This is a genomic window from Streptomyces sp. NRRL S-920, assembly GCF_000717945.1.
In the GTDB taxonomy this organism is placed as follows: Bacteria; Actinomycetota; Actinomycetes; order Streptomycetales; family Streptomycetaceae; genus Streptomyces; species Streptomyces alboniger.
In genome coordinates this window covers 1-55074 of sequence record NZ_JODF01000022.1, presented here as the reverse complement: position 1 = coordinate 55074, position 55074 = coordinate 1, and the positions used below count along the sequence as shown (strand labels likewise).

Genomic DNA, 55074 nt, shown 5'->3' with positions numbered 1-55074 from the left:
CCGAGAACCAGGTACACCGGCCCAACCGGTGGCGCTTCGAAAGCCTCTTCGACGCCGTGGGCGTCCACCCCGACGTCATGACCGCCTTCCGCGCCGACCCGGCCCACCGGCGCCTGACGCCCCGCCCCTTCGGTCTCCTCCACACCGACGTCCACCGCGGCAACATCGTCGTCGACCGCCGTCACATGGCGGTCATCGACTGGGAGCTGGCCATGTACGGCGACCCGCTGCACGACCTCGCCACTCATCTCGTACGCATGGAGTACGAGAAGGACGAGCAGAGCCGGATGCAGGAGCTGTGGGCCGAGGCGATGGACCGGGCGGGCCACCGGGACATGACCGAGGGCATGGCCGCCGATCTGCCGGTCTATCTGGACTTCGAGTACGCCCAGTCCGTGTTCCCCGACATCATGCGGGCCGCGCTCGACCTGACCGCGTCGGCCGGTGGCCCGGACGACGCGGACTACGCGCTCGCCTCCGCGCGGGTCTGCCGGGCCCTGCGGCGCGCCGCCGAACCGCTGAAGCTGGCCGAGGTGCCGGACGCGCGGCTGGCGGAGCGGGCCCTGCGGGACTGGTACGCGGGTCCGTTCGGCGCCTAGCGGGTGCGCTTCCCGAACAGGAACGCCGACAGGGCCACCGCGAGGATGAGGATGCCCCCGCACCAGGCCAGGGCCAGCCAGGGGGTGTTGCCCACCGGCTGGTCGAGGAGGAGGCCGCGGAGGGATTCGATGACCGGGGTGACCGGTTGGTGGTCGGCGAAGGCGCGGAGCCAGGAGGGCATCGTGTCCGTGGGGACGAAGGCGCTGCTGGGGTAGGGCAGGAAGCTCACGAAGAAGGTGAAGCCGCCCGCCGCCTCGGCGGACCCGGCCAGCATGCCCACCGCCGCCGAGAGCCAGGACAGGGCCACGATGAAGGCGATCAGCACGGCGAGCGCGGCCAGCCAGCCCGCCGGGGTCGCCGACGGGCGGAAACCGATGGCGAAGGCCAGGGCGAGGACGAGCGTCGTCGCGACGAGGTTGCGGACCGTGGAGGCGAGGACGTGGCCCGCCAGGATGGGCGTGCCGCCGATGTCCATCGAGCGGAACCGGTCGATGATGCCGCCCTTGAGGTCCTCCGTCACGGCGACGGCCGTGTTCCAGGAGCCGAAGCCGGCGCAGAGGAGCAGCACGCCGGGGACGACGTACGTCACGTACCGCGTGCCGGTGTCGATCGCGCCGCCGAAGAAGTACACGAAGATCAGGAGCAGCATCACCGGCATGGCGAGGGCCGTGATCAGCGCGTCCGTGGTGCGGCGGCTCAGACGCAGGCAGCGGCCGGACATGATGAGGGCGTCAGACGTGGGCATGGGCGGGGTCCTGGTTCTGGGTGCGGTCCTGGTGGGTGGCGGGCGCGTTCTTCGGCCGGGTCAGGGTCAGGAAGACGTCGTCCAGCGTGGCGCCGCGAAGGACGAAGTTCCCGATCTCGGTGTGGTGGGGGTCAAGTTCGTCGAGGAGGGCGCGTACGTGGTGGGCGGAGCCGTCCGTGGGGAAGCCGAGGGTGAGGGTCTAGGGGGAGTGGTGTGTCGCCGCCGGTGCCGCCGTGGTCTTCGCGCTCGTGGGGGCGGGGGCCTGGGCCGTCAGGCGTAGGTAGGCCTCCCGGGAAGTGAGGGTGAGGTCCAGGCGGTGGCCCGCCACGCGGGACTTGAGCGCGGCCGCCGTGCCCTCCGCCACCACCTGGCCCTCGTGCAGGACCGCGATGCGGTCGGCGAGCTGGTCGGCCTCCTCCAGGTACTGCGTGGTGAGGAAGACCGTCGTGCCCCGGTCCGTCAGTTCGCGGACCACGTCCCACATCTCCTTGCGGCTGCGCGGGTCGAGGCCCGTCGTCGGCTCGTCCAGGAAGATCACCTCGGGGTCGCCGACGAGGCCCGCCGCCAGGTCCACGCGGCGGCGCATGCCTCCGGAGTACGTGGCGACGAGGCGGTCGGCGGCGTCCGTGAGGTGGAAGCGGGCGAGCAGCGCGGTGGCGCGGGCGCGGGCCGCGGGGCGGGAGAGCCCGGCGAGCCGCGCCATCATGCGGAGGTTCTCCGCGCCGGTCTGCTTCTCGTCCACCGCCGCGAACTGGCCGGTCAGGCTGAGGGCACGGCGCACCTCGCGGCGGTGCGTGCGGATGTCGTGGCCCGCGATCCGCGCGGTCCCCGCGTCGGGCTCGGTGAGCGTGGCGAGGATGCGGACGGCCGTCGTCTTGCCCGCGCCGTTCGGGCCGAGCAGCGCGAAGACCGTGCCCGGCGGGACGTGCAGGTCGAGTCCGCGCAGGACGTGGACGGGCCCGTAGGACTTGTGCAGGCCGGTGGCCTCGATGGCGGGCATGAGGGCATCTCCTCTGGTTACTGCGTAAGGCATACGCATTACTGCTTAAGGGTTACGCAGAACTACGATGTGCGTCAAGAGCGGGTGAGATGTGCGTCAAGCGCGCCTGAGGTGTGCGTTCAGGAGCGGGTGAGCGGAGAGGGGTGGCGCGTGACGGCCGGCAGGAGCGAGGGGACGGGGCTGTCCGTCGGGCTCGAAACGGCCTGGGGGCTGCGGGAGCGGCCCTCCAAGGGGCCGAGGCCCGGCCTCAGCCTGGAGCGCATCGTCGAGACGGGCATCCGGGTCGCGGCCGCCGAGGGGCTCGACGCGGTCTCCATGGGGCGCCTCGCCAAGGAACTCGGCGTCTCGACCATGTCCCTCTACCGGTACGTCTCCGCCAAGGACGATCTGTACGTCCTGATGCAGGACACGGCGATGGGCGCCCCTCCGCGGCGGCCGGCCACCGCGGGCGGCTGGCGGGCCGGTCTCGAATGGTGGGCGCGTGAGCAGCGTGCCGTCTTCCGGCGGAACCTGTGGCTGCTGCGCATCCCCATCTCCTCGCCGCCCGCCTCGCCGCACGGCCTCGACTGGATGGAGCGGGGCCTTGAGGTCCTCGACGGCAGCGGCCTCGACGACGGCCGGAAGATCTCCGTGATGCTGCTGGTCGGCGGCTACGTCCGCAACGAGGTCTCCCTCATGGCCGACCTGGAGGCGGCGATGCGGGCGCGGGGGGCCGCGCCGGACGAGGTCATGCGGCGGTACGCCCGCACGGTGGACGCGCTCACCGCGGCGGATCCCGGGCGGTTTCCCGGGGTGCGACGGCTGTTGGGGGCGGGGGTGCTGGAGGTGGCGGACGAGGACGACACGGAGTTCGAGTTCGGGCTCGGCCGGGTGTTGGACGGGGTGGCGGTGTTGGTGGAGGGGTCGGGCTAAAGGGGGCGGGGCGGCCTGGGGTGGGCTCGGGGTGGAGGCCTGAGCCGGGCTCGGCGTGGAGGCTACGCGTAGCGCGTGAGGCCTGAGCGGAGTTGGGAGAACGCCCTGTTGGCCGAAGTGACCGCGTCGGGCCAGGCCTCGTCCGCGGTCTCGCCCGAGGTGACCCGGCGCCAGTTCTCCTCCGCGAGGATCCGCTGCACGGCCACGATCTGTCCTGCGGCGAGCCGCGCCTCCAGGCGGTCGCCGCCGTGCGCGGCGGTCAGCGCCTCGGCCAACGCCTGTTCGGAGCGGCTCTGATAACCGTGCAGGCGGGCCACCAACGACGGCGTTTCGTAGAGGAGTTGGTGGAAGGCGAGGACCGCGGGGGCGTCGCAGAGGCCGGTCACGGGGTCGCGGCGTTCGAGGCCGTCCAGGAAGTGCCGTTGCAGCGCGTCCAGCGCGGCCCGCCTGGCCGGGCGGCCGGCGACCACGCGGGCCGCCTCGTCCTCGTGGTCGGCGAACCGGTGCAGGACCAGGTCCTCCTTGGTCGAGAAGTACCGGAAGAGCGTCGGCTTGGAGATCTCCGCCGCGGCGGCCACCTCCGCGACCGACACCTTCTCGAAGCCCCGCTCCAGGAAGAGCGCGATCGCCGCCTCGGAGATCGTGGTGTACCGCTGCTGCTTCTTGCGGGTCCGCAGGCCTGGTTCGGGGGGTGGGGCGGGGGATGCGGCGGGGGGCTTCGCTTCGGTCATGGAGGGAGTCTATGAGGTTGCTTACTCGGTTACGAATGTAACTCGGTATCGAATTTAACTCGGTTACATTAATGTGGGCGTATGCAAGCGCCAGACCCCTCGCCCCTCGCCCTCGAACGCAGCTATCACGACGCCTGCCGCGCCGCCCTGACCGGCATGGTCGAAGGCGCCCAGGAACAAGTGGCCGGAGGGGCGGACGTGTCCGCGTCCGGTGCGGACGCGGAAGTGCTCGGCTACCAGTTCCGCAGCCACGCCAAGGCCCTCCGCGAGCTGCCCGATGCGCCCCTCTTCTTCGGCCGCCTCGACTTCGCCGCCGACGGGCCCCACGCCGTGGAAGCCGGTGACCATCGCGGCCAGCGCTACTACATCGGGCGGCTGCGCGTCACCGAACATCCCTCCGCGCCGCCCCTGGTCGTCGACTGGCGCGCGCCCGTCTCCCGCGCCTTCTACCAGGCCGGCGCCCGTGACCCGCGGGGCGTCGCCGTCCGTCGCCGGTTCGGCTGGGCGCCCGGCAGCAAGGGCGACTCCGCCGACCTCACCGGCATGGAGGACGAACACCTGGCCGACGCCGACGCCGACGCCGATGCCGCCGGAAGCGAGTCCCCCCAGGGACAGGAAGGCAGCCGCATCGTCGCCGGGGAGATCGAGCGGCCCCGCGTCGGCCCCATGCGGGACATCGCCGCCACCATCCAGCCGGAACAGGACGACCTCGTACGCGGTGAACTCACCGCCTCCATCTGTGTGCAGGGCGCGCCCGGCACCGGCAAGACGGCCGTCGGGCTGCACCGCGCCGCGTATCTCCTCTACACCCACCCCCAGCGCGTACAGCGTTCCGGGCTGCTGATCCTCGGGCCCAACCGCACCTTCCTGCGCTATATCGCCGAGGTGCTGCCCTCCCTCGGCGAGACGGGCGTACGGCAGTCCACCGTGCTGGACGAGGTGGGGCGGCATCCGGTGCGCGCCGAGGATGACGAGGCGGCCGCGCTGGTCAAGCACGACGCCCGGATGGCCGAGGTCCTGCGCCGCGCGCTCTACTCCCGCGTCCGGGCACCCGCCGGGCCCCTCGCGGTACCGGACGGGTCGTACCGCTGGCGGGTGCCGCGCGAGGAGCTGGAGCGGATCGTCGAGAGCGTGCGGGGCGAGGAGCCGCCGTACGCCGTGGGGCGCGAGCGGGTGCGGAGCCGGGTCGTGCGGGCCGTCCAGGAGCAGGCCGAGCGGCGGTCCGGGCCGCGTAGTAACACCTGGGTGCAGAAGACCGGCCGGTCCCGTCCGGTGAGTGCCCTCGTCGAGCAGGTCTGGCCCAGGGTCAGGGCCGATGAGGTGCTCGCGGAGGTGCTCGGTGATCGGGGTGTGCTCGCCGCCGCCGCCGAGGGGGTCCTCGGGGCCGAGGAGCAGCGGGCGATCGTGTGGGACAGGGCTCCGCACTCGTACAAGTCCGCCCGGTGGAGCCCCGCCGATCTGGTGCTGATGGACGAGGTGGAGGGGATGCTGGAGCGGCCCGAGGGGTATGGGCACATCGTCGTCGACGAGGCTCAGGACCTGTCGCCGATGGAGTGCCGGGCCATCGCGCGCCGCGCCGGCTTCGGTTCGCTGACCGTTCTCGGCGATCTCGCGCAGGCCACCACGCCCTGGGCGGCCCGCAGTTGGCGCGACCTGCTCGGTCACCTCGGCAGGCCGGACGCCACGGTGACCCCGCTGACCACGGGGTTCCGTGTGCCGAAGGCCATCGTCGGGCTCGCCAACCAACTCCTCGCGCACCTCGACGTGGACGTGCCGCCCGCCCGGTCGATGCGGGCGGACGGCGAGTTGCGGGTGCGGGAGACCCGCGATGTGGCGGCCGCCGTCGTCGAGACCGTGCGGGGCGCCCTCGGGCGGGAGGGCTCGGTCGGCGTCATCGCCGCCGACGCGCAGACCGGGTCGCTGCGCGCCGCCCTGGACGCGGCCGGTATCGCGAGCGCGGGCCCCGACGAGCTGGGCGCGCGCGTGACCGTGCTGCCCGCCTCGCACGCCAAGGGCCTGGAGTACGACCATGTCGTCGCCGTCGAACCGGCCGCGATCGCGGCGGCCGAGCGGCGCGGCCCGCACCGGCTGTACGTCGTGCTGACCCGGGCCGTCTCGCGGCTCGACGTGGTGCACAGCCTGCCGCTGCCGTGGGCGTCCTGGACGGAGAACGGCCTGGTCAGCGCTCCAGGACCGACTCCATGACGGCCTTGGCGATCGGCGCGCCCAGCTTGCCGCCCGCGATCTCCGAGCGGGGGATGTTCATATTCGACGGGTCGACGAAGACCGCCACCGCGACCGGTGACTCGCCGTCGCTGTTCTTGGCGTAGGAGACGAACCAGGCGTACGGGCGCTCGTCGTTGACGTCCGCGCCGTGCTGGGCCGTGCCGGTCTTGCCGCCGACCGTGACGCCGTCGATCCGCGCCTTGTTGGCGGTGCCCTTCTCGACGGTGTTCTCCATCATCTCCTGCACCTTCTTCGCGGTGTCCTCGGAGACGGCCTGGTTCAGCTCGTGCGGCTCGGCCTTCTCGATCGTGGTCAGGTCGGGGCCGCGCAGCTCCTCGACGAGGTACGGCTTCATGACCTTGCCGTTGTTGGCGAGGCCCGCCGTGACCATCGCCATCTGGAGCGGGGTGCTGGTCAGGCTGCCCTGGCCCATGCCGGTCAGGGCGGTCTGCGGCTTGTCCAGCTGCTCCGGATAGCTGCTGGCGACCGCGCGTACGGGGATGAACTGCTGTTCGTTGAAGCCGAACTGCTCGGCCGTCTCGCGCATCTTGTCCTTGCCGACCTTGAGCGCGATGTCGAGGAAGACGTTGTTGCAGGACCACTGCATGCCGGTCTTCATCGAGACGTCGTCGCAGTTGGCGTCGGGCACGTCGTTGCCGATGCGGGTGGAGCTGAGGGGGAGTTTGTACGGGGTTTTCGCGCCGGTCGGCTCGTCGATGTCCGTCACCACGCCGTGCTCCAGGGCGGCGGCCGCCGTGAGGATCTTGAAGGTGGATCCCGGCGGGTAGATCTCGCGCAGGGCGCGGTTGCTGAGCGGCTTGTCCGCGCGCTCGGACAGGCGCGTGAAGGTGCGCCCCTCCTCCTGCGAGATGCCCGCGAAGACCGAGGGGTCGTACGACGGGGTGCTGGCCAGGGCGAGCACCTTGCCGGTGCGCGGGTCGAGCGCGACCACCGCCCCCTTGGCGTCGAGCTGCACCAGGCCTTCGTAGGCGGCCTTCTGCGCCTTGGGGTCGATGGTGGTGATGACGTCGCCGCCCTGCTGCTTCTTGCCGGTCAGCATGTCCAGGGTGCGCTTGATGAAGAGGCGGTCGTCGTTGCCGCTGAGGATGCCGTTGTGGACGCCCTCCAGGAAGGTGCTGCCCTGGGCCTGCGAGAAGTAGCCCGTCACCGGCGCGTACATCGGACCCTCCTTGAAGGTCCGCTTGTACGCGAAGTCGGTGCCCGATGTCTTCTTCGAACCGGTGATGGACTTGCCGCCGACGATGATGTCGCCGCGGGGGTGGGAGAAGGCCTCGATCTGCACGCGGCGGTTCTTCTCGTGGTTGGACAGCTTGTCGTTCTGCGCGAACTGCACCCAGTTCGCCCGCAGCAGCAGGGCGAGCGTGAGGAGTCCGCAGAAGAGGGCGATGTGCCGCAGCGGACGGTTCATGGTGGTGGCTCCCCCCGGCGCCGATGGATGAACGTGTCCGGCCCATCCTGTCCGCTCGCGCCTCGCGGCGCGAGGGGAACCGGGAGTTTACCGGCGTTTCGGGGCGCGCAGGGCCTCGATCACGCTCGCGTAGCTGTCGGAGCCGTGGCCCGCGGCGGCGGTGCGCTCCATCGTCGACTTGAGCAGGTGGGGCAGGGAGTTGTCGATGCCGCGCGCGTGCGCGGCGTGGATGAGGTGGTCGATCGCGGCGATCTGTACGTCGACGGTGGCGTCGTCCCCCGGATACCACCCGGCGTCCACCTGGGGCGCGTACGTCGTCACGAATCCGGAGACGGCGCCGGCGAGCCAGCGCAGGGCGATCCGCGTGAAGTCCGTGGCCGTCGTCCCCTCGGAGGTCACCAGCGCGGTGCCGTGCAGCCAGCCCGTGAACGTCGCCCACATCAGGCCGAGCAGGGCCGAGTCGTACAGCGAGGCCATGCCCGGTTCGGCACCGAGGTAGAGCGGGTCGCCCAGCGTTTCGAGGGTGGGGCGGTGTGCCTCGAACACGGCCTCCGAGCCGCTGTAGAGGAACATCATCTCGGGGTTCCCGACGCCCGGCGGGGTCGTCATGATGCCGCCGTCGAGGTAGCCCGCGCCGTGCCGGTCGGCCCACGCCGCCATCTCCACGGCCTGCTCAGGAGCGCCGGACGTGAGGTTGACCAGGGACTTCCCGGCGAGGCCGCCCGCCTCGGCCAGCGGGTCGAGGACGGCGTGCAGCGCGTCGTAGTCCAGTACGCAGACCAGGACGAGGCCGCTCGCGGCGACGGCGTCCTCCGGGGTCGCCGCCACGTGCGCGCCGACGTCGGCGAGAGGCTTGGCCTTCTGCGGGGAGCGGTTCCAGACGGTGGTGGGGTGGCCCCGGTCCAGGAGGGTGGCGGCGAGGGCGGAGCCCATGAGGCCGAGGCCGATGACGGTGACGGGAGGGGAGGCGGGGAGGGAAGCGGGGAGGGGAGCGGTGGTGGCGGCGGGGCTGGGTGCGGGGTGCGGGTGCTGTGCGTTCATGGGGATCACGCTCGCAGGGGCGGCGGACGCGAAACAGTGACAGTGGTGACGGCGCCCACCAAATTCCTGCCAGTGCGCGCCGGGAGGCCCCGCCCTCGTACGCTCACGGCATGAGCGCTGGTTCCGTCGCGGTGGTCGTGGCCGAGGAGATAGGCATCCCGTCCTGGGATCTGTACGAACTGAGCATCCCCTTCACAGTGTTCGGCAAGCCGCAGCCCGACCTCTCCGACCACTGGTACGACCTGCGCTTGTGCGCGTCGGGCGAACAGGCCGTGGGCGACGGCGATTTCGGGCTGGCGCTGCGCACCCCCTACGGGCTCGAAGGCCTCGCCGGGGCGGACACCGTCATCGTGACCTCCGTACCGGACGCGTGCGTCGAGGAAGGCGAGCCGCTGCCGCAGGGCCTCACCGACGCCCTGAGCGCGGCGCACGCGGGCGGCGCCCGGATGGTGTCGCTGTGCACCGGAGCCTTCGCGCTCGCCGAGGCGGGCCTCCTGGACGGCCGCAGAGCCACCGCGCACTGGATGCACACCGCCCAACTGGCCGCCCGCTACCCGAAGGTGACGGTCGACGACTCCGTCCTCTACGTGGACGAAGGCGACGTCCTGACCAGCGCGGGCCTGACCGCCGGCATCGACCTCTGCCTGCATCTGGTCCGCCGCGACCTGGGCGCCCACGTCGCCAACCAACTGGCGCGGCGGATGGTGGTGCCCGCCCACCGGCCCGGCGGGCAGGCCCAGTTCATCGACCTGTCCGTACCCGAGACGGACGACGCGGGCCTCGGCCCGGTACTGGAATGGGCCCGCGCGCACCTGGACCGGCCGCTGACCGTCGACGACCTGGCACGCCGGGCCGCGATGAGCCCCCGCACCTTCTACCGCCGCCTCCACGCGGTTACCGGCACGACCCCGCTCCAGTGGCTGCTCAACCAGCGCCTGGCGCGGGCCCAGGGCCTCCTGGAGTCCACGGACCTGCCGGTGGAGAAGGTGGGCGAGCTGAGCGGCCTCGGCACGGCCAACAACCTCCGCCACCACTTCCTCAAGCAGGTCGGGGTGTCACCGGGGGACTACCGGCGGTCCTTCTTCAGCCGCCGGCCCGGCCCCGCGCTCAGCGGCGGGGCTACTTCTTCCGCGGCTGGTTGAAGCGGATCATGTTGCCCGCGGGATCGCGGAAGGCGCAGTCGCGTACGCCGTACGGCTGGTCCATCGGCTCCTGGAGGACCTCGCCGCCCGCGGCGCGGATCCGCTCGAACGCGGCGTCGACGTCGTCGGTCCGGAAGATGACCCCGCGCAGATGGCCCTTGGCCATCAGCTCGGCCATCGCCTGCCGGTCGGACTCGGTGGCGTTCGGGTCGGCGAGCGGCGGTTCGAGGACGATCTCCACGCCCGCTTGCGTGGGCGAGCCGACGGTCACCCAGCGCATGCCCTCGAACCCGACGTCGTTGCGCACCTCCAGGCCGAGTGCGTCGCGGTAGAAAGCGAGCGCCTTGTCGTGGTCGTCGACGGCGATGAAGCACTGTGCGAGATTGATTTCCATGCCCACCACGCTAGGCAGCGCCGGGAGGTTTCGCTTCTCCGTTCCTGACCGGTCGGGTGTAGATCTTGGCGAGGCAGGCCGGGACGTCGGCGCCCGAGCCGTGATCCCGGGCCCGGTACGCGCTCGGGCTCTCCCCGACCACCTCGGTGAACCGCGAGCTGAACGACCCCAGTGACGTACACCCCACCGCCATGCACACCTCGGTCACGCTCAGGTCGCCCCGCCGCAGCAGCGCCTTGGCGCGCTCGATGCGGCGGGTCATGAGATAGCTGTACGGCGTCTCGCCGTAGGCCGCGCGGAAGCTGCGCGAGAAGTGCCCCGCGGACATCAGGGCGTCCCGCGCGAGGGCGGGGACGTCCAGCGGTTGCGCGTAGTCACGGTCCATGCGGTCGCGGGCCCGGCGCAGCCGGACGAGGTCGGGAAGGGACACCACACGGAAAACGCTACACACATGGCTGCACGCATGCCTGCCCACACGGCTGCACACATAACGAAGGCAAGGAGGTTCTCTGCTCCTTGCCACTCTCAACTTATAGCGCACTGGGGGGCTTGCGGCAAGGCCCCGGCCGTGCCGCAGAATGACCGGCCAAGGCCAGGACCTGCATAAATGGCGAACTCGTTGAATGGGCGTAGTGATGATTGACGTAATCGTGGTCGGCGGCGGACCGACCGGCTTGATGCTCGCGGGCGAGTTGCGGCTGCACGGCGTGCGGGTGGTCGTGCTGGAGAAGCTGACCGAGCAGACCGGTCAGTCCCGCGGGCAGGGCCTGCACGTGCGCAGCGTCGAGGTGATGGACCAGCGCGGGCTGCTGGACCAATTCCTCGCCACCAGTGAGAAGTTCCAGGTCGGCGGCCTCTTCGGCGGTGTGGCCAAGCCGTGGCCGGAACGGCTGGACAGCGCACACCCGTACGGCGTCGCCGCCCCGCAGCCGGTCACCGAGCGGCTGCTCGACGAGCACGCCGTCGCGGTCGGAACCGAGATCCGCCGCGGCGTCGAAGTGGTGGGGCTGAGCCAGGACGAAGACGGGGTGAGCGTCGAGCTGGCGGACGGCACCCAGCTGCGCTCGCGCTACCTCGTAGGGTGTGACGGCGGCCGCAGCGTGGTCCGCAAGCAGCTCGGCGTCGACTTCCCCGGCGAGCCCGCCAAGGTCGAGACGATGCTGGGCGAGCTGGAGCTGACCGAGGACCCGGAGGCGATCGCCGCCGCTGTCGCGGAGGTCAACAAGACCCAACTGCGCTTCGGCGCCCAGCCTCTTGGGGAGGGCTGGTACCGCGTCGTCGTGCCCGCGGACGGCGTGTCCGAGGACCGCGCCGCGCCGACCCTCGACGAGTTCAAGGAGCAGCTGCGGGCCTGGGCGGGCACGGACTTCGGCGCGCGCTCGCCGCGCTGGCTGTCCCGGTTCGGGGATGCCACGCGGCAGGCCGAGCGCTATCGCGTGGGCCGGGTGATGCTGGCCGGCGACGCGGCGCACATCCACCCGCCGACCGGTGGACAGGGCCTCAACCTCGGTGTGCAGGACGCGTTCAACCTCGGCTGGAAGCTGGCCGCCGCGGTCAACGGCTGGGCGCCGGAAGGGCTCCTCGACACCTACCACGTCGAACGGCACCCGGTGGGGGCCGCCGTGCTCGCCAACACCCGCGCGCAGATCACCCTCCTCGGGACCGACCCGGGCGCGACCGCGCTGCGTGAGCTGTTCTCGAAGCTGATGGACTTCGAGGAGGTGAACCGGTACGTGACCGGCATCATCACCGCGGTCGACATCCGCTACGACTTCGGCGACGGACACGAGCTGCTCGGCCGCCGGATGCGGGACCTCAAGCTGGAGCGGGGCCGCCTCTACGAGCTGATGCGCACCGGCCGCGGCCTGCTGCTCGACCGCACCGGCGACCTCTCGGTCGCGGGCTGGGAGGACCGGATCGACCATGTGGTCGACGGCGGTGAGGAGTTGGCGGCGCTGGACGTCCCCGCGGTGCTGCTGCGGCCGGACGGCCATGTGGCGTGGGTCGGCAAGGACCAGGGGGACCTGGTCGACCATCTGCCGACGTGGTTCGGTACAGCCACGGCGGGCTGAGCCGTCCGGCCGCGGGGGTTCAGCTCTTGACGGCCTCCGCGATCCGCGAGGCGGCCTGGGCGGGCGTGAGATGCGTGGTGTCGACGACTTCGGCCTCGGCGTGCAGCCACGTCCGGGCCGCCTCGGCGTACGGCTCCAGGTACTTCAGACGGAACGCGGAGGGGCCGAGGACCGTATCCCCCTCGATCCGCGCGCGAAGCGTGTCCTGGTCGGCGTGGAGTACGAAGTGGCGTACGGGGATGCCGTGTTGGGCGAGGCCCGAGCTGATCTCACGCCAGTACGCCTCGACCAGGACGGTCATGGGCATCACCAGGGTGCCGCCCGTGTAGTCGAGGACGCGCCGGGCGGTCTCGACGACGAGCGGCCGCCACGGCGGCCAGTGCTGGAAGTTGTCCGTCCCGGGCAGCCCCGGGGTGATGTCCATGAGCGTCTCGCCGACCTTCTCGGCATCGAACACCCGTGAATCCGGAAGGAGTTGCTGCACGAGCGCGCTGGTCGTCGTCTTGCCGGCGCCGTGGGTGCCGTTGAGCCATACGATCATGAGCCTGACGTTAGCGCCTGCTCCGGCTCCACGATGTCGGCGACCACGCAGCTGACGTTGTCGGGGCCGCCGGAGCCGTTGGCGAGGGCGATGAGTTCACGGACGGCCCGCTCGGGGTCCCCGACCTCGGAGAGCACCCGCTGGATCTCCTCGATCCGCGCGACGGCGGACAGGCCGTCGGAGCAGAGCAGGTACCGGTCTTTGGGCCGGGCGTCGTGAAGGCGCATGTCGTGGGTGGCGTCGGCTCCTTGGCCGAGACCTCGTACGAGCAGCGCACGCTGGGGGTGCGAGGCGGCCTCCTCCGCGGTGAGCCGTCCTTCGTCGACCATCGTCTGCACCATCGTGTGATCGTGGGTGATCTGGAACAGCTCTCCGTCACGGAGGAGGTAGACGCGCGAGTCGCCGATGTGGACGAGGGCCAGCTGCGAGCCGGTCCAGAGCATCGCGGTGAGGGTGGTGCCGGCGCCCTCGTGCGCCGTACCGGGCCCGGCGACGCCGTCGACGGCCTGTTTGGCCTGCTCGACGGCGTCCTCCAGGACGTCGAGGAGACCGCCCGCCGGGAGGTCTCCGGTGTCGAGCCGCTTCAGCGCGTCGACGGCGGCGGCGCTGGCCGGGGCCCCCGCGCTGCCGTAGCCGTCGGCGACGGCGAGCAGGCGGGATCCGGCGTAGGCGGTGTCCTGGTTGTTCTCACGGACAAGGCCCTTGTCGGAGAGGGCGGCGTAACGGATGCCCAGCGGTTCGGTGGCCACAGACATGGCGGGGTCCTTTCGCGACAGATGGTCGATGAGGAGGGAGGCGAGGTCCCGCCGCGCGGCGGTGTCCGCCTCGACCTGGGCCCAGAACGCGCGGATCTCCCGCGCCGCCTCGCCCGGCTCCAGCGCGCAGACTCGCTGGATGCGGTTCAGCGGCATCCCCAGGCGCCGGAGCCAGGCGACCAGGCGGGCCTGTTCCAGCTGCGCGGGCGCGTAGAGGCGGTAGCCGCTCACCGGGTCGACGCGAGCGGGCGTCACCAGCCCCAACTCGTCATAGAGCCGCAACGCCTTGGGCGACAGCCGGGCCGCCCTCGCGAACGCCCCGATGGTCAGCAACCCCATCCCCACCTCCTCCTCCTACCGGGCACACCGCCCGGCTCCACCGATGCTGGGGGCTCACCCGAGGTGAAGGTCAACCATGCTCATCGCTGCGGCGGCGGGCACAGATGTCTGAGGGCTTCGAGTTCGGTCCGGGGGAAGGGCTCGCCCCACTTGCCTCGATAGCCTCTCGCCATAGGTCTGCGCGACCTCGTCAAGCAGCGGATCACCGTGCGGGCGAGCTGGTCGACGCCGAGCCGACTGGACCAGATCTCGGTACCGCGAAGGCGAGGACAGCTGGATCCGCGTGCTGGAACTGCGTCACGGAGCGATCACGACGACAGGAGGATCCGCAAGGGTGCAGTCGGCCCAGCCGTGTGCCCCCAGGGGCCAGGAGATGCGCAGGCGGGATGTCACTGCGCGGACAGACAGATGGTCGATGCTGGTGTCCGCGGCGAACGCCTTGACCGCCGGAAGATAGCCCGCCTCGATCTCGCCGTGATCGCTGATGGTGTCCTCGGTGCCGGTGCCGGTGCCGGTGTAGCGCCCGTGATCGTCACGGTCGGCCAAGTGCGAGATCAGGCCGAGGCTTCGGGGTTGCCGACAGACAGGCGATGCCACGCGTGGCCGCAACCGTCGGAGCAGAAGCGCTCTCGTCGGCGTTCGTCGGCGACGGCCAGTACCGCGATCAGTAGCCGGAATGACTTGAGGCGCTCATGGTGCGGGGTGAGGTTGGCGATCTTCCCGAGTTGCTGGTCGATCGGCCCTCGTGTGATCAGAACTGCCGGTGTATGCGTGGCGCGAAGTCCGGCGCGTCGGATACTTTCCGGGCCGTCCTCGGCGGTGGCGCGGGCCTGAGTGCAGAAATTGGACAAGAGGCGCAGGGTGTTGGTCTGCTCTTCAGCGGAGAGGCTCTCGAACCACTCGATTCCCTGTGTCATCGGCCGAAGCTCTTGGGCGAGTTCGTTGAGAATGATGTACGGATCAGCCATCCTCACGCCCCCGTCGCGCTCGATTCACAGTGTTTACCGTCACAGTGTTTACCGGTCATCCAAACAGACCCTCGGCAGCCTAGAAAGGCAGTTCGTCGGCTTCCAACGGCTCTGAGTACCCACGTACCCAGTGGCCGGGGAGGGCGGCGCAGAGCGACTCCAGGTCGGCGAACGTCCTTCCCCGAACGTGCAGCCAGCTGTGGTCACTCCGTCCGTCGAGCCGCAAGAGCTTTCCCGGCGCGGAGAACCAGCACACGGGTGACTCGTCCTTTCCCGTCCACATCGGGTACTCGGGAAACTCCACCGGCGCGAACCGGCTCGGCAGCTCTCGAATCAGGTCGGCGGAAAGTTCGCAGGCGTTGTAGAGACGTCCTTCGCTGCCAAGCAGCGTCTCGCTGAGTACGAGTTCGACGCAGGCCAGGGAGACCCTGTCCAGGTAGCGGACCCAACCATCCTGTGACTGGACGAACACCGGCGGATCGTCCTGGCCGAGGTCCCGCAGCCGCACTCCCCAGAAAGCGCACCCCTGGTTCTCGCTGCGGAAGACGAGCACGCCACCGAACTCGTCGTGCACGAACAGCTCGGAAGGGCGCAGCAGCGGGTCCTGATTGCCGGTGAGGTCGTGACGCGTACCGAGAAGCGAGTACGCCTCGCGCAACGCGGTCGGCAGCGTGAGCCCCAGCATCCCCTCGGCTCGCTCCAGCTCCTCCGCTCGCGTACCTGCGCCGTCGCCGAGCGGCTCCGCCCATGCTGCGGCAAACTCCCGAACGAAGGCCCAGGCTCGCGCCCTGTCGGGTATCCCACCGCGCAGAGCTTGCGCCACATCGAACTCGTCAACCATGCGGTGGACGGTACAGACCGGCCAGCTTCGCCGGGACTCCGCCAGGTCGTTCGCCAGAACCACGGGGGCTCGCCACATCTGCTGAGAACGGACACCCAGGCGGAGTCTTCGGCCGCCGCTTCTAGTGGCGTAGCGCACTTTTGCAAGCAGGTGCTTGCAAAAGTTAGCAAGGGTGCTGCACCATCGAGGCATGGCATCACTCAACGTCGGAAATCTCGGCGAGTACCTGCGCGAGCAGCGGCGCACCGCGCAGCTTTCGCTCAGGCAGCTCGCCGACGCCGCCGGGGTGTCCAATCCGTATCTGAGCCAGATCGAGCGCGGCCTGCGCAAGCCGAGCGCCGAGGTGTTGCAGCAGGTCGCCAAGGCCCTGCGGATCTCCGCCGAGACGCTGTACGTGCGGGCCGGGATCCTCGACGAGAAGGAGCGGGACGAGCTGGAGACGCGCGCCGTCATCCTCGCCGATCCCTCCATCAACGAGCGCCAGAAGCAGGTGCTGTTGCAGATCTACGAGTCGTTCCGCAAGGAGAACGGCTTCGAGACCTCGTCGTACGCGGATGAGGCGGACGCGGATGAGGCGTACGCGCAACAGGCGTGCGCCGATGAGGACGCCGAGGCCGCTGACGGCCCCCGCGCGGCCGATGGCAGTGATGCCGGCCCGAAGCAGACACCCCCTAGCTGAACCAGCTGACGCGAATCCGGGAGGACCATCGTCATGGCCATCACTGATGACCTGCGCAAGACCCTCACCAACACCACCCCCGCATACTTCGTCGCCGGGTCCGCGGACCTCGCGTTCCAGCAGGCGAAGAAGGTGCCGGGCATCGTCGAGCAGCTGATCGCCGAGGCGCCGTCCCGCTTCGAGGCGGTGCGCAACACCGACCCCAAGGAAGTCCAGGACAAGGCCGCGGCCCGCGCCAAGGAGGCGCAGGAGACCATCCAGGCCAAGGTCACCGAGGTGCTCGGCACCATCGACACCGACCTGAAGAAGCTCGGCGAGACCGCCCAGGACCTCGCGCTGCGCGGTGTCGGCGTGGCGGCCGAGCTGGCGGTCAAGGCGCGTGAGAAGTACGACGAGGTCGCCGAGCACGGCGAGCAGGCCGTGCGGACCTGGCGCGGCGAGGCCGCCGAGGAGATCCTCGACCTGGCCGAGACGGTCGAGCCGGACGCCGAGCCGGAGCCCGCCCGTGCCACGGCGGAGCCCAAGGTGATCGGGGCCTCCGAGACCACCGGTGTGACCGCCACCCCGGCGAAGAAGCCGGTCGCCAAGAAGACGCCGGCCGCCCGCAAGTCGACGACGGTGACGACGCCGGCGACGGCGAAGAAGACCACGCCGCCTGCCAAGTAGGGCCGTCAGGCAGTTACGCGGGAGCAGTTTCGCGGGGCGGGCACTCAGGGAGTGTCCGCCCCGTTGACGGGGTAGCGGGTACCGTGGCCGCGTAATGGACAGCCGAGACTGGTGGTGGACGTTGTGCTGATGCAGGGGTTCGCGAACTTCATGTGGCTGCTGTCGCTGGCCCTGATCGTGTTCAGCGGATTCGCGCTCATCGACGCCGCCGTCCGGCGCGAGGACGCCTATCGGGCCGCCGACAAGAAGACCAAGCCGTTCTGGCTGATCATCCTCGGGCTCGCCTTCGTGGTGAACCTGATCTTCAACATCCTGTCGTTCCTGCCGATCCTCGGCCTCATCGCCACCATCGTCTACATGGTGGACGTCCGGCCCGCCCTCCGGCAGATCACCGGTGGCGGCGGCCGCCGCGGCGGCTCCAGCAGCGACGGGCCGTACGGGCCGTACAACGGCGGCCGGTAGCCCGCAGGCGCCGGCACGCAGACCTCCTAGCGCCCGCCCGGCGCCCGGTCCAGGAGCAGGACCGCCACGTCGTCCGTCAGATCCCCGCCGTTGAGGTCCCGCGCCTCGTTCACAGCGGCTTCGAGCAGTTCGTCGCCCTGGAGCCCCGCGGCGATCTGGCGGCGGACCATCTCCACCATGCCCTCCTGTCCCAGGCGCTCCTTGCCCTGGCCGATCCGGCCCTCGATCAGGCCGTCCGTGTAGAGCATCAGGCTCCACTTCCCGCCCAGCTCCACCTGCCGCCGCGGCCAGCGTGCGCGCGGCAGCAGGCCGAGGGCGGGGCCCCCGTCCTCGTACGGCAGGAGTTCCGCGAGGCGGCCCTCTCGGGCGATCAGCGGTGACGGATGGCCGGCCAGGCAGAGCCCGGCGCGGCGGCCGTCGGGGGCGATGTCGACCGTGCAGAGCGTCGCGAAGATCTCGTCGTCCGCGCGCTCGTGCTCCAGGACCTTCTGGAGGGTGGAGAGCAGTTCGTCGCCGCACAGCCCCGCGAACGTCAGCGCGCGCCACGCGATCCGCAGCTCCACGCCGAGCGCCGCCTCGTCGGGGCCGTGGCCGCAGACGTCGCCGATCATGACGTGCACCGAGCCGTCGGGCGTGCGCACGGTGTCGTAGAAGTCGCCGCCGAGCAGCGCGCGGGAGCGGCCGGGGCGGTAGCGGGCGGCGAACCGCAGCGGTGAGCCGTCCAGGAGCGGCGTGGGCAGCAGGCCGCGCTCCAGCCGGGCGTTCTCCTGGGCCCGCAGCCGTGACTCGGTCAGCTGGCGCTGGGCGATGTCGGCGCGCTTGCGCTCCACCGCGTACCGGATGGCGCGGCTCAGGAGCCGGCCGTCCAGCTCGTCGCGGAGGAGATAGTCCTGGGCGCCGACGCGCACGGCCTCGGCGCCCAGCTCGGAGTCGTCGTTGGCGGTGAGCGCGAGGACGGCGTGGCGGGGCGCGAGACGCAGTACGTGCTTGAGGGCGGCCAGCTCGTCGTCGTCCACCTCGGGGGTGCCGGGGACGGACGGCCCGGGGCCGGTGAGGCCTGTGGGGGCAGCGGGGACGGTCAGGGCGAGGTCGAGCAGGATGCAGTGCACGTCGTCCGTGAGCAGCCGCTCGGCCTCGGTGAGGTTGCGCGCGGTGCGGATACGGATGGGCTTGCCCGCGGAGTCGAGCAGCTCGGGAACGCTCAGTGACCCCGCCGGGTCGTCCTCGATCACCAGCAGGCTCAGCGAGGTATTGGGGCTGGGAGTGGGGCTGGGGCTGGCGCTCGGGTTGCGGCTGGCGCCGGTGCCGGGGCTGGAGCCCCTGGGTCCTGGCCCGCTGCCGGCGCCTACGTGGCCGTCAGTGGTCGTGTGGTGGGCGGGCACCGCCGGGCCGTGGCGGGGCGCCGCGTGAGCCTGACCGCCTTCCGCGGCCGGGATCTCTCTCTGCCGCGGTATGGGTACGGGCATCTCTGGCTTCCTTCCCTCCCCCCGAGGGCATGGCGCCACGCAGGTCGACGCGGCACCGACGGGGACCTTAGCGGTAGCCGAGACTCCATTGGAATGCCGCTCGGCGAACGGCCACCGTCATATGCCGCATCCAGGAACGCACTTGGGCACGGAACGGTCCCTGCCGGATGACGAACATCACGCCCCAGGGGGTGGGCGGGGGGCCGGGGCGTGCACTGGGTCACACACTCCGGAGACCACCCGGCCCGCCTCGATATCGGCCTCACCGATCGTGGCTTCCGTGACTTCCGTGGCTTCCGTGGTCTCCGGGGCTCGCGGTCTCCGTGGTCTCGGCAGCCTCGGCGGTCTCCGCGGCCCCCGTGGCTCCCGTGGTCTCCGCGACCCCGCGACCCCGCGGCCCCCGTGGCTCCCGCGGTCTCGACGACCCCCGCGGATCCCGCGCCCCCGTGGCTCCCGTGGCTTCCGTGGTCTGCGCGACTCCCGCGACCGACCCCCGCGGCCCCCGCCGTCTCCGCGGCCCCCGCGGACTCCGTGGCTTCGGCGGTCTCGGCGACCCCGTGGCTCCCGCGGCCTCCGTAGTCTCCGCGACCCCCGCGGCCTCCGTAGTCTCCGCGACCCCCGCGGCCTCCGCGGCCTCCGTGGTCTCCGCGACCCCCGTGGTCTCCGCCACCCCGCGGCTTCCGCGGGGCTCGCGGCTCCCGTGGTCTCCGTGGTCTCCGCGGTCTCCGCGAGCCCCGCGGTCTCCGCGAGCCCCGCGGTCTCCGCGAGCCCCGCGGTCTCCGCGAGCCCCGCGGTCTCCGCGAGCCCCGCGAGCCCCGCGGTCTCCGCGAGCCCCGCGGTCTCCGCGAGCCCCGCGGTCTCCGCGAGCCCCGCGGACTGCGCGAGCCCCGCGGATCCCGCGCCCCCTGCGGCTTCCGCAGCCCGAGGCTACTTATCGGGCCGCACGACCCCGAGGATCCTCATGGAGCCCGCCCCCGCGATCGTCACGTCCCGGCCCGGTCGCGGCGCGTGCACGATCGCGCCGTCGCCCAGATACATCCCGACGTGGCTCGCGTCCGAGTGGTAGATGATCAGGTCGCCGGGGCGCATGTTCTTCACGTCGATGCGCGGCAGCTGCTTCCACTGCTCCTGTGAGGTCCGCGGAATGCCGCGCCCGGCCTTCGCCCAGGCTTTCGACGTGAGCCCCGAGCAGTCGTACGAACCCGGGCCCTCGGCGCCCCATACGTACGGCTTGCCGATCTGCGCCGTGGCGAACTCGATGGCCTTCCTGCCCTGGGGCGTCGCCTTGCCGCCGATGCCCTTCAGGACGCCCGAACCCACCCACGCCGACTGCCTCTTGAGGGCCGCGTCCTCCTCCAGCTCGCGCAGCCGGGCCCGCTCCTTCTTCTCCAGTCTGGACTCGAGCTTCTCGGCGGCCGCGATCTTCTTCTTGATCTTCTTCTTCGACGCGGCCTTCGCCTTGCGGTTGGCTTCCAGCTTCTTCCAGCGGGCCGTGGCGTCCTTGGCGTAGATCCGCAGGTCGTCCTGGGTCCTGGCCAGCTCCGTCAGCATGCCCTTGGTGGCCTTCTCGCCCTGCCGCATGCGCCCGGCGCCGTCCAGGAACTGCCCCGGGTCGTCGCTGAGCATCAGCCGGGCCTCGTCCGGCAGCCCGCCGCCGCGGTACTGCGCGCGGGCCGCGGCGCCCGCCCGCGCCCTGAGCTTCTTCAGCTTCGCCTCGCCCTTGGCGATGTCCTTGGCCAGCTTCACGATCTGCTCGGACTGCTTGTCGGCCTTCTCCTCGGCCGCGTTGTACGCGTCCGTCGCCACGCCCGCGTCGTGGTACAGCTTCTCGATCTCCTTGCGGACCTTCTCAAGCGACGCGTCCGACTCACGTGACGCGTCCGACGGCGGCGCCGGCTCCGCGGGGCTGGAAGGGGGAGAAGGGCTCGCATACGCCGCTCCCGGCGCGGTCATCACCACGGCCGCGCAGATCAGCGCCACGGTCGCCGCCGTCGAGTATCGCTTGCCGGTCACGCCCTGCCACCCCCAAAGCTGATTTACCGTCAGTAACGTCTGGTCGTCCACGGGATGGTGCCACGCCGACGCCCAATGCGACAGAGCCCGAAAGCAAACGCCGATCCCCCGTCCGCCTCGTCTGACGAACGGCATGCGGCGTCCGTTCCCCGCAGGTCAGAGCTTCAGGGTCGTATCCGGGTCCAGCCTCCGGGTTGCGTCGGGGTTCACCCCGGGTGTCCTCCAAATGGACTCGGGGTTCACCCGAGCCGCGCCGCCATGGACCCGGGGTTCACCCGAGCCGAGGCGCCAACGCCCCCCAGCGCACCGTCACTTCCCCCTGCCGCCACCGCGAACTGCCGTCGAGCACCGGCCAGTCGGCGCTCAGGTCGCGTACCGCCCTCATCCACCGCTGCCGCGCCCCGTACGAGGCGTAGGGCGCGGCGGCCGCCCAGGCCCGGTCGAAGTCGCGTAGGAACGCGTGTACGGGCTCGCCCGGCACGTTCCGGTGGATCAGCGCCTTCGGCAGCCGCTCGGCGAGATCGGAGGGCCGCTCCAGGGAGCCGAGCCGCGCCGCGAAAGTCACCGTGCGCGGCCCCTCGGGCCCGAGCGCGACCCACACGTGCCGTCGCCCGATCTCGTCGCAGGTGCCCTCGACGAGCAGCCCGCCGGGGGCGAGCCGGGTGCGCAGCCGCTCCCAGACGGCGGCGACCTGGTCCTCGTCGTACTGCCGCAGGACGTTCGCTGCGCGGATCAGGGCGGGGCTGCCCGGCAGCGGCACCTCGAAGCCGCCGTGCCGGAAGGTCAGCCCCTCCCGCTCGTACGGCTCGGCGGCCGCGACCCGTGCCGGGTCGATCTCGACACCGACCACGCGCGCGTGGGGGGCGACGGTACGCAGCCGGAGCAGCAGCTCGACGGCGGTCCAGGGGGAGGCGCCGTAACCGAGGTCGACGGCCACAGGGTCGGGGGAGCGGCGCAGGGCGGCGCCGTGCGTGGCGGCGATCCAGCGGTCCATGCGGCGCAGCCGGTTCGGGTTCGTGGTCCCGCGCGTCACCGTTCCCACGGGGCGGGAAGGGGTGCGTGGGGCCATGGGGAAAGGGTATGCGGGTGAGGCGGCCGAGAGGCACCGGGTAACGCTTTGGCAAAAAGGAAGAGCGGGGGAGGAGAGCGGAAATGGAGTAACGGCTTCCGGTGTTGTGCCACTGGAGGTACGTACGCCCTCCCCGTCGTCATGCCCGTACGCAAGGAGGACCGCCACGTGAGCCAGTACGTGTCCAGGCTCGGGCGTCGCTCCCCGGCGGCCCCCTCCCGGCTCCGCATCATCCCCGGCACCCACCGGCGTCCGCGCCGCGTGGCCATGCTGAGTGTGCACACCTCGCCGCTGCACCAGCCCGGTACGGGCGACGCGGGCGGGATGAACGTCTACATCGTCGAGCTGGCCAAGCGCCTCGCCGCGATCAACATCGAGGTCGAGATCTTCACCCGGGCCACCACGGGCGCCCTTCCGCCGAGCGTGCAACTGGCGCCCGGGGTCCTCGTGCGGCACGTCGACGCGGGCCCCTACGAAGGCCTCGCCAAGGAAGAGCTGCCGGCCCAGCTCTGCGCCTTCACGCACGGCGTGATGCAGGCCTGGGCCGGCCACCGCCCCGGCTACTACGACCTGGTCCACTCCCACTACTGGCTCTCCGGGCACGTCGGCTGGCTCGCCGCCGAGCGCTGGGGCGTGCCCCTCGTCCACGCCATGCACACCATGGCCAAGGTCAAGAACGCCGCGCTCGCCGAGGGCGACACTCCGGAGCCGGCCGCCCGCGTCATCGGCGAGACGCAGATCGTCCGCGCCGCCGACCGCCTCATCGCGAACACCTCCGAAGAGGCCGACGAACTCGTACGCCACTACGAAGCCGACGCCGGCAAGGTCGCCGTCGTCCACCCCGGCGTCAACCTCGACCGCTTCCGCCCCGCCGACGGTCGCGCCGCGGCCCGCCACCGCCTCGGGCTCCCCCAGGACGCCCTGATCCCCCTCTTCGCGGGCCGCATCCAGCCCCTGAAGGCCCCGGACGTCCTGCTCCGCGCGGTCGCCGTGCTCCTGGACGAGCGGCCCGCCCTGCGCTCGAACATCGTCGTGCCCATCGTCGGCGGCCCGAGCGGCAGCGGCCTCGCGAAGCCGGAAGGCCTCCAGAAGCTGGCCGCGCGACTGGGGATCGCCGATGTGGTCCGCTTCCAGCCGCCGGTCGGCCAGGAGCAGCTGGCGGACTGGTTCCGGGCGGCGTCGGTGCTCGTGATGCCCTCCTACAGCGAGTCCTTCGGCCTCGTCGCCATAGAGGCGCAGGCGGCCGGTACGCCGGTCCTCGCGGCCTCGGTGGGCGGCCTGCCCGTCGCCGTACGCGACGAGACGACAGGCTTCTTGATCTCCGGCCACGAACCGGCCCACTACGCGCGCGTGCTGCGCGATTTCGCCGACCATCCACAGCTCGTGGACCGCATGGGGCAGGCGGCGGCCCGGCACGCGCAGTCCTTCGGCTGGGACACGGCGGCGTCCGCCACGGCGGATGTCTACATCGCGGCGATGCACGATTTCCGCGCTACCCACCGTCACGTACGCTCGCACCATGGCTGAGCAGGCAGACACCGCGACGATCATCGAGCGGACGCTGGACGACGCCGAGCTGGAGTGGGAGGCACCCGAGCCCGGCTCGTACGTGGTGAAGCTGCCGGGCACCCGGAAGCTCTCGACCACGCTCTCGCTCCGGGTCGGCAAGCACTCGCTCTCCCTCAACGCGTTCGTGATCCGCCACCCCGACGAGAACCACGAGGCGGTGCATCGCTGGCTCCTGGAGCGGAACCTCCGCCTCTACGGCGTGAGTTACGCGATCGACTCCCTGGGCGACATCTACCTCGCGGGCAAACTCCCGCTCACGGCGGTCACCCCTGCCGAGCTGGACCGCCTCCTGGGCTCGGTCCTCTCCGCCGCGGACGACTCCTTCAACACCCTCCTGGAACTGGGCTTCGCGTCGGCGATCCGCAAGGAGTACGAGTGGCGGGTCTCGCGGGGCGAGTCGACGCGGAACCTGGACGCGTTCACGCACTTGACCCAGCCGAAGAGCTAGCGCCGGGCGGCCCGCGCCCACAAGTAGGCCCCCGTCCTGCCATAAGACACAGGTCGGGGGCCTACTGGTGCGGGGCGTGCGGGCCTGCTGCTGGGGCTACTTCTTCTTGCCCTGGTTCTTGACCGCCTCGATCGCCGCCTTCGCGGCCTCCGGGTCGAGGTACGTGCCGCCCGGGTTCAGCGGCTTGAAGTCGGCGTCCAGCTCGTACGAGAGCGGGATGCCCGTCGGGATGTTCAGGCCCGCGATGTCCGCGTCCGAGATGCCGTCCAGGTGCTTGACCAGGGCGCGGAGGCTGTTGCCGTGGGCCGCGACCAGGACCGTCCTGCCGGTCAGGAGGTCGGGGACGATGCCGTCGAACCAGTAGGGGAGCATCCGGACGACGACGTCCTTCAGGCACTCCGTCTGGGGGCGCAGCTCGGGGGGGAGCGTCGCGTAGCGCGGGTCCTCGAACTGGGAGTACTCCGCGTCGCGGTCCAGCGCCGGCGGCGGGGTGTCGTACGAGCGGCGCCACAGCATGAACTGCTCCTCGCCGAACTCGGCGAGCGTCTGCGCCTTGTCCTTGCCCTGGAGAGCGCCGTAGTGGCGCTCGTTCAGGCGCCAGCTGCGGTGCACCGGGATCCAGTGGCGGTCGGCGGACTCAAGGGCCAGCTGCGCGGTGCGGATCGCGCGCTTCTGGAGCGACGTGTGGACCACGTCGGGGAGCAGGCCGGCGTCCTTCAGCAGCTCACCGCCGCGGACCGCCTCCTTCTCGCCCTTCTCGTTGAGGTTGACGTCCACCCAGCCGGTGAACAGGTTCTTCGCGTTCCATTCGCTCTCGCCGTGGCGGAGGAGGATCAGTTTGTACGGTGCGTCGGCCATGCCTCTGAGCGTAAACGAAGCCCCGCGGGCCCCGCGCGCGGGCGTGAGGCGGGTGAGGGGAGCGTGAAGGGGATGGGGCGCGCGTGACCGTTGATCGGTCGCGTCAATCGGGTAGCGGGGTCGGATCTCGGGGTCGTAATGTGTGAGAGCTATTAGAGACGCTTACATTCGGGGGAATCTCGATGCCGTTCACCGCCATGAGACGTGCCGTCACCGAGAGCGTCTCGGGCCTTCCCCGGGCCTTCTGGTGGCTGTGGACAAGCACCCTGGTGAACCGGCTCGGGGCCTTCGTCGCTACCTTCATGGCCCTGTACCTGACCCTGGAGCGCGGCTATTCGGCCTCGTACGCGGGGCTGGTCGTCGCCCTCCACGGGCTCGGCGGGGTCGTCTCCTCGCTGGGGGCGGGGGTGATGGCCGACCGGCTCGGGCGGCGGCCGACGCTGCTGATCGCGCAGGCGTCGACGGCCGGTTCCGTGGCGCTGCTCGGCTTCATGGAGCACCCGGTCGCGATCGCGGCCGTCGCCTTCCTCGTGGGCATGGCGAGCAACGCGTCGCGGCCCGCCGTGCAGGCGATGATGGCGGACATCGTCCGGCCCGAGGACCGCGTACGCGCCTTCTCGCTCAACTACTGGGCCATCAACCTCGGGTTCGCCATCTCCTCGGCGGGCGCCGGCTTCATCGCCTCGTACAGCTATCGCGCCGGTTTCCTGATCGAGGCCGCCATGACACTGGTCTGCGCGATCCTCGTCTTCGTGAAGCTGCCCGAGTCGCGGCCCGTGCGGACGGCGCTGGAGAAGGCGGCGGACCCGGAGGTCGGGCTCGGGACCGTGTTCCGGGACGGGCGGTTCATGGGGGTCGTGGGGCTGTCGTTCCTCGTGGCACTGATCTTCCAGCAGGGGTCCGTGGGACTGCCGGTCGCGATGGGCGAGGCGGGATTCACGTCCGCCGACTACGGCCTCGCGATCGCGGTCAACGGCGTACTGATCGTCGCCCTCCAGATCCCCGTCACCCGCTTCATCGAACACCGGGACCCGCGCCGCCTGTTGGTGCTCTCCTCGGTCGTCGCCGGGTACGGCTTCGGTCTCACCGCCTTCGCCGGGTCCCTCGGGGTCTTCGCGCTGACGGTGTGCGTGTGGACGCTCGCCGAGATCGTCAACGCGCCGACCCAGACCGGCCTGGTCGTACGGCTCTCCCCCACCCACGGCCGCGGGCGCTACCAGGGCATGTACACGATGTCCTGGTCCGTGGCCGGCCTGGTCGCGCCGCTGATGTCCGGCTTCATGATCGACCGGTTCGGGGCGGAGTGGCTGTGGGCGGCGTGCGCGGTGCTCGGCACGGTGGCCGCGGTCGGGTACTGGGGGTTGATGCGGGGGCTTCCCGATGAGGGGGAGGGGGAGGGGGGCCGGGAGGGCGAGGGCGTTCCCACGGTGGATGCCGGCGCCGCACAGCAAGTCGCCCCTCGTGTGGATTCCCTCGCGCCTCGTACGGGCTCCGTGGAGTCTCGTACGGATTCCCTCGCGCCCCGTACGGGCTCCGCGGCGCCCCGTACGGGTTCCGCGGCCGTGCCGCGCCCGTAGTGCTGTGCGGCGCACGGCGGGTGCGCACGTCCCCGGTGCGGTCGAAGGGACGCGCGGTCGCCGGGCCGTCAGTACGACGTCATGGGGTGCGTCGGCGCACCTGATCCGGCCGATGGTCGAGCTGAGGTTCGAGGAGGTCCAGGGCCTCCTGCCACTGGAATCGGTCGGATCCATCACCGGACCGGGGCGGGCGGGGTTCGTCCGAGCCGATCAGGATGTTCATCGCGCGCAGCCGCTCCAGGCTCTGCCGATAGGCGGGGTGAGCCGTTTGGGCCGCGTTCATGTGCGGCAGGACGGCGATGGGGACACCCATGCCGTACGCCTCGCACAGGATGCCCAGGGCGAGGGTGTCGGAGATGCCCGCGGCCCACTTGTTGATCGTGTTGAAGCTGGCCGGGGCTACGGCGATCGCGTCCGCGGGCGGCAGGGGGCGCGCCTCACCGGGAGCACGCCAGGCGGAGCGGATCGGATAGCCGGTCTGGGTCCGGATCGCCTCGGTGTCGAGGAAGCCGAGGCCCTGCGGGGTGGCGACCACGCCGACGTCCCAGTGCCGTTCCTGCGCGGCGGTGATCAGTTCGCCGACGTCGGCGGCGATCCCGCACGCGCACACGACTACGTAGAGGAAGGGCTTCTTCCGCGCAGCGGACGGTTCGGTCATACGAGGGCTCCCGGTCGACGGCAGAGTGATGCGACTTGGGCAGCGTACGGCGTCGAAACCGGGCGCCCGTCTGCGCGTTCAAGCTTGCTCCAAGGTTTCCCCACGGCCCCCCGAGCAACGTAGTGGTCGTCGAACAGGCGTGGAGGGAAAGGCCCTTCGGGGTCGGCCTCCGCCGGAGGAAGGGGTACTGAATGCGCACCCGTAAGGCCATCGCAGGACTCGCTCTCGGCACCACCGTCGGACTGGGCCTCATGGCGGCCCCCGCCCAGGCCGCCCCCGCCCAGCCCGTCCCCGCCCAAGTGGCCCCCGCCCAGGCCGCCCAGAGCGCGGAGGAGACCAAGGGTGCCCAGGCGACCCGGCACTTCTACAGCAGCCACTGGACCCTTCGGGAGTGCCAGGCCCGGGGCAACTACTGGATGAGCAGGAACCCCTCCTGGGTGGCGGAGTGCGACCCCGGGCTGGGCACTGACGGAAGGTTCAAGTACCACCTGTACATGTGGTACTAGGCCGGGCATGTGCCCATGGGGAAGCCCCCTGTCCGCGAGCCACTCGTGGACAGGGGGCTTCCCGGCGTTCCGGCGGCGGCACAAAGCCGCGCCGCGCTACCTCGTGAAGTTCAGGTACTTCCACGCCCCGTGCGTCGTCGAGTTCACGTTGTCGCCCGACGTGCCGTTCACGTACGACGAGCGGATCCGCGCGCGGATGCCCGACTCGCCAGGGGCCTCCAGACGGACCGTGGACTTTCCGTCCGTACCGAGCTTGAAGTAATCCGAGCCCGTGGAGTGCCACTTGTGGTCCGAGCCGTAGACCTGGATCTCCAGGCGCTGCTTGCGGTCCTTGTAGTACGTCATCGTCGTGGCGAGCACCGGGTCGGTGTTCTTGTGGAAGTAGTGGTACGTCGTGGAGCCGATCTTGCCCGTCCTGTAGTGCTCGGAGACGGAGCTGGAGATCTTGACCTTGGCGTACGCCGTCGACACCGCCTTCGCGGAGGCCGAGCGCGCGTCCCCGGAGAAGACGGCCGTGACCTTCGTGTCGCGCTTCATGTCGACCGTGGCCCTCAGGTCGCCGCGCGAGTTCACGACGCCCTTCTTGACCAGCTTGTTGGGCTTGTCGGCGCCGTACGGGTCCGCCCAGATCTCGACCGTGCGGTTCTTGTACGTCGAACCGAGGTGGGCCGTGAAGGCGACGTCCGCGCCGTAGCCGAACACCTTGCCGTTCTTGTCGAGCGTGAGCGTGGTCTTGGTGCGCGAGACCTCCACCGAGTCCGACGCGGAGGCCGCCGCGTGCGTGGCGTCACCCGCGTACGCGACCTTGTACCTCACCTTGCCGCCCGCCGGCGGGCTGTCGGTGAAGGAGTAGGAGCCGTCCGCCCCGGTCTTGACCGGGGGCAGCGCCTTGCCGTCGGGGGACTCGACGTCCGTGCGGGTGACGGTCAGCTCGGTACCGGCTGCCAGGCCCGTTCCGGTGAGCTTGCCCTCGACGGTGAGCGGCTTGGCCCGGGGAGCCTTCTCGGGCGCCTCGACCGTGAGCGTGGGCAGGGACTTGGCCGGGTCGGTGAGGATCCGCAGCGAGAAGACGTCGTCGCTGTTGGAGGTGACCGCGAAGAGGCGGCTGCCGTCCGGCGCCCAGGCCAGACCGCCCTCGGCGAGGGTGTCCCCGCCGCTGCCCTGGGCGGTGTTCGGGAAGTCGTACTCCCGCACCTTGGACCACTTGCCCTGCCGGTAGATGTGCACGTCGGGCCGGTACCAGGAGAAGGTGCCCGCCGCCACGGTGCCGTCCGGGGCGATGTCCACGGCCGCGCCGTAGTCCCCGGAGTCGTAGCGGCCCAGGGGGGACAGGTCCTTCGTGGAGTACACCGGGTGGTAGTACGGGGCGCCGCTGGCCGTGACGATCTGCGTACCGTCGGGAGAGACCGCGATGTCGTCGAAGAAGCTGCCCTCCACCGACTTGGTGACCCGCAGCTCCGGCTTCGGCCCGGAGACGTCGTACACCGTCAGGGCGTCGCTGCTCGTCGCCTTCTCGCCCGCCACGAGGATCCCCGAGTCCGGGTCGGAGCCCAGCTCGGGAGCGGCGTAGAAGTCGGCGGCGCCGTCCAGGTCGAGCGTGATGACCGGCTCGCCCCCGGAGAGGTCGAGCGAGCCGATGCCGCCCTCGGCGGACCCCCCGTAGCCGAACCACAGCTTGCCGCTCGCCAGCGCCAGCGTGCGCGGCTTCTCGGCGCCGTCGAGGGCGTAACTGGCCGTCTGGGAGTACGAGGTCGTCTCCACGGACACGATCCGGTTGAGGCCCGCGACCGCCGCGTACACCTGCCCGGAGTCGGGCGAGAGCGCCAGGCCCTCGACGTCCGGCAGCCCGTCCAGGGTCGCCTTGACGGTGCCCGCGTAGTCCGTGACGACGATCTTGCCGCCCTTGGGGTCGGAGACGTAGACGCGCTGGTGTTCGCCGTCCACCAGTACGTCTCCGGCCGACCGGATGTCCAGGCGCTTGTCGGAGTCCGCCGCGGCCGGGCCGGACGCCAGGGCGACCAGCGCCGCCGAGCTGAAGAGGACCGCGAGCGCGGTCGCGGTCGAGGTGATGCGCGTACGCACGGTGATGTGACCCCCCACATGGAAGGCGCGGGCCGGGTGCCCGCGCCGAAACCCCCGTCAGAGCGCAGGCTATGACATGTCTGTGACAGTTGTGGAGGAAGTTTCACAGGGGGGCTCTCCCTGGGGCCCAAAAAGGAGATACGCGCGCGTGCGCCGTTGATGCGCCCTGCCCCGTGGGCATGAAATGGCGGCAGACAGTGCGTCCCGTACGCCTTCGAGGAGGAGACCCATGGCCGAGTCCCCCAAGCCCGACGTCGTAGAGATGAGCTGCTCCTGCGGCCCCAGCTGCTCGTGCGGCTGCCAGTCCGGTGGCTCCTGTCAGTGCGGCGGCGGCTGCGGCTGACACCCGGCGGAAACCGCGCGTGCCCCGCACGACAACTGACGTCGTGCGGGGCACGCGCGCGTGCGGCACAGAAACAAGCGCGGGCGTGGCGCACAGAACAAGCGCGTCCCGCGCGAGAGGCCCGCGAGCGACAGGCCCACCAGGGGCGAGCCCGCGAAAGGCCTACGCCCCCTCCACCGACGCCTGCCCCGCCGACTGGATCTCGTCCGCGTGCTCGCCCGTGACCAGATAGACGACGCGCTTGGCGACCGACACCGCGTGGTCCGCGAAGCGCTCGTAGTAGCGGCCGAGCAGCGTCACGTCGACGGCCGTCTCGATGCCGTGCTTCCAGCGGTCGTCCATCAGGTGCTGGAAGAGCGTGCGGTGCAGCTGGTCCATCTCGTCGTCGTCCTGCTCCAGCTGGAGCGCGAGGTCGACGTCCTTGGTGATGATGACCTCCGCCGCCTTCGCCATCAGGCGCTGCGCGAGCTGGCCCATCTCCAGGATCGTGGCCTGGAGGTCCCGCGGCACCGCCGAGTCGGGGAAGCGCAGCCGGGCCAGCTTGGCGACGTGCTGGGCGAGGTCGCCCGAACGCTCCAGGTCGGCGCTCATCCGCAGCGAGGTCACGACGATACGCAGATCGGTGGCGACCGGCTGCTGCCGCGCGAGCAGGGCTATCGCGCGCGCCTCCAGCTCGTGCTGGAGGTCGTCGACCCGCTGGTCGGCGGCGATCACGCTCTCGGCCATCTTCAGATCGGCGTCGAGCATGGCCGTCGTGGCGCGCCCGATCGCGGACCCGACCAGGCGGGCCATCTCGACCAGGCTCTCGCCGATCGAGTCAAGTTCCTCGTGGTACGCGTCCCGCATGTGGCTGTCCCTCTCTCGTACGTCTCAGGGGGCTGGCCCCTACGCTCCCACGGTGCGGCCCCTAACCGTCCGTTTCCGGCACCCCGAATGAACCGACCCCGTCATCAAGGTGAACTGTGGGAGACGCGGTACGGCACCTCCGGCCCCGCTCCTCCCGGCCCGTCCGGGGGAAATGAACCGATGCCGTCCCCCTGGTGAACTCTGAGCGACGAGTGTTCGAGGCGGCACCCGTTTGGCTGTGGTCGGCATTGATCCGGCGCATAACCTGGACACATGGACGTGAACGCGGCGGTCGCCGCAGTGGCAGCGATCGCCGGGGTGTGCACCGGCGTCATCGCCATGCTGGCGTTCCGCTGGAGCGAGCGCGACCAGAAACGCCCCACCCGGACCTCCCTGCACACCGATGCCGTACTGCCGCCCGGCGTGGACACGGTCCTCTCCGTGCTGCGCTCCTCCGCGGTCGTCCTCGACGAGGCCGACAGCGTGGTCAAGGCCAGCTCGGCGGCGTACGCCCTCGGACTCGTCCGCGGCGGCAAGCTCGCCGTCGAGCCGATGCTCCAGATGGCGCGCGACACCCGCCGCGACGGGGAGATACGCCAGGTCGAACTGGACCTGCCCCGGCGCGGCACCGGCCGCGGCGAGGCCCTCGCGGTCTCCGCGCGCGTGGCGCCGCTCGGCTCCCGGCTGGTGCTGCTCCTGGTCGAGGACCTCACGGAGGCCCGCCGCATCGAGGCCGTACGGCGTGACTTCGTCGCGAACGTGAGCCATGAGCTGAAGACCCCGGTGGGGGCCCTCTCGCTCCTCTCCGAAGCCGTCATGGACGCCTCCGACGACCCCGAGGCCGTCGAACGCTTCGCCGGCCGCATGCAGATCGAGGCGACCCGCCTGACCAACCTCGTGCAGGAGCTGATCGACCTCTCCCGGGTGCAGAACGACGACCCCCTGGAGGACGCCGAGCCCGTCCGCGTCGACGAACTGGTGGCGGAGGCGATCGACCGCAGCCGGCACCAGGCCTCCCACAAACAGATCACCATGGCCGCCGGAGGCACCGCCGAGCTACAGATCTGGGGCAATCGCGGCCAGCTCGCCGCCGCCCTCGGCAACCTCGTCGAGAACGCCGTGAACTACAGTCCGGCCCGCACCCGCGTAGGCATAGCCGCCCGCCGGGTCACCGCACCCGGCGGGGACCTCATCGAGGTCGCGGTCACCGACCAGGGCATCGGCATCTCCGACAAGGACAAGGAGCGCATCTTCGAGCGCTTCTACCGCGTCGACCCGGCCCGCTCCCGGGCCACCGGCGGCACCGGCCTCGGCCTCGCCATCGTCAAGCACGTGGCCGCCTCGCACGGCGGGGAGGTCACCGTGTGGAGCTCCGAGGGACAGGGCTCCACCTTCACCCTGCGGCTGCCGGAGGCGGCCGCGCACCGCGACCGCGGACCAGGTCACGGCGGCGGGCTCGACGCTGAGCACGCCGCACCCGACGAGACCACTTCGTACGAACCCATCCCTGCCCCGGAGGTCCTTCCGTGACCCGAGTGCTCGTCGTCGAGGACGAGGAATCCTTCAGCGACGCTCTGTCCTACATGCTCCGCAAAGAGGGCTTCGAGGTCGCGATCGCGGCCACGGGCCCGGACGGACTCGACGAATTCGAGCGCAACGGCGCCGACCTCGTCCTGCTCGACCTGATGCTGCCCGGCCTGCCCGGCACGGAGGTCTGCCGCCAGCTGCGCAGCCGTTCGAACGTCCCGGTGATCATGGTCACCGCCAAGGACAGCGAGATCGACAAGGTGGTCGGCCTGGAGATAGGAGCCGACGACTACGTCACCAAGCCCTTCTCGTCGCGGGAGCTGGTCGCCCGCATCCGCGCGGTCCTGCGCCGCCGCGGCGAGCCCGAGGAGGTCGCTCCGCAGGCCCTGGAGGCGGGCCCCGTCCGCATGGACGTCGACCGGCACGTGGTGACGGTCTCCGGCTCCAAGGTCGACCTGCCGCTGAAGGAGTTCGACCTCCTGGAGATGCTCCTGCGCAACGCGGGCCGCGTGCTGACCCGCATGCAGCTCATCGACCGCGTCTGGGGCGCGGACTATGTGGGCGACACCAAGACCCTCGACGTCCACGTGAAGCGCCTGCGCGCCAAGATCGAGCCCGACCCGGGCGCCCCGCGCTACCTGGTCACGGTGCGCGGCCTCGGCTACAAGTTCGAGCCGTAAACCGCGAGCGGCCCGATGTGAGAGAGGGCGGGACCCCTGGTGGGGTCCCGCCCTTCTCGTTGTGCGTACGTACGTGGATCAGTGCTCGGCGCCGGTACCGGCGTCCTCCTGGTGCCCGGCCGCGTCGGACGGGTCCGTGGAGGCCGCGCCGGACGGGTCCGTGCCCGCTCCGTGGGAGGCCTGGCCGGACGGGTCGGTGGAGGCGCCGTCGGCGGGCTTCCCGGACTTGCCCGGCTGTGCGGGCTTGCCGGACGCGCCCGGCTTGGCGTCGGGCGACTTCGGCACCTCGGTCGGGCCCCACTTGCTGAAGTAGCTCTCGGCGGGCACGACGAACGCCTTGAGCTTCACGTCACCGGCCTTGCTGAAGGCGAAGGTGATCCGCTGCGCGTTGCCGTCCTTGACGGCGTCGCGGCTGCTGGGCAGGACGGCCGAGGCGTTGTCCTTGCCGCCGATGACGACGGAGCCCCCGGCCGGGATGGTCAGCGGACCGTTCGGCTTGGAGGCCTCGTCGTCCTTGGCGGGCGTGATCTTGGCCTTCTTGCCGGCGCCGTCGACCGTGATGGAGTTCAGGGTCTGGGCGGTCGTGCCGGTGTTGAAGACCGTCGCGGAGACCACGGCCGGGCCCTTGGACTTCAGGTCCGGCTGCGTGATGACCATGGCGTTCTGGATCTTGATGTCACCGACGGAGGTCGCCGCGTTGTCCGGCTTGACCTCCAGCGTCTCGGCGTTGTTACCGGCGCCGCACGCGGCGAGCGAGGCAAGCGAGAACGCGATGGCGGTGGCGGCGAGGGCGCCGCGTCGAAGGCTGCGGCTCACGGCGGCGGCAACTCCTTGAACGTGGGCGGTACGGGAGGGCGGGCGGCCGTGGAGCCGCCCTGAGGCGGCGGTAAAGCCGCCCTAAGGGTGTGTCAGCGCGCTTAGGTTACCGAGCCGTTCCCATGCCGCCGCACCCGACCCGCCCCCTCGGGGTCGCGAGCCTGCGCCGGGATGAATCGGCGGCCCCCTGTGTCCCGCCCGCCCCAATGCCCCCTCGTTCATCATTCACATAAGCGCCGCCAAGAGTCCTCCCGAACGTCTTGCGGATTTCCGGTAAGGAATGCGCGGGGGGCCGCGGAATTGATCACCCGGTTGCTTGATCAATTCCGGAATCCTGTCCGACGGCGTGCGGTACGCCTCTCCGGCGACCGAACGGAGCAGCGAAAGTTCACCGCTTGGAACCGCGCAAACCGGGACGTTCAGCCTCTCTGAGGCTTCTTGAGAGGTGCGTAACGCCCCCGTTTCTGCCTCCCCGGAGAGCCGCTCCGACCTGCGAATACCCCGTTCCGGGAGCCCTCCGCAGCACGTTCCTGTTGCAGTTGTCAAGCCCCGAGATATGCCCTGACCTGCGAAAACGCCATTCAGAAGAGGCGGTTCTCGTGTTAGGATGGATAGCCACGGAAGGGGTACCTGTCACATGACGTTCAAGGTTGGCGACACCGTGGTCTATCCCCATCACGGGGCCGCGCTGATCGAGGCTATCGAAACTCGCCAGATCAAAGGCGTGGACAAGACCTACTTGGTGCTGAAGGTCGCCCAGGGCGATCTGACGGTGCGTGTGCCAGCGGACAATGCGGAGTTCGTGGGCGTGCGTGATGTGGTCGGTCAGGACGGCCTCGACCGGGTCTTCGAGGTGCTGCGCGCGCCGTACGCCGAAGAGCCCACGAACTGGTCGCGTCGCTACAAGGCAAATCTCGAGAAGCTCGCGTCCGGCGATGTCATCAAGGTCGCGGAAGTCGTGCGTGACCTGTGGCGTCGGGAGCGCGAGCGCGGACTGTCCGCCGGTGAGAAGCGCATGCTCGCCAAGGCGCGTCAGATCCTGGTGAGCGAGCTGGCGCTCGCGGAGAACACGAACGAGGACAAGGCCGAGGCCCTGCTGGACGAGGTCCTCGCGTCCTGACACGGACCGCCCCCTGAGACTGCATGTCTGAGACTGTGTGGGGCTGTCTGTCTTTGGCGCAATGATGCCGCGGTGCCCGCTGACCCGTAAAGGAGTCGCCGGGCGCTGCGGCATGTTCGTACCCAGATATTTCTCGGATATTTCCCGCACCCAGGCATACGTGAGAGCGGCCCCCGGGGAGCCGTGTTGGCGTGCTGGACTCGGCAGCTGGCTCGACCAGATGTCACGGAAGGGTCCGGTCAAGATGCCACCCCGGCACGGTGAGGCCATACCCACGTCGGCCGAGCACACAAACCTGAACGGAACCGATGTCTAGCGAATCCCGTACCGCGGTGGTCATTCCCGCGGCAGGACGGGGCGTGCGCCTCGGCCCTGGCGCCCCCAAAGCGCTCCGCGCGCTGAACGGCACCCCGATGCTCATCCACGCGGTCCGCGCCATGGCCGCGTCCCGCGCCGTCTCCCTCGTCGTCGTCGTGGCCCCGCCGGACGGCGCCCCCGAGGTCAAGACCCTCCTCGACGACCACGCGCTGCCCGAGCGGACCGACTTCGTCGTCGTGCCCGGCGGCGAGAGCCGCCAGGAGTCCGTGCGGGCCGGCCTGGACGCCCTGCCGCCCGGCATCGACATCGTGCTCGTGCACGACGCGGCCCGCCCGCTGGTACCCGTCGACACGGTCGACGGCGTCATCGCGGCCGTACGCGACGGGGCGCCCGCCGTCGTGCCCGCGCTGCCGCTGGCCGACACCGTCAAGCAGGTCGAGCCCGCGGCGGCGCCCGGCGACGCCGAGCCCGTCGTGGCCACGCCCGAGCGGGCCCGGCTGCGCGCCGTGCAGACCCCGCAGGGCTTCGACCGCGCCACGCTCGTACGCGCCCACGAGAGCGTCACCGACAGCGTCACGGACGACGCGAGCATGGTCGAGCAGCTGGGCCTGCCGGTCGTCGTCGTGCCGGGACACGAGGAGGCCTTCAAGGTGACGCGCCCCCTCGACCTCCTCCTCGCCGAGGCCGTGCTCGCCCGCAGGAGGGCCAACGATGGCTTCTGAGACACCCCCGGCCCTCCTGCCGCAGGTCGGCATCGGCACCGACATCCACGCCTTCGAAGAGGGCCGTGAGCTGTGGTGCGCGGGCCTGAAGTGGGAGGACGAGGGGCCCGGCCTCGCCGGGCACTCCGACGCCGACGTCGTCGCGCACGCCGCGTGCAACGCCCTGTTCTCCGCGGCCGGCCTCGGCGACCTCGGCGCGCACTTCGGCACCGGCCGCCCCGAGTGGTCCGGCGCCTCGGGCCTCACCCTGCTCACCGAGGCCGCCCGCATCGTGCGGGACGCGGGCTTCACCGTCGGCAACGTGGCCGTGCAGGTCATCGGCCCCCGCCCCAAGATCGGCAAGCGCCGCGAGGAGGCGCAGAAGGTGCTCTCCGACGCCGTCGGCGCCCCCGTCTCGGTCTCCGGGGCCACCACCGACGGCCTCGGCTTCCCGGGCCGCGGCGACGGGCTCGCGGCGGTCGCCACCGCGTTGGTCGTACGTACGACGCACTGACGGCGATCCCGGGTAGGGGTATGGCTCGTACCGGCGAGGTTCTCGCAGCCGGCCATCCACGAAGGAGTGAAGCCATGTCCGCCGTACTGTCCGACCAGCTGAAAGCCCTCCTCGACGCCCCGTCCTTCATCACCGTCGCCACCATCCAGCCCGACGGCAGCCCGCAGCTGTCGCCGGTCTGGGTGAAGCGGGACGGCGAGGACGTGCTCTTCTCCACGACCATCGGGCGCCGCAAGGAGAAGAACCTGCGCCGCGATCCGCGCGTGACGGTGCTGCTCCAGCCCTTCGACGCCCCTTATACGTACGCGGAGATCCGCGGCACGGCCCAGATGACGACCGAGGGCGGCCAGGAACTCATCGACGAGCTGTCGCTGAAGTACACGGGCAAGAAGTACGCCGAGTTCAACCCCGCCGCGAAGGACGACGCCCCGCGCGTGGTGGTGCGGGTCTCCGCGCGGAAGGTCGTCGGGCGCCTCTGAGAGCGGCTCCCGGAGCGGGGCCGGGGCGGGTCCCACGTCACAGTTCCATGCCCTGTGGGCCAAGGGGGCGTGGGGCACTGCCCCGCGACCACTACCCTGGAGTGGTGACGATTCGCCTGTACGACACCAGCGCCCGGCAGATCCGTGACTTCAGCCCCCTGCACGAAGGCTGTGTCTCGATCTACCTCTGCGGTGCCACGGTGCAGGCGGCCCCGCACATCGGGCACATCAGGTCCGGCCTGAACTTCGACATCATGCGCCGCTGGTTCGCCTACCGCGGCTACGCCGTGACGTTCGTGCGGAACGTGACCGACATCGACGACAAGATCATCAAGAAGTCGGCCGAGCAGGGCCGCCCCTGGTGGTCGATCGGCTACGAGAACGAGCGCGCCTTCAACAGCGGTTACGACGCGCTGGGCTGCCTGCCGCCCACCTACGAGCCGCGCGCCACCGGCCACATCACCGAGATGGTCGAGATGATGCGCGGCCTCATCGAGCGCGGGCACGCCTACGAGGCCGACGGCAGCGTCTACTTCGACGTGCGCTCCTGGCCCGGCTACCTGGAGCTGTCCAACCAGGACATCGACGACCTGCGCCAGCCCGACGAGGGCGTCGCCGGCAAGCGCGACCCCCGCGACTTCGCCATGTGGAAGGCCGTCAAGCCGGGCGAGCCCGCCTGGGAGACGCCCTTCGGCCGCGGCCGTCCCGGCTGGCACCTGGAGTGCTCGGCGATGGCCCACAAGTACCTCGGCCGGGAGTTCGACATCCACGGCGGCGGGATCGACCTGATCTTCCCGCACCACGAGAACGAGATCGCCCAGGCCAAGGCCTTCGGCGACGCGTTCGCGCGCTACTGGGTGCACAACGGCTGGGTCACCATGAGCGGCGAGAAGATGTCCAAGTCGCTGGGCAACTCGGTGCTCGTCTCCGAGATGGTCAAGCAGTGGCGCCCCATCGTGCTCCGCTACTACCTCGGCACCCCGCACTACCGCTCGATGATCGAGTACAGCGAGGAGGCCCTGCGCGAGGCCGAGTCCGCGTTCGCCCGCATCGAGGGCTTCGTGCAGCGCGTGGTGGAGAAGGCCGGTGGGGTCGTCGAGCCCGCGGCCGAGGTGCCGCCCGCGTTCGCCGACGCCATGGACGACGACCTCGGCGTCCCTCAGGCGCTCGCCATCGTGCACACCACCGTCCGCCAGGGGAACTCCGCCCTGGCCGCCGACGACAAGGAGGCCGCCGTGGCGCGCCTCGCCGAGGTGCGCGCCATGCTCGGCGTCCTCGGCCTCGACCCGCTCGACCCGCACTGGGCCGGCGGTGAGAGCGACCGCGGCGAGGACCTCCACGGCGTCGTCGACACCCTCGTGCGCATGGTCCTCGACCAGCGCGAGGCCGCCCGCGGCCGCAAGGACTGGGGCACCGCCGACGCCATCCGCGACCAGCTGAACCAGTCGGGCCTCGTCATCGAGGACGGCCCGACGGGTCCGCGCTGGACGCTGGGTCCGCGCTAGCACCGCTGATGTGCCGCCCGGCGCTGTGGGCGGCACACTTCATAGACGTACACCTTCGCGCGTACGGACGTACGCGCACTCGCATCACAACAGACAGGTAGGTCATGGCCGCTAACAACCGCCGCATGTCCGGCAAGAAGGGCGCGCAGGTCGGCAGCGGCGGCAATCGGCGCCGCGGCCTTGAGGGCAAGGGTCCGACGCCGCCCGCCGAGGCGCGCAAGGGGCATGTGAAGAACCGCATCGCCACCGCCAAGGCCAAGAAGGCGGCCGGACGCCGTCCCGCGCCCAAGGGCCGCGGCGGCAAGTCGTCGTCCGAGATGGTCGTCGGCCGCAACCCGGTCTTCGAGGCGCTGCGCGACGGCGTGCCCGCCTCCACGCTCTACGTCCAGCAGTTCATCGACAACGACGAGCGGGTGCGCGAGGCGCTCCAGCTCGCGGCCGAGCGCGGCGGCATCCACCTGATGGAGGCCCCGCGGCCCGAGCTGGACCGCATGACGAACGGCCTCAACCACCAGGGCCTCGTCCTCCAGGTCCCGCCGTACGAGTACGCGCACCCCGAGGACCTGACCGCCGCCGCGTACGACGCCGGTGAGGACCCGCTGATCGTCGCGCTCGACGGCGTGACGGACCCGCGCAACCTCGGCGCGATCGTCCGCTCCGTGACCGCGTTCGGCGGCCACGGCGTGGTCGTGCCCGAGCGGCGGGCCGCCGGGATGACGGCCGGTGCCTGGAAGACGTCTGCCGGTACGGCCGCGCGTACGCCGGTCGCCCGCTGCACGAACCTGACGCGCGCCCTGGAGGCGTACAAGAAGGCGGGCATCGCCGTCGTCGGCCTCGCGGCGGACGGCGAGCACGAGGTCGGCGACCTGGCGGCGATCGGCGGCCCCGTCGTCATCGTGGTCGGCAGCGAGGGCAAGGGCCTGTCCCGCCTCGTCGGCGAGACCTGTGACTTCCGGGTGCGGATTCCGATGCCGGGTGGCGCGGAGTCGCTGAACGCGGGTGTCGCGGCGGGCGTGGTGCTCTACGAGGCGGCGCGGCGCCGCGCGTAGGTGTTGCCGGGCGTACTGATGTCCGGACCGTGTGATCTCTTGACGGGGATCTCTTGACGCGGTCCGGACATTTGCGCGTGGTCAAGGCAGTGTCCTAACCACACATCACTCGGTTAGATGAGTGTGGACACCAGAACACCCCGCACACCCACAGGGGGAAGCTCGTCAGGCTTCGACGAAGCTCCCGCGCTGAGCATGGTGAAGGTGCCGAGCGACCCGGCGCAGGTCATCGTCGCGCACGCGAGCTTCCGCGTGCAGCTCCCCGCCGCTGGGCGCATCCAATCCCCGCGTATCTCCCGGCACTTGGGCCTCCCCGAAGAGACGGTGCGCATCCCCGCCGTGGGGGCGGCCGCCAAGCGCCGCGCACCCGTCGTCTGGAGCGGGAAGTCCGATCCGGACGACACCGGCGCGATCAGACTGCTCCAGGCCGTGCGCGGCGGCGGCGTGCGCCGTTCGGCCGAAGAGGCAGGGCCCTACGACGACGGGGGCGCCACCCAGGTCATCCCGCGCGTCGACCTCGACGAGGGGCCCGAGACCGCCGAGACGCCCGTCGTCGGCGCGCGCGGGCCCGACCAGCCCCAGACCCAGCTGCTGCCGCAGATGCGGATGCCCAGCAGCGACTACGACGAGCGGGCGGCCCAGGAACGCGGGCGGTACGGCGACGACGCGTACGGCGGGTACGACGGCTACAGCGGATACAGCGGTCATGACGAGTATCCGGCCGACGAGACCGAGGCCGAGGCCGAGGAGCGCAAGCGGCGGCACGGGGGCGACCCCGTCCGGCACGCCTACTACCCCGGGCGCCGGATGAACCTCGGCGTCGTGCTGCTCCCGCTGCGCGTCTTCCTCGGCTTCATCTCCATCTACGCCGGCATGGGCAAGCTCTGCGACCCCGTCTACTTCGACGGCGGCGAGCGCGGCTCCATGGTCAAGTGGCTCAACTCCCTGCACCCCTGGGCGCTCGCCGAGCCGCTGCGCGACTTCGCCCTCCAGCACCCGGTCGGCGCCGGGCTCACCATCGCCTTCCTCCAGGTCATCGTCGGCGTCCTGACGGTGCTCGGGCTCTGGCAGCGGGTCGCCGCCTCCATCGGCGTGCTGCTGTCGGCCGCGCTCATCGTCACCGTCAGCTGGAAGACCGTCCCCGCCTACGACGCGCCGGACATCATCTACCTCGCCGCCTGGTCGCCGCTGATCATCGCGGGCGCCCCCGTCTACTCCGTGGACGGACGCCTCGCGGGAGAGGCCTGGCGCACGCTCGGGCCGCGCGCGGAGATCTGGGAGCTGCGGCGGCGGGTGCTGCGGCGCGGCGCGCTGGTCGGGGCGGTGGCGATCGGCCTGACGCTGCTCCTCGGTTCGCTGCTCGGCGGCGCGGTGCGGGACGCGGACCGGGTCACCGTGCCCGGCCCCGGCGAGGCCCCGCGCAACGAACTGCCGGGCTCCCCGCTCCCCGGGGACCCCGAGAAGAAGCGGCAGGACCGGAAGGCGCAGCGCCCCTCCGCCTCGTCCGGCTCTCCGTCGCAGGGCAGCTCGCCGAGGCCCTCGCCGGGCGCCACGGCCCCGGGTGCGGCACGCGAGACGGGCACGGCGGGCTCCACGCAGCCGAGCCAGACGCAGGGCAGCAGCACGGCGGGCCAGGCCCCGCCGCAGCAGTCGGCGCCGCAGCAACAGCAGCAGCAACAGCAGCAGCCGCCGGCCTCGACCTCGGGTCCCTCGTCCAGCGGCGGCACCGGTGGCGGCTCGGGCGGTACGGGCGGCTCGGGCGGCACCGGCGGTGGGGGCGAGGAGCCCGGTGGTCTGCTCGGGGGTGTCCTCGGGCGCTGAGACCGTGGTGGTACGCCGGAGGGGCCCCGCACATCGAGTGTGCGGGGCCCCTCCGGCGTTCGTATGAAGGGTGCGCGGGCCTCAACGGGCCTGTGCGGCCAGTTCCTTGGCGGCCTCGGTGAGGTCCTTCGCGGTGTCGATCGCGCGCCAGTAGGCACCCTGCGGCAGCGGGAAGCCCGCCAGGCGCTTCTCGCGGGCCAGGCGCGGGAACGTGGTGCGCTCGTGGTCGCCGAGGTCGGGCAGGAGCGCGGTGAACGACGAGGAGAAGACGTAGACGCCCGCGTTGATGAGGTACGGGGACGGCGGGGCCTCGATGAAGTCCGTGATGTGGCCGAACGCGTCCGTCTCGACGGCGCCCCACGGGATGCGGGGGCGGGCCAGCGCGAGGGTCGCGGTGGCGTCGCGCTCGGCGTGGAAGGCCGCCATGTCGCGCAGCGAGAAGCGGGTCCAGATGTCGCCGTTCGTCGCGTACCAGGGCTGGTCGGCGTGGGGGAGGTGGCGGGCGGCGTACTTGAGGCCGCCGCCGCGGCCGAGGGGTTCCTTCTCGACGACCGTGGTGACGTTCAGCGGGAGGTCGGCGGAGTCCAGCCACTCCTGGAGGACCTCGGCGAGGTGGCCGCAGGAGACGACGGCGTCGGTCACGCCCTCCGCGGCCAGCCAGGCAAGCTGATGGCCGATGATCGGGGTCCCCGTGCCGGGGATCTCGACCATCGGCTTGGGCCGGTCGTCGGTGTACGGCCGGAGGCGGGAGCCTTGGCCTCCGGCCAGGACTACGGCCTGCGTGGGGTTCAGCGTGGTCATGCCCGAACCCTACGCGGCGCGTCGGCCAGGTCGGCTCAGCGGTTCTGGTGGGCTGCCACGCCCGCCGCGAACGACGTGTCGCACACGGGCCGCGCGTACGACTGGGCGCGGGTGGGGCCGTACTTCTGGACGGCGGCCCGGCCGAGGGCGCGGGCGATGGCCACGCAGTGGCGGGCGAGCGACGGGTGGTCGTTCACCTCCCGCTGGAGGCGGGTGAGCGCGATGCCGGGGTTCTTCTCCTGGAGTTCCAGGAGGAGCCGGTCGCGCAGGATGTCCTGCGGGGCGCGGGACTTGGCCGGTACGGAGAGGTCGTCGGCGGATGCGGTGAGCATCGAATCCGAGGAGTTCCCCGACCAGTTGACGCTGGTGACCGCGAGGGTCCCGGAAAGCACCAGCATCACGGGCAGGACGAGAGCGAGCGTGCGGCCGATGCGGCGGGCGGGGCCCCGGTGGGCTCGGCGCGGCTTCTGGGTGTAGTTGGCGGAGTGCGTCACGCCAGGCAGCGTAGCGCTAGGTGATGATTTGGCGACATTTAGTCACTCGGTCGAGCGACGGGGAAATGGGTTTTGCTGGCGCGGTGTTGACGAGGCCCGGGTGAAATGACCGGTGTGCCGGGGTATTTGTCGACAACACGGTCGGGGCCGGCGGATACGCCAAGGGGCCCCGCACCGAAATGCGGGGCCCCTTGGGCAGGCGTGGCGCGGCCTCAGTAGCGCCGGCGGGGCGCGTCAGTCGCGCCGGACGGTCGCGTCAGTCGGAGAGGCGCTCGCCCGTGGAGGTGGAGAACACGTGGGTCTCACCCGGACGCGGTACGACGTGCAGCTGGGCGCCCTTGTCCGGGACGCGGCGGCCGTTGACGCGGACCACGAGGTCCTTGTGCTCCCCGCCGACCTCGGCGGAGCCGTAGACGTAGCCGTCGGCGCCCAGCTCCTCGACGACGTTGACGGAGACGGCGAGGCCGGCCGGGGCGTCCTCGGTCGCCTTGGAGAGGGACGTCGCGACGGCACCGTCCTGCTCGACGATGTCGAAGTGCTCCGGGCGGACGCCCACGGTGACCGTGCGGTCGCCGCGGTCCGCGGCGGCGGCCAGGGCCTCACGGTTGACCGGCACCACGGAGTTGCCGAACTTCACGCCGCCGTCGGTGATCGGGACCTCGACGAGGTTCATGGCGGGGGAGCCGATGAAGCCCGCGACGAAGAGGTTGGCCGGGCGGTCGTACATGTTGCGGGGCGAGTCGATCTGCTGGAGGAGCCCGTCCTTGAGGACGGCCACGCGGTCGCCCATGGTCATGGCCTCGACCTGGTCGTGCGTGACGTACACGGTGGTGATGCCGAGGCGGCGCTGGAGCGAGGCGATCTGCGTACGCGTCGACACGCGCAGCTTGGCGTCGAGGTTGGACAGGGGCTCGTCCATGAGGAACACCTGGGGCTCGCGCACGATGGCGCGGCCCATGGCGACGCGCTGGCGCTGACCGCCGGAGAGCGCCTTGGGCTTGCGGCCCAGGTACTCGGTGAGGTCCAGGATCTTCGCCGCGTCCTCGACCTTCTGGCGGATCTCGGCCTTGTTGACACCGGCGATCTTGAGGGCGAAGCCCATGTTGTCGGCGACGGTCATGTGCGGGTAGAGCGCGTAGTTCTGGAACACCATGGCGATGTCCCGGTCCTTCGGCGGCAGGTGCGTGACATCGCGGTCCCCGATGCGGATCGCGCCGTCGTTCACGTCCTCCAGGCCCGCGAGCATGCGCAGGGAGGTGGACTTGCCGCAGCCGGACGGGCCGACGAGTACGAGGAACTCGCCGTCCTCGATCTCGATGTCGAGACCGTCGACGGCGGGCTTGTCGGAACCCGGGTAGATCCGGGTCGCCTTGTCGAACGTAACAGTGGCCATGGTGAGGGCCCCCTTCACCGGCAGGAACGTGCCGGACGATCCGAGTAGAGGGAGTGGTGTAGTCCACCTGAGTGAACTGCTCGTGACCGTACCCCGGAGGTCCGTGGTCTGTCAGTAGTCGGGGCGCGGCGGGGTTCGCGGAAATTTTCGACGGGGGCGGGGGCGTCGTTGGTTACACTGCGGGGGCGCGCCGCGTAGCGGTCCGCGTGTGCCTCCTTAGCTCAGATGGCCAGAGCAACGCACTTGTAATGCGTAGGTCGTCGGTTCGAATCCGACAGGGGGCTCCACAGGGCGAAGGCCCAGGTCAGCTCATCGGTGACCTGGGCCTTCGGGTTTTCGGGGCCGCTCGTGGCTAGCGGGTGACGGCTCCGGTCGCCTTGCTCGTCGCCTTTCCGTCGAGGTGGCCCGGGCGGTGTGCGGTCACCTTGGCCGTGATCTTCTTGCCGTGCTGGGCGGACTTCAGGACCAGGGAGGGCTTGGTCGCGCCGGTGATCTTCGTGCCGTTCGCGTACCACTGGTAGGAGTACGTGCCCGGCGCGGGCGACCAGGTGCCCTTAGTGGTCTTGAGGGTCTTGCCGACCTTGGCGGTGCCGGTGATCTCCGGCTTCTTCGTGGCCCTGGGCGCGGCGCCCTTGGCGATCGTCACCGGGGCGGAGGTCGCGGTCGCGTCCTTCCAGCCGGTCTTGCGGGCGGTGACGGTGACGGTCAGCTTCTTGTCCAGGTGCGCCGCCGGGATCGTGTACGTCGAGGCCGTGGCGCCCTCGATCACCTCGCCGTCGGCCTTCCAGCGGTAGGTGTACGAGGACGGGGTGGCCGACCAGGTGCCGGGGGACGCCGTGACCTTGCCGCCGACGGCCGCGGTGCCCGTGACCTTGGGCGCGGTGGTGTTGGTCAGCTCGGGGTCGGTCACGGTGAAGGTGCCCTGTCCGTAGGAACGGCCGTCCGAGACGACGCTGATGTTCCAGGTGCCCGCGGGTACGTCGGTCAGGTCGAGGGACGCCTTCAGCGTGCTGTAGTCCGCCGAGACCGACGTGGTCCTCGCCGTCAGGGTCCTGCCCGCCTGTGACAGGCGGACCGTGGCCTGCGGGCTGATGGCGGTGCCCTTGACGGTGAGCGTGGGCTTGCTGCCTCCGGGCGCCTTGGCCGGGGTGACCTCGGTGATCGTGGTCCTGTCGTCTCCGCAGCGGCCGTTCCTGCACGTCAGCGTGGCGCGGTAGGAGGTGGCGGAGGCCTTCTCCGGGAGGCCGAGGACGAGCACGGAGGGCTTCTTCGGAGTGTCGGGGGACTCGTTCACACCGCAGAGGTAGTCCCCGGGGTCGACGCCGTAGCAGCCGTTGGTCCAGGAGCTGTTGTACAGCGCGGGGACCGCTTCCTCGGGGGAGCCGGTGGTGTCGCTGATCTCGGCTTCGAAGGAGTCGTTGCGCGACGTGGGCAGGACCGCGCACACGGCTGTGCGCGACTCGTCGAGGGTGCCGGTGACGGGACCGTAGCCGTACGCGATCGAGGGCACCTTGGCGCACTCGGCCGCGGGTCCTTCGGCGGTGGCCACGCGCAGGGCGTCGAGGCGGTACTCGGGTGCCGCCTTCAGGTTCGCCGGGGTCTGCACGAGGACCTGGTGGGTGGTGGAGCCGGTCACCGCGCAGGAGCGGTTGCGCCAGGAGCACTTCATCGCGCCGTCGCCGTCCAGGACCATGATGTTGGCGGTGCCCAGCGCGTCCCGTACATCGACGTGCAGGACGTCATCGGCCGCGGAGGTGGTGACCTGGTGGCAGCGCAGGGAGCCCGGGGCGTCGTACGGACCCCTCACGGACGGGCCGCCCACCTTGGCCGCCGAGGTCTTCGCGCAGCCCGCGGACGAGGCCGTGGACGTCACGTCGCGCCGCGTCAGGGTGTAGTCGGCGGCCTTGTCGCGGCCGGTGACCAGGACGGTGTGGGCCTTGCCGGGAGTCAGTGGGCACACCGCCCAGCCGTTGGTGGTGGCGTTGCGCTCGCAGACGCGCTTGCCGGTCGAGTCGAGCACGGAGAACTTGGCGGGCACGTCGCCGGAGGTGGCGACGAGTTGCAGGACCTCGTTCGAGGAGTGGGTGTCGGCCGGGATGGTCAGGCAGCGCGAGAAGACGCCGTTCCCGGTGGAGAAGGAGGCCTTCGCGCCGTCGGCGGTGAAGCTGCCCGCGGGCAGGACGGGGCAGTCGTTCGCCGCGTCCGTGCGGTGCAGGGCGAGGGCGTACGGGCCGGTGCGGGGGTTGCCGTCCGCGTGGACGAGCGCGCGGTAGGGGGCGGCGCCGGTGAGCGCGCAGTCGCCTGCCGCGAGCCGCTCCGCGCCGCAGCGCCGGACGCCCTCGCTGTCGAGGACCTCGACGGCCGGGTCGACCCCGGAGGCGTCGAGCGCGGTGAGCGCCGCGACCCGGGCGTTCTCGGGCGCGGCCAGCTCCAGGCAGTCGTACTGTCCGTCGGCGCTCAACTCGCCCCGGTGCGAGCCCATGTCCGCCTTCACGCAGCCGTTGCCGGACGCGCTGTCGAGGACGATCAGGCCGCTCGGTGTGTCGTGGAAGGGGCTCGGGCCGTCGAGGACGGCGGTGTAGGTGCCGGCGGAGGGCAGGCGGCAGCCGTCGTCGGTGGTGCGGCAGACGGTCTTCCCGGCGCTGTCGTACACGCGGACGGGCTTTTCCGTGACGGTTTTGCCGTTGACGGAGTCGATGAGGTACCGGCCCGCCTTCTCGGCGGTGACGGTGAAGCAGGGCGTCTTGGTGAACTCCTGTGCCTCCAGGGGTCCGTACGGCCGTACCGGGGCGGAGGGGCAGCCCTCGGCGTCGTTCAGGCGGCGCACCTTGACCGCGTACGCGGCGGGGAAGCCCCTCTCGGTGTACGTGACGCGCGACAGGACGCGGTAGGGGCCCTTGCCGGGCAGTACGCAGCTGTTCTCGCCCTCCTCGGGCGCGGCGCAGATCCGGTCCCCGGTGGCGTCGGTGATCCAGGCCGTGGAGTCGCCGTAGACCTCGCTGCCGTGGGTGAGCCGGACGCGGTCGCCGGGCTCGGCGTCGAAGGGCTGGCAGCCGACTTGCAGGGCGCTGACGGCGGTTCGGGGGGCGGTCGGAATGTCCCATGAGGTGCCGACGGACTCGGCGCAGCCGCGGGTGCCGCCGAGCGGCACCACGGTGACGGCGGTGTCGGCGTCCTCCCAGCCGTTGTTGGAGACCCGCACGGTGTAGTCGCCCGCTTCGGGCAGGTCGCAGGTGCCGGCGGTGCAGTCGATCTCCTCGGCGCCGGCGTTCACCTGGACGTACGTCTCGTTGTTGCTGCTGTCGAGCGGGATGAGGTGCGGGCCGGCCTCGGTGGCGGTGAAGGTGTGGCAGGCGGACCCGTCGGGCGCGACCTTCGCTCTGCCGACCGCACCGCCCGGGTCGCCGAACGGGGCGAGGGCGAGTGGCGCGCACTCCGGTTCGACGGCGTGGGCGGCGGTCGCCGGCAGTGCGAACGGCACCAACAGGGCGAGCAGTGCGGTCAGGGCGAGTAGCAGCGCAGTGGACAGCGCGGGTCTCGCGGGTCTCGTGGATCTCGGACAGGGACGTGGTTCAGGCATCGAGCCCCCCAGGCTGAACGAATGGTCAGGTGAACGAATGGTCGGGTGATCGTGGCATGAGGGGCCGACAACGGCACGGGAGGGCCTGGGCAGGCGCAGGGGGCGGGGGCGGCTTCCGCGGGCGTTCCGATACTTTGAGCGGAACTTTTCGAACATTGGGAGGGCTCAACTCATGGCCGTACACAAGGCCGGGCGCAAGGCCGCGCGCGTCGCCACCGCGGTGGCCGCCGCGGCGCTGATCGGGGTAGCCGCGTCCGCCTGTGGTCCCGACGGGGACAACGCCGGTGGCGCCGAGAAGTCCTCGTCCTCCGCACCCGAGTCCAAGGGGCCCGAATCCAAGGGGCCCGAGTCCAAGGCGCCCGGGTCCGACGTGCCCGCCTCGGTGAAGGGCGGCGTCATCACCGTCGGCGACCCGCAGGCCAAGCACACGGTCAAGGTCTACGAGGACTCGCGCTGCCCGTTCTGCCGGAAGTTCGAGGAGGGCGGGGCGCAGGCGCTGGTCGGGCCGGTGGCCGACGGCAAGGTCAAGGTCGAGTACGTGATCGCCTCGTTCCTCGACAGGAACCTCGGCGGCAGCGGCTCCGTGAACGCGGCCAACGCGCTGCGGGCCTCGGTGGAGGCGGGCAAGTTCCCGCAGTACCACGCCGCCGTCTTCGCCAACCAGCCCGCGGAGGAGACCGACGACGCCTACACCCCGGCCTTCCTGCTGAAGATCGCCGACAAGGTCGACGGGCTGCGCGGCGGCGCCTTCGACAAGGCGGTCACCAACGGCACGTACAAGAAGTGGGTCGGCGAGGCGATGACGACCTTCAACAAGGACGGGGTCCAGTCCACGCCGACCGTCCTCATCGACGGTGAGAAGTCCGAGGGGGAGGCGCTCTACGACCAGGGGGAGTTCGCCAAGCAGCTCAAGGCGGCCGGGATTTCCTGAACGTTCGTCAGGGTCGCGGCGTGATCGACATTCGCGTTCCGGACGGGCTGGTCGAGGCGCAGCATCTTTACGCGGGTGAGGCGGGGCGTGCCTTCATCGACGTACTGCCCGCGCGCGTACGGGAGTTCGCCGAGCGGTGGGAGCTGACGCCCGACGGGGATCCGATGCACGGGCAGGCCGCGCTCGTGCTGCCCGTGCTGCGCGCCGACGGCACGCCCGCCGTGGTCAAGTTCCAGGTCCTGGACGAGGAGACCGAGGGCGAGCCGGTCGCGCTGCGGCTGTGGGGCGGCGACGGGGCCGTCCGGCTCCTGGACCACGACGCCGGGACCGGCACGATGCTGCTCGAACGCCTCGACGAGGGGCGGATGCTGTCGACGATGGCCGACACGCGCGCGGCCGTGCTCGTCATCGCGGAACTCCTCGCCCGGCTGACCGCGGGGCCCGCGCCGGACGGCATGCGGCGGCTCGGTGACATCGCGGCCGAGATGGTCGACGACCTGCCCCAGGCCCTGAGGGCGATCCCGGACCCGGCCGAACGCGCGATCGTGGAGCGGTGCGGGGGCGCGGTGCGCGAGGTCATGGGCGAGCCCGGTGACCGGATGCTCCACTGGGACCTGCACTTCGAGAACGTACTGGCGTCGGAGCGCGAGCCGTGGCTCGCCATCGACCCCAAACCCCTTGCGGGTGACCCCGGTTTCGACCTCTGGCCGGCCCTCGACAACCGCTTCGAGCCGGACGAGGTGCTGTGGCGGTTCGACGCGATGACCGAGGTCCTGGGTCTCGACCGGGAGAGTGCGCGCGCCTGGACGCTCGGCCGGGTGCTTCAGAACGCGCTGTGGGAGATCGAGGACGGGCGGCCGCTGGTGCCGGATGACATGGAGATCGCGCGGCGGCTTCTGGGTCGGTGAGGCCACGCCCGTCCGGGCGCTCGGCTGGTGAGACGGCGTTGACCCCTGCGGCCCGCCGCTGACTAGCCTGCCCCCATGATTCGTACCGCGACACCGGCCGACATCCCCGTCATCCACGCGCTCGTCCGCGACCTCGCCACGTACGAGAAGGCGCCCGACGAGGCGAAGGCCACCGAGGAGCAGCTGCGTGAGGCGCTGTTCGGGGAGCGGCCCGCGGCGTTCGCGCACATCGCGCAGGACGACGCGAGCGGTGAGGTGGTGGGCTTCGCCCTGTGGTTCCTCAACTTCTCGACGTGGCGGGGCGTGCACGGGATCTACCTGGAGGACCTGTTCGTACGTCCTGAGGCGCGCGGCGGCGGGCACGGCAAGGCGCTCCTCACCGAACTCGCGCGCATCTGCGTGGAGCGCGGCTACGAGCGCCTGGAGTGGTCGGTCCTCGACTGGAACGAGCCGTCGATCAACTTCTACAAGTCGCTCGGCGCGCGCCCCCAGGACGAGTGGACCGTGTACCGGCTGACGGACGACGCTCTCACCTCGCTCGGTGCGCCGCCGCCCGCCGTTGCCTAGAACTTGCCTAGAACTCGTCCACGGTGTGCGGCAGTCGCGTCGTGCGCAGCGCCGCGTCCAGTGCTGTGGTCGTGCCCGGCGTGTGCTCCTGGGCGAGGCCCGCGCGGACCAGGGCGTCGGTGGGCGTCCCGCCGAGGTAGGCGGCGGCCAGGTCGCGTACGTCGAGGGTGAGGTCCGCCGGGCGGTCCGTCCGCTCGTACGTGCAGCCGTCGGGGGACGCCGTCAGGCGGTGGCGGCCCGCGTTGGCGGGGAGGTGGTCGTCGCGTACGTCGATGACCACGTCGACCGGGGCCGCCCAGGAGCGGGCGGTCAGCGCGGCGCGCACGTCGATGAGGCGGACCCACAGCCCGGGGAACTGGCCCGTGACGCGCACCTGGTCGCGGTCGGCGGCGAAGAGCAGCAGCGGGTCGTCCAGGGGCCGGCCCCAGGCCTGGACGACACCCGTCAGGTCGATCGAGGCGAGATAGCGCCAGAGGGCGGCGGCCGCGGCGGGGGTGTCGGCCTCCAGGTCGTCGAGGCGGACGAGGCCGGGGGCGTCGTCGCGGGTTTTTGTGCGGTAGATCGCGTAACCCGCTATCCCGGCGGGCGGGCCGCCGGGGATGCTGCCGGGGGAAGCGAGGGTGACGATGCGGGGCGGGGAGAGTTCGTCGTCCTCCTCGTCCTCCGTCACCATCCACTCCTCGCGCCACCACGCCTCGGTGCGGGCGATGCGGCCGGGGCGGTCGGCGCGGGTGCGGTCGTAGTACGGGCCGAGGAGGTCCGGGACGTCGGACGGGTCGACCAGGCGCAGCGGGCCCTCGTCGGGGGCGATGCGCAGGGCCAGCGGGCGGCGGGAGTCGATCTCCACGGTGTTGCCGTGGGTGGCCACTCCGAAGCCGAACCTGCCGTAGATGGCGTCCTCCGACGCCCACAGCGCGGCGATCGGCGAGGCCTCGGCCACCGCCTTGGCGAACAGCTTCGCGATCATTCCGGAGAGCACGCCGCGGCGCCGGTGCGTCGGCGCCACGGAGACGAACGTAATGCCGGGGCAGGGCAGTTCGCCGCCGGGGACGGAGACCGTGAAGGGGAACGCGGCGAGGAATCCGACGAGTTCGTCACCGTCGTAGGCGCCGACGCGGGTGCAGCCGAGCAGCAGGTCGTGGTTGTGCTTGCGCTTCTCGTCCTCCGGGCTCTCGTGGAAGGCGAGGTACGCGAGGGAGAGGGCACGGTCGATGCCCGCCTCGGGAATGTCACGGAACTGAAGGGGGGAGGGGGCGGAGGGGTGGACGGCTTCCATATCCATATAACGGACGGTAGTTCCCGGATGCCGTGACAGCAGGTGAATTTCCGCCTCCCCCGACGCGATCAGGGGATCAGGATCACCTTGCCCATCGTGCCGCGGGTCTCCAGCGCGCGGTGGGCCGCCGCCGCCTCCGCCAGGGGGTAGCGCTGCACGGCCGGGGTGAAGTGCCCGGCGGCCGCCTCGGTGAGCGCGGCGAGTTCCAGGGTGCGTACGGGGTTGTCGCCGCCGGCCTTCGCCATCATCGCCGGGCCGAGGACGTTCACCTGGGTGATGCCGCGCGCGGCCAGCTCCTCCTCGTCGAAGGTCAGGGCCTCGCCGCCGTGCAGGCCCTGGCCCGACCAGCCGAAGACGACATGGAGGCCGCCGGGGCCGAGCAGATCGACCGCGGCCAGGCCCGCCTCGCCGCCCACGCCGTCGAAGACGACGGTGGCGGTACGGCCGTCCAGGCGCTCCTTGAGGTACGTACGGACCTCGTCGGGCCAGGCCGGGTTCTTGTAGTCCACGGCGAGGTCGGCGCCGTTCGCGCGGACGCGGGCCGTCTTGTCCGGGCCGCCCGCCAGGCCGATGACGGTGGCGCCCCGGTATTTGGCGTACTGCGTGAGGAGCGTGCCGATGCCGCCCGCCGCGGCGGGGATGACGGCCACCGAGTCGGGGGTCAGCTCGGTGAATCGCAGGATCCCCATCGTCGTACGTCCCGTACCGATGAGGGCGACGGCCTCGGCGAAGTCCATCTCGTCGGGGAGCACGTGCAGGCGGGACGCCTCGGTGACGGCCTGCTCGGCGTAGCCTCCGGGCGCGAAGCCGAGGTGGGCGACGACGCGCTTGCCCAGGAGGTCCGGGTCGACGCCCTCGCCCACCTCGTCGACCGTGCCGGCGATCTCGCGGCCGGGGATCGTGGGCAGGGCGGGGAGTTCGGGCAGCGGGCCCCGCATGCCCTCGCGGATCGCGGTGTCCAGGAGGTGCACGCCGGCCGCGGCGACGGTGACGCGGACCTGGCCCGCGGCCGGGACGGGAGCCGCCGTCTCCTCGTATACGAGGTTCTCGGCGGGGCCGAAGGCGTGGAGGCGGATGGCGTGCATGGCGGGCTCCTCGGGGGCGGGGCCGTCCGGTGGTCGGGCGGCCGTTCTGAAACCCCACCTTTCAACCTCAAGCAGACTTGAGGTCAAGCCTCGACCTCGTCAGCGCCAGCGTCACCGCCTCCACCGCGCTGTTGAACGACACCTCGGTCAGCAGACCGGGCGCCGCCACCTGGTCTCCCGCCAGGTAGACGCCGTCCCCGCGGTCGATCGAGGGGCGGTCGCGCCAGGTGGTCCCGGGGCGGTCGACCGCGCCCGTGCGGCCGTTCGCCACGGAGGCGCGGCGCCAGGTCAGCCGCTCGCGCCAGCCGCGGTAGCCGAGGTCGAGCAGGTGCTCCGCGCGAGCCACGCCGTCGTGCTTCGTCTCGTCGGGGGAGAGCGGGATCTGTGCCTGGATCAGCTGCTCGCCCTCGGGGGCCAGCGTGCGGTCCTGGGCGGTGAAACGCTCCACCCACCCCGTCCGGTCCAGGTCGGAGACGACGAAGGCGTCGCCCGTGCGGGAGCGGAACGCCACGTCGACGAGCGCGGTGCGGCCGCTCTCCCAGCGCAGGGAGTCGTCGCCGAGGAGGCGGCGGGCCGCGTCGAGGGACGTCGCCACGACGACCGGGCCGTTCCGCGGGACGTCGTCGAGGCTGTCGACGCGGGCCTGCGTCTCCACGCGTACGCCGAGGTTCCAGGCGAGCCCCGCCATGCGGTCGATGACCCGGGCCCAGCCGCCGCGCGGGTACTGCGCCTCGGGCGGCAGCTTCGTCGCGCGGCGCAGGCGCTCCTGCACGAAACGGGCGGAGAGCGAACCGGGGTCGTGGTGGAACGTCGCCACGGCCACGAAGTGCGCGGCGGCGCGCGCTCCCTCCTCGCCGACCAGGCCCGTCGCCCACGTGGTGAAGTCCTGGTCCACCGGGGCCCGTTCGGACCTGTGACGCAGCAGCTTGAGCAGGGCGAGGGGCGGTACGCGGTGCAGGGCGCCGCGGTGGTGGAAGCGGAGCCGGGCGGCTTCGAGGGGCGGCAGGGGGGGCCGGCGGGCCGATGAGGTCGCGCTGCTTGAGCCAGGTCCAGAGGGGGCCGCCGTTGTAGAGGGCGTGCGGGCCCTCGTTGGTCTTGTACGGGCCCTCCGCCGTGCGGGCGCGGCCGCCGAGCGTGTGGTGGGACTCGCGCAGGGTCACACGGGCGCCGGCCTCGGCGGCGGTGATGGCCGCGGTGAGGCCGGCGAAGCCGCCGCCGATGACGGTGAGGGGGGTGGGGGTGGTGGAGGTCGTGGGGCGGTGGGCAGGTGGCATTGCTTGGGCTCCCTCAGGGTGTGGGCCGGCCTTCGTCCGGTCTGCTGGTCTTCGCCTTCGTTACCTCGACGGGTGGGGGTGGGCCGGATGTGACATCGGGGTGCGGCGGCTCTGCCGGAGCGGCGTTGTCAGTGGCGGCGGGCACGATGGGGGGATGGCTCAGAAGGCGAAGGTTGCGAAGGGCGGGGCGCGGGGCGCGAAGGCCGCGGGCGTGGTCAAGCAGGCGCAGCGGGCCGAGGTGCGGTTGCCGCCGCTGCGGCCCTTCGAGGGAGGTGAGCTGGAGCCCGACGGGGACTACGACGGGCTGGAGTTCAGCGGCCTCGACCTCGGCGCGCAGGACGGGGGCGGGGCGCTCTTCATGGACTGCGCGCTGGTCGGGTGCGGGGTCGGGGAGACCAGGCTGAGCCGGGCGCGCTTCGTCGACTCCGTCCTGACGGAACCGCGGGGCGTGGGGACCGACCTCGTGGAGGCGTCGATGCGGGACGTGGAGGTGGTCGACGCGCGGCTCGGGGGCGTGCAGTTGCACGGGAGCGTGCTGGAGCGGGTCGTCGTGCGGGGCGGCAAGCTCGACTACCTGAACCTGCGGAAGGCGCGGCTGCGGGATGTGATTTTCGAGGGCTGCGTGCTGGTGGAGCCGGACTTCGGGCTTGCGTCCCTGGAGCGGGTGGAGTTCCGGGACTGTGTGGTGCGGGGGGCGGACTTCAGCGGGGTGCGGATGAAGGACGTGGATCTGCGGGCGGCGGGGGAGCTGGGGATCGCGCGGGGGGTGGGGAGTCTGGCCGCGGCGGTGATCAGTCCTGAGCAGTTGATCGAGTTGGCGGGGGGTTTTGCGGCGGAGGTGGGCGTGCGGGTGGCTGGCCCCTGGGCCTAGGGCGGGTTCTGGCGGGGGCGCCTTGGCTGGCGGGGGCGCCTTCAGCGGGGCTGCCTTCAGTGGGGCTGCCTTCGGTGGGGCTGCCTTCGGTGGGGCTGCCTTCGGTGGGGGTTCGCCTTGGGTTCGTCTTTGGGGCGGGGCCGCGGGGGTATGTGCGTGCTCGCCATCTTGGTGCGGGAGCCTGTTGGTTGTTGGGCTCGGTTAGTTGGATCCGCTGTGCTGCGCTCGCACATACCCCCACGTCCCCTCGCGAGCGTGCGCGGCTGCGGGCCGGTGGGGGGTGAGGGCGGCGCGTCCCGCCGCCTGCCACGTGTGTGCCGCTGCCTGCTCTACGGGGGGGGGAGTTCCCCACCCCGTAGAGCAGGCAGCGGCACACACGTGGCAGG

50 protein-coding genes, 1 tRNA gene and 2 pseudogenes (1 of these 53 only partly in view) are annotated in these 55074 nt (G+C 71.4%); 26 read left to right on the top strand and 27 right to left on the bottom strand.

Annotated elements, in window-relative coordinates; translation table 11 throughout:
- A protein-coding gene (locus IG54_RS0118150; RefSeq protein WP_051819610.1) for an aminoglycoside phosphotransferase family protein crosses the window boundary here: on the top strand, positions 1-599 show its 3' portion. 529 nt of this gene lie to the left of the window's left edge; only the last 599 of its 1128 coding nucleotides appear in the window; its start codon lies beyond the left edge, outside the window; its stop codon occupies positions 597-599.
- Here IG54_RS0118150 and IG54_RS0118145 read toward each other — a convergent pair.
- Positions 596-1345 (bottom strand): ABC transporter permease, encoded by a 750-nt coding sequence (locus IG54_RS0118145; RefSeq protein ID WP_030784811.1) that lies wholly within the window; start codon positions 1343-1345, stop codon positions 596-598. The two genes, IG54_RS0118150 and IG54_RS0118145, sit on opposite strands and share 4 nt — an antisense overlap.
- A pseudogene (locus tag IG54_RS38025) lies at positions 1332-2384 on the bottom strand (ABC transporter ATP-binding protein). Before IG54_RS38025 ends, IG54_RS0118145 begins: the two are co-directional and overlap by 14 nt.
- Before the next feature lie 111 nt (positions 2385-2495).
- Between IG54_RS38025 and IG54_RS0118135 the strand changes: the two are divergent.
- Positions 2496-3257 (top strand): TetR/AcrR family transcriptional regulator, encoded by a 762-nt coding sequence (locus tag IG54_RS0118135; RefSeq protein ID WP_030784807.1) that lies wholly within the window; start codon positions 2496-2498, stop codon positions 3255-3257.
- Between the two features lie 62 nt (positions 3258-3319).
- Here the strand turns inward: IG54_RS0118135 and IG54_RS0118130 are convergent, their stop codons facing one another.
- Positions 3320-3988 carry a TetR/AcrR family transcriptional regulator gene (locus IG54_RS0118130; protein WP_051819608.1) on the bottom strand — a complete coding sequence of 223 codons (669 nt, stop codon included), beginning with the start codon at positions 3986-3988 and terminating at the stop codon, positions 3320-3322.
- A gap of 81 nt (positions 3989-4069) precedes the next feature.
- Between IG54_RS0118130 and IG54_RS0118125 the strand changes: the two genes are divergently transcribed.
- Positions 4070-6193, top strand: coding sequence for a HelD family protein (locus tag IG54_RS0118125; RefSeq protein ID WP_051819607.1), 2124 nt, complete (start codon positions 4070-4072; stop codon positions 6191-6193).
- Here IG54_RS0118125 and IG54_RS0118120 read toward each other — a convergent pair.
- Both IG54_RS0118120 and IG54_RS0118115 read right to left on the bottom strand, forming a co-directional pair.
- The gene (locus tag IG54_RS0118120) at positions 6168-7643 is read right to left on the bottom strand and encodes a peptidoglycan D,D-transpeptidase FtsI family protein (RefSeq protein ID WP_030784800.1); all 1476 of its coding nucleotides are present in this window, start codon (positions 7641-7643) and stop codon (positions 6168-6170) included. The genes IG54_RS0118125 and IG54_RS0118120 overlap by 26 nt on opposite strands.
- 87 nt (positions 7644-7730) lie before the next feature.
- Entirely contained in the window at positions 7731-8684 is a 954-nt protein-coding gene (locus tag IG54_RS0118115; RefSeq protein WP_078594228.1) for an NAD(P)-dependent oxidoreductase, read from the bottom strand.
- Between the two features lie 131 nt (positions 8685-8815).
- On the opposite strand from IG54_RS0118115, the gene IG54_RS0118110 reads away from it, so the two are divergent.
- Positions 8816-9826 (top strand): helix-turn-helix domain-containing protein, encoded by a 1011-nt coding sequence (locus tag IG54_RS0118110; RefSeq protein ID WP_030784794.1) that lies wholly within the window; start codon positions 8816-8818, stop codon positions 9824-9826.
- Here IG54_RS0118110 and IG54_RS0118105 read toward each other — a convergent pair.
- Positions 9804-10220 (bottom strand): VOC family protein, encoded by a 417-nt coding sequence (locus tag IG54_RS0118105; protein ID WP_030784791.1) that lies wholly within the window; start codon positions 10218-10220, stop codon positions 9804-9806. The two genes, IG54_RS0118110 and IG54_RS0118105, sit on opposite strands and share 23 nt — an antisense overlap.
- 10 nt (positions 10221-10230) lie before the next feature.
- Complete coding sequence (locus tag IG54_RS0118100; protein WP_030784788.1) at positions 10231-10650, bottom strand: helix-turn-helix transcriptional regulator; 420 nt, start codon at positions 10648-10650, stop codon at positions 10231-10233.
- A gap of 205 nt (positions 10651-10855) precedes the next feature.
- On the opposite strand from IG54_RS0118100, the gene rox reads away from it, so the two are divergent.
- Positions 10856-12292, top strand: a complete 1437-nt coding sequence (rox, locus tag IG54_RS0118095) for a rifampin monooxygenase (RefSeq protein WP_030784785.1) — start codon at positions 10856-10858, stop codon at positions 12290-12292.
- Between the two features lie 19 nt (positions 12293-12311).
- Here rox and IG54_RS0118090 read toward each other — a convergent pair whose 3' ends face one another.
- The 5 genes from IG54_RS0118090 to IG54_RS0118070 all read right to left on the bottom strand — a co-directional run bounded on the left by IG54_RS0118090 (position 12312) and on the right by IG54_RS0118070 (position 15736).
- On the bottom strand, positions 12312-12833 hold the full coding sequence (locus IG54_RS0118090) for an AAA family ATPase (protein ID WP_030784781.1): 522 nt from the start codon (positions 12831-12833) through the stop codon (positions 12312-12314).
- The gene (locus IG54_RS0118085) at positions 12830-13927 is read right to left on the bottom strand and encodes a MerR family transcriptional regulator (protein WP_199809554.1); all 1098 of its coding nucleotides are present in this window, start codon (positions 13925-13927) and stop codon (positions 12830-12832) included. Before IG54_RS0118085 ends, IG54_RS0118090 begins: the two co-directional genes overlap by 4 nt.
- Before the next feature lie 297 nt (positions 13928-14224).
- Positions 14225-14473 carry a hypothetical protein gene (locus IG54_RS0118080; protein WP_030784777.1) on the bottom strand — a complete coding sequence of 83 codons (249 nt, stop codon included), beginning with the start codon at positions 14471-14473 and terminating at the stop codon, positions 14225-14227.
- An 8-nt stretch (positions 14474-14481) separates the two neighbouring features.
- On the bottom strand, positions 14482-14895 hold the full coding sequence (locus tag IG54_RS0118075) for a DUF5958 family protein (protein WP_030784774.1): 414 nt from the start codon (positions 14893-14895) through the stop codon (positions 14482-14484).
- 79 nt (positions 14896-14974) lie between these two features.
- On the bottom strand, positions 14975-15736 hold the full coding sequence (locus IG54_RS0118070) for a hypothetical protein (RefSeq protein WP_030784773.1): 762 nt from the start codon (positions 15734-15736) through the stop codon (positions 14975-14977).
- A 190-nt stretch (positions 15737-15926) separates the two neighbouring features.
- Here IG54_RS0118070 and IG54_RS0118065 point away from each other — a divergent pair, with 190 nt between their 5' ends.
- From IG54_RS0118065 to IG54_RS0118055, 3 genes are all read left to right on the top strand, one after another.
- Complete coding sequence (locus IG54_RS0118065) at positions 15927-16415, top strand: helix-turn-helix domain-containing protein (RefSeq protein ID WP_030784772.1); 489 nt, start codon at positions 15927-15929, stop codon at positions 16413-16415.
- 33 nt (positions 16416-16448) lie between these two features.
- Complete coding sequence (locus IG54_RS0118060) at positions 16449-17081, top strand: hypothetical protein (RefSeq protein WP_030784771.1); 633 nt, start codon at positions 16449-16451, stop codon at positions 17079-17081.
- 129 nt (positions 17082-17210) lie between these two features.
- On the top strand, positions 17211-17543 hold the full coding sequence (locus IG54_RS0118055; RefSeq protein WP_030784769.1) for a DUF2516 family protein: 333 nt from the start codon (positions 17211-17213) through the stop codon (positions 17541-17543).
- Positions 17544-17569: 26 nt separating this feature from the next.
- Here the strand turns inward: IG54_RS0118055 and IG54_RS0118050 are convergent, their stop codons facing one another.
- From IG54_RS0118050 to IG54_RS0118040, 3 genes are all read right to left on the bottom strand, one after another.
- Positions 17570-19009, bottom strand: coding sequence for a PP2C family protein-serine/threonine phosphatase (locus tag IG54_RS0118050; protein ID WP_030784767.1), 1440 nt, complete (start codon positions 19007-19009; stop codon positions 17570-17572).
- A 927-nt stretch (positions 19010-19936) separates the two neighbouring features.
- Positions 19937-20962 (bottom strand): NlpC/P60 family protein, encoded by a 1026-nt coding sequence (locus tag IG54_RS0118045; RefSeq protein ID WP_420712264.1) that lies wholly within the window; start codon positions 20960-20962, stop codon positions 19937-19939.
- Positions 20963-21293: 331 nt separating this feature from the next.
- Positions 21294-22091, bottom strand: coding sequence for a class I SAM-dependent methyltransferase (locus IG54_RS0118040; protein ID WP_106977034.1), 798 nt, complete (start codon positions 22089-22091; stop codon positions 21294-21296).
- Between the two features lie 168 nt (positions 22092-22259).
- Here IG54_RS0118040 and mshA point away from each other — a divergent pair, with 168 nt between their 5' ends.
- Together mshA and IG54_RS0118030 are read left to right on the top strand one after the other, a co-directional pair.
- Positions 22260-23618: a D-inositol-3-phosphate glycosyltransferase gene (gene mshA / locus IG54_RS0118035; RefSeq protein ID WP_030784759.1), complete on the top strand. Its 1359-nt coding sequence runs from the start codon at positions 22260-22262 to the stop codon at positions 23616-23618.
- Positions 23611-24108, top strand: coding sequence for a YbjN domain-containing protein (locus IG54_RS0118030; RefSeq protein ID WP_030784757.1), 498 nt, complete (start codon positions 23611-23613; stop codon positions 24106-24108). Before mshA ends, IG54_RS0118030 begins: the two co-directional genes overlap by 8 nt.
- 96 nt (positions 24109-24204) lie before the next feature.
- On the opposite strand, the gene IG54_RS0118025 is transcribed toward IG54_RS0118030, so the two are convergent.
- Complete coding sequence (locus IG54_RS0118025; RefSeq protein ID WP_030784753.1) at positions 24205-24966, bottom strand: phosphoglyceromutase; 762 nt, start codon at positions 24964-24966, stop codon at positions 24205-24207.
- 182 nt (positions 24967-25148) lie between these two features.
- On the opposite strand from IG54_RS0118025, the gene IG54_RS0118020 reads away from it, so the two are divergent.
- Positions 25149-26543 (top strand): MDR family MFS transporter, encoded by a 1395-nt coding sequence (locus IG54_RS0118020; RefSeq protein ID WP_078594220.1) that lies wholly within the window; start codon positions 25149-25151, stop codon positions 26541-26543.
- 79 nt (positions 26544-26622) lie between these two features.
- Here the strand turns inward: IG54_RS0118020 and IG54_RS0118015 are convergent, their stop codons facing one another.
- Entirely contained in the window at positions 26623-27201 is a 579-nt protein-coding gene (locus IG54_RS0118015; protein WP_030784748.1) for a flavoprotein, read from the bottom strand.
- A 191-nt stretch (positions 27202-27392) separates the two neighbouring features.
- Here IG54_RS0118015 and IG54_RS0118010 point away from each other — a divergent pair, with 191 nt between their 5' ends.
- The gene (locus IG54_RS0118010; protein WP_030784745.1) at positions 27393-27707 is read left to right on the top strand and encodes a hypothetical protein; all 315 of its coding nucleotides are present in this window, start codon (positions 27393-27395) and stop codon (positions 27705-27707) included.
- 96 nt (positions 27708-27803) lie between these two features.
- Here the strand turns inward: IG54_RS0118010 and IG54_RS0118005 are convergent, their stop codons facing one another.
- Together IG54_RS0118005 and phoU are read right to left on the bottom strand one after the other, a co-directional pair.
- Positions 27804-29789: a YncE family protein gene (locus IG54_RS0118005; protein ID WP_030784743.1), complete on the bottom strand. Its 1986-nt coding sequence runs from the start codon at positions 29787-29789 to the stop codon at positions 27804-27806.
- 505 nt (positions 29790-30294) lie between these two features.
- Positions 30295-30978, bottom strand: coding sequence for a phosphate signaling complex protein PhoU (gene phoU, locus IG54_RS0118000; RefSeq protein ID WP_030784741.1), 684 nt, complete (start codon positions 30976-30978; stop codon positions 30295-30297).
- Positions 30979-31251: 273 nt separating this feature from the next.
- Between phoU and IG54_RS0117995 the strand changes: the two genes are divergently transcribed.
- Together IG54_RS0117995 and IG54_RS0117990 are read left to right on the top strand one after the other, a co-directional pair.
- Complete coding sequence (locus IG54_RS0117995; protein ID WP_030784739.1) at positions 31252-32508, top strand: sensor histidine kinase; 1257 nt, start codon at positions 31252-31254, stop codon at positions 32506-32508.
- Positions 32505-33185 carry a response regulator transcription factor gene (locus IG54_RS0117990; RefSeq protein ID WP_030362171.1) on the top strand — a complete coding sequence of 227 codons (681 nt, stop codon included), beginning with the start codon at positions 32505-32507 and terminating at the stop codon, positions 33183-33185. The genes IG54_RS0117995 and IG54_RS0117990 overlap by 4 nt, the downstream gene beginning before the upstream one ends.
- A gap of 78 nt (positions 33186-33263) precedes the next feature.
- Here the strand turns inward: IG54_RS0117990 and IG54_RS0117985 are convergent, their stop codons facing one another.
- Complete coding sequence (locus IG54_RS0117985) at positions 33264-34001, bottom strand: hypothetical protein (RefSeq protein ID WP_030784736.1); 738 nt, start codon at positions 33999-34001, stop codon at positions 33264-33266.
- A gap of 637 nt (positions 34002-34638) precedes the next feature.
- Here IG54_RS0117985 and IG54_RS0117980 point away from each other — a divergent pair.
- The 7 genes from IG54_RS0117980 (at position 34639) to IG54_RS0117950 (ending at position 41508) form a co-directional block, all read left to right on the top strand.
- The gene (locus tag IG54_RS0117980; protein ID WP_003953493.1) at positions 34639-35121 is read left to right on the top strand and encodes a CarD family transcriptional regulator; all 483 of its coding nucleotides are present in this window, start codon (positions 34639-34641) and stop codon (positions 35119-35121) included.
- 308 nt (positions 35122-35429) lie between these two features.
- On the top strand, positions 35430-36161 hold the full coding sequence (gene ispD / locus IG54_RS0117975; RefSeq protein WP_030784734.1) for a 2-C-methyl-D-erythritol 4-phosphate cytidylyltransferase: 732 nt from the start codon (positions 35430-35432) through the stop codon (positions 36159-36161).
- Positions 36151-36654, top strand: coding sequence for a 2-C-methyl-D-erythritol 2,4-cyclodiphosphate synthase (gene ispF, locus IG54_RS0117970; protein WP_030784731.1), 504 nt, complete (start codon positions 36151-36153; stop codon positions 36652-36654). Before ispD ends, ispF begins: the two co-directional genes overlap by 11 nt.
- Positions 36655-36728: 74 nt before the next feature.
- A complete protein-coding gene (locus IG54_RS0117965) occupies positions 36729-37133 on the top strand; it encodes a PPOX class F420-dependent oxidoreductase (RefSeq protein WP_030784728.1) in 405 nt (134 codons plus the stop codon).
- Positions 37134-37237: 104 nt separating this feature from the next.
- Complete coding sequence (gene cysS / locus IG54_RS0117960) at positions 37238-38638, top strand: cysteine--tRNA ligase (protein ID WP_030784726.1); 1401 nt, start codon at positions 37238-37240, stop codon at positions 38636-38638.
- Positions 38639-38742: 104 nt separating this feature from the next.
- Positions 38743-39687 (top strand): 23S rRNA (guanosine(2251)-2'-O)-methyltransferase RlmB, encoded by a 945-nt coding sequence (gene rlmB, locus IG54_RS0117955; RefSeq protein WP_030784723.1) that lies wholly within the window; start codon positions 38743-38745, stop codon positions 39685-39687.
- Between the two features lie 117 nt (positions 39688-39804).
- The gene (locus IG54_RS0117950) at positions 39805-41508 is read left to right on the top strand and encodes a DoxX family protein (RefSeq protein ID WP_234336230.1); all 1704 of its coding nucleotides are present in this window, start codon (positions 39805-39807) and stop codon (positions 41506-41508) included.
- Positions 41509-41589: 81 nt separating this feature from the next.
- Here IG54_RS0117950 and IG54_RS0117945 read toward each other — a convergent pair whose 3' ends face one another.
- The 3 genes from IG54_RS0117945 to IG54_RS0117935 form a co-directional block, all read right to left on the bottom strand.
- Entirely contained in the window at positions 41590-42309 is a 720-nt protein-coding gene (locus IG54_RS0117945) for a nucleotidyltransferase family protein (protein ID WP_030784717.1), read from the bottom strand.
- Between the two features lie 35 nt (positions 42310-42344).
- The gene (locus IG54_RS0117940) at positions 42345-42803 is read right to left on the bottom strand and encodes a hypothetical protein (RefSeq protein WP_030784714.1); all 459 of its coding nucleotides are present in this window, start codon (positions 42801-42803) and stop codon (positions 42345-42347) included.
- A gap of 256 nt (positions 42804-43059) precedes the next feature.
- Positions 43060-44196 (bottom strand): ABC transporter ATP-binding protein, encoded by a 1137-nt coding sequence (locus IG54_RS0117935; protein WP_030784711.1) that lies wholly within the window; start codon positions 44194-44196, stop codon positions 43060-43062.
- 210 nt (positions 44197-44406) lie between these two features.
- On the opposite strand from IG54_RS0117935, the gene IG54_RS0117930 reads away from it, so the two are divergent.
- Positions 44407-44483: transfer RNA gene (locus IG54_RS0117930), tRNA-Thr, on the top strand.
- Positions 44484-44548: 65 nt separating this feature from the next.
- Here IG54_RS0117930 and IG54_RS0117925 read toward each other — a convergent pair.
- Positions 44549-47776, bottom strand: coding sequence for a hypothetical protein (locus IG54_RS0117925; protein ID WP_030784708.1), 3228 nt, complete (start codon positions 47774-47776; stop codon positions 44549-44551).
- A 172-nt stretch (positions 47777-47948) separates the two neighbouring features.
- Here IG54_RS0117925 and IG54_RS0117920 point away from each other — a divergent pair, with 172 nt between their 5' ends.
- The 3 genes from IG54_RS0117920 (at position 47949) to IG54_RS0117910 (ending at position 50182) form a co-directional block, all read left to right on the top strand.
- Complete coding sequence (locus IG54_RS0117920) at positions 47949-48707, top strand: DsbA family protein (protein ID WP_030784705.1); 759 nt, start codon at positions 47949-47951, stop codon at positions 48705-48707.
- A gap of 20 nt (positions 48708-48727) precedes the next feature.
- Positions 48728-49615, top strand: coding sequence for an aminoglycoside phosphotransferase family protein (locus IG54_RS0117915; RefSeq protein WP_030784702.1), 888 nt, complete (start codon positions 48728-48730; stop codon positions 49613-49615).
- A gap of 75 nt (positions 49616-49690) precedes the next feature.
- On the top strand, positions 49691-50182 hold the full coding sequence (locus IG54_RS0117910; RefSeq protein ID WP_030784699.1) for a GNAT family N-acetyltransferase: 492 nt from the start codon (positions 49691-49693) through the stop codon (positions 50180-50182).
- Positions 50183-50189: 7 nt separating this feature from the next.
- Here IG54_RS0117910 and IG54_RS0117905 read toward each other — a convergent pair whose 3' ends face one another.
- The 3 genes and pseudogenes from IG54_RS0117905 to IG54_RS38015 all read right to left on the bottom strand — a co-directional run bounded on the left by IG54_RS0117905 (position 50190) and on the right by IG54_RS38015 (position 53817).
- Complete coding sequence (locus IG54_RS0117905; protein WP_051819605.1) at positions 50190-51464, bottom strand: GNAT family N-acetyltransferase; 1275 nt, start codon at positions 51462-51464, stop codon at positions 50190-50192.
- Between the two features lie 62 nt (positions 51465-51526).
- Positions 51527-52543, bottom strand: a complete 1017-nt coding sequence (locus IG54_RS0117900; protein ID WP_030784694.1) for a zinc-binding dehydrogenase — start codon at positions 52541-52543, stop codon at positions 51527-51529.
- Between the two features lie 67 nt (positions 52544-52610).
- Positions 52611-53817, bottom strand: a pseudogene (locus IG54_RS38015) (NAD(P)-binding protein).
- Positions 53818-53971: 154 nt separating this feature from the next.
- On the opposite strand from IG54_RS38015, the gene IG54_RS0117890 reads away from it, so the two are divergent.
- Positions 53972-54688: a pentapeptide repeat-containing protein gene (locus tag IG54_RS0117890; RefSeq protein WP_030784692.1), complete on the top strand. Its 717-nt coding sequence runs from the start codon at positions 53972-53974 to the stop codon at positions 54686-54688.
- The last annotated feature ends 386 nt before the right edge of the window (positions 54689-55074 follow it).

What these genes read in the sequence shown, in the direction of transcription:
- IG54_RS0118145 (WP_030784811.1), bottom strand. Translation starts at nt 1,345, where the DNA reads ATGCCCACGTCTGACGCCCTCATCATGTCCGGCCGCTGCCTGCGTCTG.
- IG54_RS0118130 (WP_051819608.1), bottom strand. Translation starts at nt 3,988, where the DNA reads ATGACCGAAGCGAAGCCCCCCGCCGCATCCCCCGCCCCACCCCCCGAA.
- IG54_RS0118125 (WP_051819607.1), top strand. Translation starts at nt 4,070, where the DNA reads ATGCAAGCGCCAGACCCCTCGCCCCTCGCCCTCGAACGCAGCTATCAC.
- IG54_RS0118120 (WP_030784800.1), bottom strand. Translation starts at nt 7,643, where the DNA reads ATGAACCGTCCGCTGCGGCACATCGCCCTCTTCTGCGGACTCCTCACG.
- IG54_RS0118115 (WP_078594228.1), bottom strand. Translation starts at nt 8,684, where the DNA reads ATGAACGCACAGCACCCGCACCCCGCACCCAGCCCCGCCGCCACCACC.
- IG54_RS0118105 (WP_030784791.1), bottom strand. Translation starts at nt 10,220, where the DNA reads ATGGAAATCAATCTCGCACAGTGCTTCATCGCCGTCGACGACCACGAC.
- rox (WP_030784785.1), top strand. Translation starts at nt 10,856, where the DNA reads ATGATTGACGTAATCGTGGTCGGCGGCGGACCGACCGGCTTGATGCTC.
- IG54_RS0118090 (WP_030784781.1), bottom strand. Translation starts at nt 12,833, where the DNA reads ATGATCGTATGGCTCAACGGCACCCACGGCGCCGGCAAGACGACGACC.
- IG54_RS0118085 (WP_199809554.1), bottom strand. Translation starts at nt 13,927, where the DNA reads ATGGGGTTGCTGACCATCGGGGCGTTCGCGAGGGCGGCCCGGCTGTCG.
- IG54_RS0118075 (WP_030784774.1), bottom strand. Translation starts at nt 14,895, where the DNA reads ATGGCTGATCCGTACATCATTCTCAACGAACTCGCCCAAGAGCTTCGG.
- IG54_RS0118070 (WP_030784773.1), bottom strand. Translation starts at nt 15,736, where the DNA reads ATGGTTGACGAGTTCGATGTGGCGCAAGCTCTGCGCGGTGGGATACCC.
- IG54_RS0118065 (WP_030784772.1), top strand. Translation starts at nt 15,927, where the DNA reads ATGGCATCACTCAACGTCGGAAATCTCGGCGAGTACCTGCGCGAGCAG.
- IG54_RS0118060 (WP_030784771.1), top strand. Translation starts at nt 16,449, where the DNA reads ATGGCCATCACTGATGACCTGCGCAAGACCCTCACCAACACCACCCCC.
- IG54_RS0118055 (WP_030784769.1), top strand. Translation starts at nt 17,211, where the DNA reads ATGCAGGGGTTCGCGAACTTCATGTGGCTGCTGTCGCTGGCCCTGATC.
- IG54_RS0118050 (WP_030784767.1), bottom strand. Translation starts at nt 19,009, where the DNA reads ATGCCCGTACCCATACCGCGGCAGAGAGAGATCCCGGCCGCGGAAGGC.
- IG54_RS0118045 (WP_420712264.1), bottom strand. Translation starts at nt 20,962, where the DNA reads ATGACCGCGCCGGGAGCGGCGTATGCGAGCCCTTCTCCCCCTTCCAGC.
- IG54_RS0118040 (WP_106977034.1), bottom strand. Translation starts at nt 22,091, where the DNA reads ATGGCCCCACGCACCCCTTCCCGCCCCGTGGGAACGGTGACGCGCGGG.
- IG54_RS0118030 (WP_030784757.1), top strand. Translation starts at nt 23,611, where the DNA reads ATGGCTGAGCAGGCAGACACCGCGACGATCATCGAGCGGACGCTGGAC.
- IG54_RS0118025 (WP_030784753.1), bottom strand. Translation starts at nt 24,966, where the DNA reads ATGGCCGACGCACCGTACAAACTGATCCTCCTCCGCCACGGCGAGAGC.
- IG54_RS0118020 (WP_078594220.1), top strand. Translation starts at nt 25,149, where the DNA reads ATGCCGTTCACCGCCATGAGACGTGCCGTCACCGAGAGCGTCTCGGGC.
- IG54_RS0118015 (WP_030784748.1), bottom strand. Translation starts at nt 27,201, where the DNA reads ATGACCGAACCGTCCGCTGCGCGGAAGAAGCCCTTCCTCTACGTAGTC.
- IG54_RS0118010 (WP_030784745.1), top strand. Translation starts at nt 27,393, where the DNA reads ATGCGCACCCGTAAGGCCATCGCAGGACTCGCTCTCGGCACCACCGTC.
- phoU (WP_030784741.1), bottom strand. Translation starts at nt 30,978, where the DNA reads ATGCGGGACGCGTACCACGAGGAACTTGACTCGATCGGCGAGAGCCTG.
- IG54_RS0117995 (WP_030784739.1), top strand. Translation starts at nt 31,252, where the DNA reads ATGGACGTGAACGCGGCGGTCGCCGCAGTGGCAGCGATCGCCGGGGTG.
- IG54_RS0117980 (WP_003953493.1), top strand. Translation starts at nt 34,639, where the DNA reads ATGACGTTCAAGGTTGGCGACACCGTGGTCTATCCCCATCACGGGGCC.
- ispD (WP_030784734.1), top strand. Translation starts at nt 35,430, where the DNA reads ATGTCTAGCGAATCCCGTACCGCGGTGGTCATTCCCGCGGCAGGACGG.
- ispF (WP_030784731.1), top strand. Translation starts at nt 36,151, where the DNA reads ATGGCTTCTGAGACACCCCCGGCCCTCCTGCCGCAGGTCGGCATCGGC.
- IG54_RS0117965 (WP_030784728.1), top strand. Translation starts at nt 36,729, where the DNA reads ATGTCCGCCGTACTGTCCGACCAGCTGAAAGCCCTCCTCGACGCCCCG.
- rlmB (WP_030784723.1), top strand. Translation starts at nt 38,743, where the DNA reads ATGGCCGCTAACAACCGCCGCATGTCCGGCAAGAAGGGCGCGCAGGTC.
- IG54_RS0117950 (WP_234336230.1), top strand. Translation starts at nt 39,805, where the DNA reads ATGAGTGTGGACACCAGAACACCCCGCACACCCACAGGGGGAAGCTCG.
- IG54_RS0117945 (WP_030784717.1), bottom strand. Translation starts at nt 42,309, where the DNA reads ATGACCACGCTGAACCCCACGCAGGCCGTAGTCCTGGCCGGAGGCCAA.
- IG54_RS0117935 (WP_030784711.1), bottom strand. Translation starts at nt 44,196, where the DNA reads ATGGCCACTGTTACGTTCGACAAGGCGACCCGGATCTACCCGGGTTCC.
- IG54_RS0117925 (WP_030784708.1), bottom strand. Translation starts at nt 47,776, where the DNA reads ATGCCTGAACCACGTCCCTGTCCGAGATCCACGAGACCCGCGAGACCC.
- IG54_RS0117920 (WP_030784705.1), top strand. Translation starts at nt 47,949, where the DNA reads ATGGCCGTACACAAGGCCGGGCGCAAGGCCGCGCGCGTCGCCACCGCG.
- IG54_RS0117910 (WP_030784699.1), top strand. Translation starts at nt 49,691, where the DNA reads ATGATTCGTACCGCGACACCGGCCGACATCCCCGTCATCCACGCGCTC.
- IG54_RS0117905 (WP_051819605.1), bottom strand. Translation starts at nt 51,464, where the DNA reads ATGGATATGGAAGCCGTCCACCCCTCCGCCCCCTCCCCCCTTCAGTTC.
- IG54_RS0117900 (WP_030784694.1), bottom strand. Translation starts at nt 52,543, where the DNA reads ATGCACGCCATCCGCCTCCACGCCTTCGGCCCCGCCGAGAACCTCGTA.
- IG54_RS0117890 (WP_030784692.1), top strand. Translation starts at nt 53,972, where the DNA reads ATGGCTCAGAAGGCGAAGGTTGCGAAGGGCGGGGCGCGGGGCGCGAAG.